The organism is Streptococcus minor DSM 17118 (genome assembly GCF_000377005.1).
Classification (GTDB): Bacteria; Bacillota; Bacilli; order Lactobacillales; family Streptococcaceae; genus Streptococcus; species Streptococcus minor.
The window spans coordinates 1-57,008 of the sequence record NZ_AQYB01000026.1; the positions used below are offsets into that span (position 1 = coordinate 1).

Here is a 57,008-nt window from a genome sequence, read left to right on the forward strand (position 1 = left end):
TTGTCTAACCTGAACAATTAGATTATACTAGGAAAAATAAATGGAAGCTACAAGCCTTGTCTGCCACCAGCTTAGCTGGTGGTTTTCTTGTTTTCCTCTGCGAGAAAAACTGGCTGGAAGCCATAATAATTAATAAAGAGCCCTTAAGTGGCTCTTTATTGAGTATCGATTTTACTACCATTTTTAAATGTGAAAGTTAATTTAATATCAGGTGAGACCACTACTTTGTCTACCATGGTTTCCAAAGCAACTCATCAAATTCACCTAAAAGCTCACTTTGCTGATTAAGTGATTCCAAGAATATATGAAGCTCTTTTTGATGATGGCGTTCCTCCAATAGCTGCATTTCGATTGACTCAATTTCACCTACTAATATATCGTGACGTCCCACCAAGCTATTGTACTTTTTCTGATAGGTATCTTTATTCTGTGGCATTACCGCATTCTCTTTCACTAAGAGTGGAGACCATTTGAGTGACTAGCTCGACTTCGATTTCAAGTTCACTTAACCTTCGCTCAAGTTCAGAACTTTTCACAGTGTCAAGTAAAGTTTTTGTATAAGAAAAATAAAAAATGATATTTTTAAGAAATTCAATCGTTTGATCATAAAACCTTAAACTAATCAATCTTGCAAGAGAAATTCATCAGATTGTCTAACATTAATTAGCTCACTAAAATAATCAATACCTAACTGAGATACCCTTATCACTTACTCAAATAAGATATAATTTTTGACATTTAAACTGCAATATGTGAGAATTAGAACAAATGGAGGTTTATATGGCTGAAAAGATTAAAAATTGGGTTAATATTTGTGTCTTAAAAAACCAAGAAATCCTATTACTTAATAGACAACACGATGATTTTTCTGGTTGGATTCCTCCAGGAGGAAAAGTTGAATTTCCTGAAAGTTTCTTCGAGGCTGCTTTACGGGAACTTAAAGAAGAAACTGGACTAACTGCTCTAAATCTTGAATTAAAAGGAATTTCGGGTTTCACAAACCCTATTGGTAATGAGAGATTTGTCTTCTATGACTTTTTATGTACGAAATTTACTGGTAAATTAATTCCGTCAGATGAAGGGAAGCCAAAATGGTGGAATATAGAGGACATCAGCAAGATACCAATGCAAGAAGAGATAAAAAAAAGACTACCTCTTTACTTAAGAAAAGGTAGTTTTGAAAGCATTTCCTATTGGGATCACAATAGGAAATGTATTAGTGAAAATAAAACTATTTTATTTGACTAAGATTCACTGTATAATCTACTCAAACACATAAAATTAAGATTTTCATCTTCAAATAATTTAGCAAAATGTATCAAGCGTGATTAATTATCTAAATTTTAATAACTACCTAATCTCTCTTTTCAAATAATTCTATTCATATTCCGCTAAAAGCCCTGACCACAAGTTCTGAACTGTGGTTTTCTTATTTTTACACCAAAAAATTCACCAGTATTTTCGCAATCCCGACATAATACTTTTATATTTTTCCACTTCTGAACGATTCAACATCTTTCAATAAAGTCACAAACATTTTTACACTACTTTCCAGTAAGAATAATTTTAATCTTAGAAATTATAGACATTGTAACTATTGATAAAAACATGAACAGACAATATAAATTATATTTATTTTACTGTATTATCAACATATTTTTTTAATAAGTGTATCAATTACTAAACTCTTACTTCCATCGACCATCTTGGTGATACTATAAATAAAAAAGCTAGGGTCTGTACTGACCCCCAAAAGTTAGATTTTTCCTGTCTAACTTTTGGGGTGCAGTTCATCCTTCATCCCAGCTTATTTTAATTTTAATGTGGATAAATGTAAGAAACAGGACCCATGCCTTCATTGGGATTGAACCAGCCACGGTGGTTGTCAATCCATTGTCGTCCATTATAGTTGGCTTCCAAAACTTGGATTTGACCCAGCTCATTGATACCTGTAACATAAGCAACGTGGCCAAATTCACCAACAGTCCAGACTGCAATCGAACCAATTGCTGGAGTCACTCCAACTGCAAAGCCATCGCGTGCTGCATTGACTGCCCAAGTGGAAGCATTGCCCCACCAATCACCTGCCCAACCAGTTAATTTTTGAACAGCCCAAGTACATTGGCCAACTGGGTAGTTAATACCTGGTTCATAATCATAGCCTTCTAGGTAATACGAAGATGGTGCTACTGCTGGGGTTGCTGGAGTTGCTGAGCCTGTCACTTGCAAGATTTGGCCCGGTACAATCAAATCATAAATATTGAGTCCATTATTCTGTGCTAACTGATTAAAGTCCATACCATATACTGCTGCGATAGAAGAAAAAGAATCTCCCTCTTTTACAGTATAGCTACTACCAGTGTTGACTGGGGTTGCATCTGGACTAGCAACTGGTGCTGGAGCTTCATAACCAGGAATAGTCAGTGTCTGCCCTGGCACGATCAAATCATAAATACCCAAACCATTGGCTGTAGCTAGAGCATAGGGGTCAACTCCATATTTCTGAGCAATTAAAAAAAAGGAATCGCCATTTTGAACAGTATAAGCTGTATCAGCAGATACAGTCTGGCTAACGAAAAGGCCTCCTGCTAAAGCAAGGGTCAACAAAGATACTTTACCTAAAACTTTTTTCATTTCTATTCTCCATGTTTTTGATACTCCTATACTAACAAAGAATTACTTCAAAAAAATCACAGCAGAATTAAAAAAGAATGTTTTTTATTACAAGCATTTATCAATTTTCAGGTTTTTATGACAAATTTGTATCGAAAATCTCGATAGAAAAAATCCTGAGAATATTTATCTCAGGACTGGTGGAGATTCATTTAATCAGCTAGATAATCGCCTAATTTGGCAAAGGTCTTGCCATTACGGATTGTTACTAGTTTGTAAAAAGGCTCTTTCAGTAAGTGCTTGTGGTAGGCTGTCTTAAGGTACTCTTTTTCCTCATGCTTGCCCCAATACACTCCCAACTGACCAAAGTGCACGACTTCATCTCTCAAGGGCAGAGCTAAAATGCGTCTTTGTACATCTGCCTTATCTACCTGGTCCGTGTAAAAAAGAACATCCTTTCGGGCTAAATTCTCATCCCACCAAGCAGGCAAGTCGGCAAAATCAGACTCATAGTCTGCTTTATTAAACAAGGAAAAAGAACGAATAAAGGGATAGTGTTGAACAAAAAGTTGGCTGATGTTGTCATGAATTTGCTGGTAACTAGCTTCAGTTTCAAAGAAGAGATTGCCACTATTGATATAGGTTTCCACCTGCTCATAACCTAGTTGGCGGACTAAATCCCGAAGTTCACTCATGACTACTTTATTTTTTCCACCGACATTGATACCTCGAAGAAGTACTGCATATTTCATATTTTCTCCTAAAGATGTTTCTTGATGATCTCTCTTAATTCCCTGCGCTTGGCTATCCAAAGCGGGCGGTCATCATAGAGATAGGTCCGATTGGTCAGAAAAATAGCTGCCTTTTGGGCCTTTCGGTTAACCATGATAAAGGGGCCAGTATAGCCAGTGTGGTCCAGCCAGTCCCCATCATCTATGTTCCAGACAACAGACCTTGGCTTAGAAAGACTAATATTCTGAGTTAAATTTGCTGCAAAATCATCCTCCAAATAATGGTGGAGGAATATTTTTAAATCCGTTAAATCCGAAAACAATCCTGCAGAACCCGTATGAACTCCTAGTATCCTAGCCTTTGGATCATGGACAACACCTGCTAGTTCTCCCTGAACAGTTGGCACTGCCTCTTTTACAGGACCAAAACTAGTACGTCTCATCTGCCAGGGCTCAAATACTTCTTGCTTGAAAATCTGATCCAATGATTGGCCGTAGATTTCTTCCAACATAAAACCCAGTAGAATCAAGTTGATGTCCGTATAATGAAAATCTTTCTGATTCGTTACCCTAATCCGGTTAATGGCCTCCCGCAAGCCAACTTCATCCAGCTCATCTCGATGGGGGATGTAGGGGTCAATGCCGGAGGTATGGGTGACCAGTTGACGAATGGTCAGTGTCTCATCTGCAACAGCAGAGTAGTAGCTTTTAAGGGGGGCATCCAGTTCAAGCTTTCCAGCCTGCAGGAGCAAAATCAGAACTGTTCCAACCCCGACTACCTTGGAAACTGAGGCCAAATCATAAAGAAGACCAGCACGGGTGGGCTGGTCTTCGTGGGTCTGACCGAAATAGCTATCCTGCCAAATCCCATCAACATAGAGCGAGAGGCTGGCTCCCGGATAAAGATTATCTGCTATTTGCTCTTGAATTTTTTCAAAGATGGCATCTCTCATTTTTCAAACCAAAGTTCAATCTTGCTAGGATCACTTGTCTGAAGAAAGCGTCCTTTCTTATCCTTAAAATATGGATTCACTAGTTTAGATTCCAATTCTGCCCAGTCTAAACTATCGGACACCTGAATACGGAAGCTATCCAAATCCCATGTCGTATCTGCTGCAACCAAAAGATCTGGGCCTTGGGCTTCTTGGAAGACCAGTGTCCCTTGTTGAGACCAGATTGTTTGATAAAAGTTTCGACTGTCTACTGGATTTGGAGTATTGATGAGAATCTGACTGACAGAAAAATGGGTTAACCCCTTAAAATTAGGTAGTTCCATAAAATCAACAGGCGATGAAAGTTCCTGAAGGTTCTCAACCGAATCCTCACTATGAAGTAGAAAGACATAGCCCTCTGGTAGGATTGTTTCAAAAGCTAGACCATTTTTCCCTCGATAAAGTTTACTAAAGCTTGTACCTCTTGCTAGGAGAGCTTCTATCTCGGCTGGAATTTCTACTTTTAAACTCAACTTGGCCAGCTTCTTGGGTCCTTCGACAGCTCTTGTGCGCATACTAGGAGACTCAATCAAGACCAGTTTGGCTTTTTTATCAGTTGAATGACCAGCAAATTCTGCAAAAGAGGCTTCTTCTAACACCGTTTTCAAACCCAATTGCTCCTCAAGAAAAATCTGGTTAACAGTACGGTTATTCACTCGCAAGCATGGAACAATTACTTTTTCTATTTCTAACATGTCATACTCCTAAAATCAGTTCTCTTCTATTCTAATGGAAAATAAGAAATTTGACAAACGTTTGTGTGGGTTTTTGAAAACAAAATCAGTATTTAAAAATTCCCTGCCTTGTCATCACAGTTTTCCTTTCTTGTAACAGAAACCTTTAGGGTAGATACCACGAGGATAGAAGTGTATTTTAGGGGATTTAGGTATAATATATAAAAAACAGAGCCTATAATAGGCTCTGCTTCTTTGTGTTCGTTTAAAGGATTAGCAATCGGAAAGATTGGAGTGAAAAACCGACTAAGACCAGTCCATCTAAAGACCAGTGAAAAGCGATTGACCTGTCAACAATAAGTTGACACAGTGAGAGCATTGGAAACTTCCCACTATTTTCGTTGCTATCAAGCACTTTCTAACACTGTCACACAAAGTATGTAAGGAGATACCGAAATTAAAGAGGGTGGATTGTCACACCTTGAACGACACGGTTAACTGTACCAGTTGGTGATGGTGTATCTGGGAGATTTTTGCACTTAATGGCCGCTAAGATGGCAAATGTTTGGGCAAAGAGGATATAAGGGAAGGTCAAGAAAACATCCGGTAAGTCCTGGCCTCCATCCGCTAGAACAAAAGTTGGTGCCTGAGTCTGGTCAATCGGACTTGCAGAAAGTGCCACTATCCGACGAGCAATACCATCTCCCTGAACCTCATTGAGCAAATCTACATCATATAGTTTAGTATAGGCATCATTAGAGGTAAACTCGATAACAACTGTCTCTTCATTGATGAAAGATTTTGGTCCATGTCGGAAGCCAACTGGTGTTTCGTACATCGTCGCAATCTTACCAGCTGTTAACTCTAAAATTTTCAGCTGGGCCTCATGAGCCACTCCATAGAAACCACCTGCACCTAAATAAATGACACGCTCAAAATCCAGTTCGACAAGCTCTTGGATAACATCCTCCCGATCCAAAACATCTTGGCCTAGACGGATAATGGCATCCAAATACTGAGACTTTTCTTCCTCGGAAATCGTAGAAAATACAAGAAGAGCGGTCAAGGACATACAAGTATAGCTACCCGTCATAGCAAAGCCCTTATCATTTGAACCTGCTGGCTGTAATAGCAAGAGATTCTGCTCATCTCCCTGGGCAGCTTGGGCTAGTTTACCCTCTGCCGCACAAGTAATGGTCACCTGATAAAGATTGTTGACCCATTTTTTAGCATGTGCTACTGCGGCTAAGCTCTCTGGGGAATTCCCACTACGCGCAAAAGATACCAAAATAGTTGGGATATCCGCCTGTAAATAATCTTGCGGGCGTGTCACCAACTCAATAGAGCCCACAGATGAAAAACGAATTTTCTTCAAGTCATTGACCTGATTGAGGTAGTTCGCGATACTCTGTCCGACAAATTCTGAAGTTCCCGCTCCAGTAAAAATGACATGTACATCATCATGTTTGTCGTGAATACCTGCTAAGAAAGTCTTGATTTGATCAAGCTTCGCTACATACAGGTCATAGGCTTCACGCCAGAGAACAGGTTGTTGATAAATCTCAGGTGCTGTGATAATGGCACCTAAGGCCTCCAATTCTTCTTTTGGCAAATGGAACATAGAATCCTCCTTTTCAAGTGGTTATAACCAGTTTTCTTTTATTATACCCTTTTGTTTTCTTATCGTCAAGATAAAAATAGATTAATATATTAAAATTTTCCTACAAAATAAAAAACCGAGGCGGACTCTAAGCCATTCTGCTTCTTCAGTTTCCTATCAGCTTAAGTGAGGTTTGTAAACGCCAATAACAGTTCGTATAAAAAAGCCTGCTTGACTTGCAAACAGGCTAGTTACTCAAATTAAGAATGTTTTTTACCCAACAGATGCCAGATATAACCTAGGATAAAACCGATACCAGCCAATGGTAGCCAGGCCATGGCATACGCTCCCAGAGGCAGTGTTTTTGAAAAGAATGTTTCAACTCCTTCTGGCAAAGTGAAAGCACCAGTCATAGCAGAGAAAGTGGACAAAGCATCATAAAGAGCTGCTAGAGCTGTAAAAGCAACAGTCACTTGATACACTCGCTTATCTCCTGCAAAAAGTTGGTGGGTCAATGACAAGAAAATGATGACAACAGTCAAAGGATACAGGAGATAAAGGACAGGGACCGACCATTTAATAATCTCCGAAAGACCGATAAAATATAGACTGAGAGCAATGAGGGTAAAAATCGTTGCCCATGCCACATAGGATAGACGAGGCCAAATCTTATGAAAGTATTCGGCACAGGCACTGATCAAGCCTGTTGAAGTCGTTAGACAAGCTAGAAAGACAATAGCAGCCAACACTGCTCGACCCAAACTACCCAGATAATGAAGAGAAGCTTGACTGAGAACGTGACCCCCATCAATAGCTTGCCCCTTCATCAAGAACATTTTCCCATCAAAATCAAAGAGACTTTGCGAAGTAGCACCAATACGAGCAACAAAGATATAAATCACGGCCAATAGCACCACTGCTACAACTCCCGATAAAACTGTCACCTTAGCAATATCACGATTTTCCTTAACACCGAATCCTTTGACAGCATGGATAACCACGATAGAAAAAGCTAGAGAAGCAAGGGCATCCATGGTTCCATAACCTTGAATCAAACCAGCCACCAGTGGAGAATCTGCAAAGGCTGAGCTAATACCCTGACCAGCATTGTGGGCCAAACCAAAGCCACCTGCAGGATTGATAAAGGAGGTAATGACTAGTAGAGCTAAAACCAACAGAAGAGCTGGAGTGATGTATTTACCGATACGACTAACCATCTTACTAGGCTTAATCGCCAACCAGTAGGAAAGACCAAAATAGACTGCAGCATAAAGAGCTTTAACCAAGAAGGATGAGCCAAAAATAGGTTCAATCCCAATAGAATAGGAGGTCGCTCCAGTACGAGGAATGGCAAAGAAAGGACCGATGGACAAGTAAAGAGCAATGGAGAAAAACAGGGCAAAATGTTTGGAGATGGGACGAGCCAAACTTTCTGCATCCTCCGTTCCCGTGTAGGCAATAGCCACAACTCCCAAAAGAGGTAGGGTCACTGCTGTCAGGCAAAACCCAAGAATAGACAGCCAAAATTGCTGTCCAGAATAAAGCCCCAAAAAGGCAGGATAAATGAGATTCCCAGCCCCAAAAAAGAGAGCAAAAAGCATCAGACCGATGGCGCCATATCGCACCAATATTGATTGTTTCATAATATCTCCTATTTCTATCTCATAATCATAAAGACAATAAAAAAATTGTATCAAAAACGCGAATAATTTGCAATGTTAAAACATTCTGTAAGTGTAGACAATTTTATTTTTAGGAAAGGCATGTTACAATAAAGGAGTAAATACAATAAAACAATCAAAGGAGAAATATCTTATGATGAATATGCAAGACTTGTTCCACGATTTTTTAAGTCTTGCAACCATCAGAAACGTTGATTTAAAGCCTTTATAAATTCACTAAATTAAACTAGAATCACTCGAATTTATATCAATAAGACAAAAAATAGACAATAGCAGTATCTGAGTTGTACCAAAAAAGCTTCCTTTTAAAGAGAAGCTTTTTACTTTTTTCATTTTGATTTAATCATCAAAAAAGAAGTACAGTGTAATTATTTAGAAATTTTTATATGCATATTTCATACCCAATTCTTGATAGATATAGTATCTCAAAACTTCTTGAAGAAGCAACTTAGTTTCATACATCTCATGAATATCTGTTATCATTTCTGGATATTTATCTTTTGAATCGCCATGAGTATAATAATTGCGCGTTTGAGTCAATTTTGTTATCAATAATTCCTTATCATTATTCGAAAAAATTTTAGTTTGATTAAACTCATCTATTGACTCAAATAAATTTTTTAAACGTTCCGAAAGACTAGGTTCTTTTTTATTAAATTTTAATCTATTCCTAAACTTCCTTCTAACCTCTACTAAAATATGTGTATTTATATAATCAAGCAACGATTGTTTTTCTTTTTCTTCTATATCAGATAAACATTGTGCAATTTTAAAATTCTTAAAATTTCTAGAATAGACTTCTAGATTCCTAATAGCATCAACTAGCTGGTCTTCTAAGTATAAATCACCATGAAGATTTTTTGAAAATTGACCTACTATAAATTCAGGTTCCTCAGATTTATTAAACCAATGATTTAAAATCCGTTCAAAGTCATCTTCTAGTTTCCTCAAAGAAATATCTTGCTGAGAATGTCCCCATTTTTTAGACTTTCTAGCATGTTGAACAAAGTATTTCCCCTTTATAATTGGCAAACGCTTATCTTTTAACATTTTATAATCAACTAGAAACTCAATATTAGTAAAAGATAATGGGATATTTGACAATATCTCAATAAATTCTTTAAATTTACGTGAAGCTTGATAGAATTCATCAAAACATCTTATACTTGAGTCAGCTGACGTAAGTTTAATAAAATAATCACTTGTAAATGACGTAGTCGTAAACGAGGAATGTAGTATTGCCATATCTTCAAAGTTCATCTCAAGTGATTCTATTAATACTTTTGTTGGTTGATATTCATTTACTGCACTCTCAAAAATAGTTTGCTTCTCTCCATGCTTAATGGTCACTAATGATTTTTCAATCCATTCTTCAATATGTTCAAAACTAAATTTATAATCTTTAATTTCTTGAGATTCCAGCTTGTTAATTAAGGCTTTAAAAGATTCTGAACCTCCATCAAAATCATCAATTGCATTATAAAATACGTTATATATTTTAAAATTTTTTACGCGATATTTGGTGATAGGAAATCCAGGGTAAGTAGAGGTCCCGCTTGGCTCTCCATAAGTATTTAAAATTAAGATATTACCATTGCTAGAATACCCATATACCTTTTCTAAATTCTTACCAAAACCGAATGAAATACCTGTTTCCTCTTCAAATGCACCAAATAATTCTAGTACGATTTCTCTCGGCGAATAATGTAAAACACCACTTAGGTTATTATTAGTAGTAGCAATATCATCAGAACGTTCTGAAAAATATCCCTTTATTTCAAATTCTTTATCCCAAGTATAATCTTTAAACTTCATTTTATCCTTTCTAACTATTATTCAAAAAAACTTCATATTTTTCTAAAATATTTCTATGTATAATATCTTTTATTTATCTAAGATCAGCTTCCAATTTTCATTATCTGAATTATCAATCATAATTTTTTTACGATGACTTAACAATTCGTCGCTCACAAAATATTGTCCTAATCGTTCTACAAACCCACATTTCTGACAAGTATAAAGATAATCTTCTCTTATTTCATTCACTACAGCCATATTGAATTCAAATTGATTACCACACTCATCACAGTTCATACTAAGATAGTCACTGCTAAATATTAAATCAAAAATGCTCTCTAATTCTTTATTATCATCCTCTGATAATGCTAATATTATCTTCAAATTTCTGATATATCGGTTAAACTCTGATGTTTCCTCATCTATATCTACATATTTTTCAAAAATAGCAACAATAACCTCCACCAAATATAGTAGAATATATGGGATTTTCTTATAGTACAAATCCCAAAAGTCATCCCAAATTTTATCATCTGCAAAAATAAAATTAAGATTCTTCTTCTCCGTTGGATAATTTTTATTTCTAGTCACCAAATGAATTGATTTATCAAACGCACTAGTCAAACTATTTTCAGCCCTTCTATTGTATATTACATCATACAACAATTCTGGATTAAGTAATTCTTGACTAAAATCCAATGAACTATTTCTAGATTGAACTAATACCTTCGCTTTTGAGAATAAATCAATAACAAAATCTTTCTTTCCTCTTAAATCACTGACATCATATTCTCCAGAATCTCCATACTGTACTTTTTCTAAGAATTCACGTGGCTGAACTAACATCCAGCTTAAATAAAACAAATTATCTTGAAATGGTTTTCTAGCAAGTGAAAATGCAACAGTAACCTTACCACGTTCTATACAGCTCAATGATTCAAACAGATAGTAATTCAAATCTCTCAAAATTGAAAAAAATATATGTGGAATAAATACTCTTTCAGAAATCTCTAAGTCTCTTTGTCTCTCTAGCTCATCAAGAAAGTCAACTTTATTATCTATCTTATTGGTAAATTTAAAAGATAAATTTGCCAATTTATATTTATCAGCCTTAACCAATATATCAACTAAAATGTCATACAAATAAAGCATCAATTGATGACGTTTTATATACTTGGCTGGTAATAATTCCGAGATATATGATTCGACCAATATTTTTCCCTCATTTCTTTTTACTACTTACTATTATACTTCAAAAGTAATCAATGTTTATTATTAAAGGCAATAAAATATTCTACCTCCCTTTTCTTTCGTTCTTCATCGCTCCTCCATCTTTTCCAGACCCTTAAAAAATGCTATAATAGACCTGTTGTGAGACAATATTTTAAATACGAGGAGATAAGACACTTATGATGAATATGCAAAACATGATGAAACAGGCACAGAAACTACAAAAGCAAATGGAAAAAGCGCAAGCAGATTTGGCAGTTAAGAGCTTCATGGGGGCTTCTGCTCAGGATTTGGTGACTGCCACTTTCACTGGCGATAAGAAGTTGGTTCGTATCGAGTTCAAGCCTGAGGTGGTGGACGTAGATGATGTTGAAACGTTACAAGACATGACCATCCAAGCGGTTAACCAAGCTTTAGAAAAAATTGATGCAGCCAGTCAGCAATCGCTAGGTGCTTTTGCAGGTAAATTACCTTTTTAGATAACTAGCTAAAAAGTTTGAGAGATAGCGATTGACAAAAATAGTGTCTTCTCCATAATGTTCGTCAATCTGCTAGACATCTTTACAACTCTCCTGTTTTCTAAAAGTGGCCAACGAGAACCAACAATGACAACTCCAGAAGCGGTAAGCGAAAATTTGGTTGATTTTACAAAATTTTCTGATATAATTGAATTATCTGAAAATTCTACCAAAGGAGCACGCTATGACAAAACACATTCATTGGGATGGAAAACTCTCCCAAGAAGGCCTTGATACGATAAAAAAAGAAGGTGGGGTCATTGTCTGCCCAACCAAGGTCGGCTACATCATCATGACAGCAGACAAGGCTGGCTTGGAACGCAAGTTTGATGCTAAAGAACGCAAACGCAACAAACCAGGTGTTGTGCTTTGTGGTAGCATGGAAGAATTACGGGAATTGGCACAACTGACACCAGAAATTGATGCCTTTTACCAGAAGCATTGGGATGAAGACATTCTTTTAGGTTGTATCTTACCTTGGAAACCTGAATCTTACGCTAAATTACAGGCCTATGGCGATGGGCGCGAGGAGTTGATGACTGATGCCCGTGGTACTTCTTGCTTCGTCATTAAGTTCGGTGTGGCTGGTGAGCAAATTGCCAAGGAAATGTGGGAACAGGAGGGTCGCATGGTCTATGCTTCCTCTGCCAACCCATCTGGTAAAGGAAACCGCGGTAAGGTGGAAGGAATCGGGGAGCGCATCGAGTCCAAGGTAGATTTGGTTATCGAAGCGGACGACTACGTAGCGTCTATCCAACCTGACAAAACTGTTGAAACACGCTATGAGCAAGGGGTTATGGTCTCCATGGTCGATGTGGATGGCAAGCTGATTCCAGAACAGGGAGCTAACAGCCGCTCCATCGAACCATGTCCTGTTATTATCCGCAAGGGTCTGGACATCGACAAAATCATGATGCACCTGTCCGACCACTTCAACTCTTGGAACTACCGCCAAGGGGAGTATTATTAAGAAATGAAAAGCCCGAGTTTGAAAAAACTTGGGTTTTGGTATAAATTTATATGACAAAAGTATATTTTCTAGGTGGCCTAGGCAGCAATCAATATCACTCTCAAGATCTGCTAAACGCCCTATCTTTCCCAGTCATCTTCCTTGATTTGCCAGGACATGGAGCTACAAGAAACACCATCATAGAAAATAAGGAAGACTTGATAACATGGTTTTCTAACAGTGTCAATCTAGAGAATCCAATCATCCTAATTGGGCATTCTTTTGGTGCAAGTCTTGCAGCCTTTTTAGCAAGTAGCATAAAAAACGTTCAACAAGTCATTCTACTAGATGGTGCCTATATAGATATCCATCAACTTGGTTCTTTAGAAGATGAATTACGCGAAACATCTCACTTTTTGGAAAAAACGACTTATCCGACCATTGAATCTACTATACAGAAAGAAAAGGAATCTTCTTCATTTTGGTCAGAAAATCTTGAGCAGGCTGTCAAGGAAAGCCTAGTATTCAAAAATGGTCGTTATTCTTTAAATCTAAATACAGAAGCTATCCGGTCATTGGTGACTCTTCATCGTCAGATTGTCCCCACCCTCCAGTCTCTATCCTGTCCTTGCTTGCTCATCCCCCAAACCAAAGATATCCCCAACTGGAAAAAACAAATGTTAGAAAGAGTTCCTGATTCTGTTCAGATTGAACTAATACCAGATTGCGGTCATAGTCCTCACACAGAAAAACCCGAGCTTGTCGCTCAGGTTATTTCAACATTTCTTAGCTCCAATCCAGATTTGGTCCAACTGGCACCACACCTGTTGGATTGATGGTTTTGTGACTACCGTAGTAATGCTTTTTGATATGGTCAAAGTTGACAGTCTCTGTAATTCCTGGCATTTTGTAGATACGTTTGGTATACGCCCACAGATTTGGATAATCAACCAAGGCCTTGATATTGCACTTGAAATGACCAAAATAGACAGAGTCAAAACGAACTAGAGTGGTGAAGAGACGGATGTCTGCTTCAGTCAAACGATTACCCACTAGGTAGTCTTGACCAATCAAACGCTCTTCCATCTGATCCAGGGCTTCAAAGAGCTTATTTACCTCTTCTTCATAGACTTCTTGCTTGGTAGAAAAACCAGCCTTGTAGACTCCATTATTGATGCGGTGGTAGACAAAATCATTGACGCTGTCAATTTCCTCTAGCCATTCCGCTGGTACATAATCTCCCGGTTTTGCTCCGATACCATCAAAAGCTGAGTTGAACATGCGGATAATCTCTGAAGATTCATTGTTCACAATGGTCTTCGTTTTTTTATCAAACAATACCGGAACAGTGACGCGACCTGTATAATCTGGTTGGACAGCAGTGTATACTTCATGCAAGTAGCGGGCCTGGAAAATAGGATCCGCAACGACACCCTCACCCTCTTCAAAGGTCCAGCCGTTTTCTAGCATCAAAGGATGAACGACAGAAACAGAAATCATGTCTTCCAACCCTTTGAGAGCGCGCATGATGAGAGTCCGACTAGCCCAAGGACAGGCCAGAGACACATAAAGATGGTAACGCCCTGCCTCTGCTTTAAAACCAGCTTGACCAGTTGGACCAGCAGATCCATCCGCTGTTATCCAATTACGAAATTGGGCTTGAGTTCGCACAAAGCGACCACCTGTTTTCTTGGTGTCATACCATTGATCAACCCATTTTCCTTCTACTAATAAACCCATAAGATTCCTCCTTTATTTTTGATTATTTTATCACTAATTATTGATTTTTACAAGAATAATAACTTGGGTTTCCCCAAGTTTATTTTCCAAACAATCTGGCAAAGAAGCCTTTGTTTTGTGTCGATTCGACTTCGGCCTTGGCCTGATCCAGTTCCAACTTCAGCGTTTCCTTATCGGCCATAGCCTTGAGCGTGAGTTGTTGTTGCTGATCCAACTGCTTGTCCTTCTCAGAAATCTGTACATCCTTCACGCGCAACTGTTCATCCTTCTCAGCCAGCTGCTTGTCCTTGGCCTTGAGTTGGTCGTAGAGACGAAGGATTTCGGCATTCTTTTCATCAACCAGAATCTCCATCAGTTCGCGCTGTTTGACTTCCTCACTAACAGGCTCATCCTCAAAAATAGTGGTCTTGTAAATCTCTTCCAGTTTTACCAAGCCAGCACGATTGACAACTGTTACACCCTTTTCATTTTTTTCAACAAATTCTTCCGGAAGAGCCTTGACACGATTGTTCATGGCCTGTCGGCTGACACCTAAAATCTCAGCAAGTTCGCTGACTGTTTTCTCAATTCCCATAATATCCTCAATCGCTTGATTTTCTTAACGTTTTCTATCATTAAAATCTTACCACAACCACCTACCCCTGTCAAATTTATGGTAAAATGAGAGCATGAAAACATATGATACGATTATTATTGGAGCGGGGCCGGCTGGGATGATGGCAGCCATTTCTTCCGCTTTTTATGGACAGAAGACTTTGATTGTAGAAAAAAACCGTCGTCTAGGTAAAAAACTGGCTGGTACAGGGGGAGGTCGGTGCAATGTAACCAACAATGGCAACCTAGAAGACTTGTTGGAGGGGATTCCTGGCAATGGACGCTTTCTTTATAGCGTCTTTTCACAGTTTGATAACCACGATATTATGCGCTTTTTTGAGGACAATGGGGTCAAACTCAAAGTGGAAGATCATGGCCGGGTTTTCCCCACAACTGATCGCTCACAGACCATCATCAAAGCTTTAGAAATGAAGATGCTAGAACTAGGTGTGGACATTCGTACAGATACCGAGGTAGTTTCTGTCAAGAAAAACCAAGATCTTTTCCATATCAAAACGACCAATAGCGACTTCCATAGCGGAAAACTCATCGTCACCACCGGTGGCAAATCCTATCCATCTACTGGCTCCACAGGATTTGGCCATGAGATTGCTCGCCATTTTAAAATGCAGGTGACTGATTTGGAAGCAGCTGAAAGCCCCATTTTGACAGATTTTCCGCACAAGGCTCTACAAGGTATTTCCTTAGATGATGTGACCCTGAGCTATGGCAAACATGTCATTACTCACGACCTACTCTTTACCCATTTTGGTCTGTCAGGCCCTGCTGCCTTACGTTTGTCCAGCTTTGTATCAGGTGGAGAGGTGGCAGAATTGGACTTCTTACCTCAAATATCTATAGAAGAGTTGGAACGTTACCTTGTGCAACAGCGAGAAAAATCCATCAAAAACGCCCTCAAGACCTTAGTACCTGAACGAGTGGCAGAATTTTTGTCCAGTGATTTTCCTGAAAAGGTCAAACACTTGTCTCCCAGTCAAAATAAGATCCTCATGGACAAACTCAAAAGATTCCCTATTCAAATTACTGGGAAGATGTCTCTAGCTAGATCCTTTGTAACCAAGGGCGGAGTTGACTTAAAAGAAATCAATCCTAAAACGCTTGAGAGTAAGAAAGTATCTGGACTACACTTTGCAGGTGAGGTCTTAGATATCAACGCTCATACAGGTGGTTTTAACATCACCTACTGCCTCTGTACAGGCTGGGTAGCGGGAATGGTACATTATTAAAAAATAGTTCGAACCAAATCGGCATGTTGGACAGTCACATTGATAGTGCAACAAATATCCTTCCATTCATAGCAAGCAAAAAACCCGAGGGACACCTCGGGTTTCCTTTATTTCTGTTTCCAACTAACTGAATGGGCGCTTTTCTCCAGTTCTTTGTAGTTAATGAAGGACTACATACAAGAATGGTATTATATTTTAGCTGACTTCTAATAGTTCAAAAATAAATGTCGTTGAAATATAGGTAAATAAAGAAAAAACTTGAATTTACCCACATTTTTTTGTACCATAGTTTTAATACAAAATAATTAAGGGGTTGACTATGAAATTATCTATTGATTCTATTTCAAAAAAATTTGACCAGAATAGTATTCTAGAAAATGCTTCGTTCACCTTTGAAAAAGGAAAAATTTACGGGCTTCTAGGGCGAAATGGTGCTGGTAAAACAACTTTCTTTAACTGTGTAGCTCGAAATCTGAAGCTAGATGGTGGGAAGATTCAACTGGTGGAAAACGGCCAACCCAGAAATTATGATAATACTGAAATCGGCTTTACCCAGACCCATCCTCAGCTCCCCATCTTTATGACAGCCTATGAATTTGTTCGTTTTTACATGGATATTCACAAAGACCAAATCAAGATTTCCCGTACTCCACAAGAATGGCTGAGTCTAGTTGGTATCAGTCAAAAAGACCAGCATCGCCTGCTCAAAGATTTCTCCCATGGAATGCAAAACAAGGTTCAGATACTTCTTTCTCTAGTGGTCCAACCTCCTGTCCTGCTCTTAGATGAACCTCTGACTTCCTTCGACCCAGTTGCAGCTTTGGAATTTAAAAACTTGATTCGTGAGGCTAAAAAAGATTCCATTATCATCTTTTCGACTCATGTTCTCCAGCTGGCCCAAGACCTTTGTGATGAAGTTGTCTTACTTCATCACAAGCATTTGCAGACCATTCCAGCTGAAAAACTACACGATGCTGACTTTGAGCAAGAAATCGTTGTTCTTTTGAGTGAAGATTAGGAGGTTCAACTTGAAAGATTTATTCCGCTACGCCTGGTTCCAAGAACTCCATGACAATTATAAATCAGTCAATAGTTTTTTTTACTACCTTCGAAAGATTCCTTTCCTAGGCAACTACATTCCTGACACCATTTATAAATCCTACGGCTTTAAAAGTGTGCTTTTCTGGTTGTTTGGCATAACTAAACTACCTTTTCGTTTCGTTGCTAAGTTCTTCTGGCTAGCCTGTTATATCTTCCTTGGAAATGCTGGTATAAACTTGGTTCATGGCAACATGGAGTTCTGGACTTTGCACAAACAGGCATTTCTACTTGGATTTCTGATGTGGGTCGCTATCGTAGGCATCATCATTCATGGTGGCAAGGCTATGGAAAGGAACATCGCCAAACCAGAGCGAGACTTCGTGCAGAATTTCGGTCTATCTTGGACCATCTATTTGCAAAAACAGGTCTTGATACAGCCTTTTCTAACTAACATTTTTTACATTCCCGCTCTGATTACACTCAGTTTTATGGCTGGAAATATCTGGTACTTCTTGGTTGGTCTAACTACCATCATCAGCTGGGACCTAGCTGGTTCCGCTTTGCAACGCGCTTCATACCAGATAGGAAAAAAACTTCGCATTGTTATCAGCTTCCTCTGGGCCTCTTCCATACTAGCCCTCATTCTAGTCCTGATTTATTTTTACCGCCACTTGAACAGTTATTATCTGGTAGTTCTCTTTTTCTTGCAAATTCTGATTCTTAGCCTAGCCTATCATTCCGTGATGCACTTCAAGGATATGGACGGCTTGATTGCTTATTTCATGGAAGAATCTACAAATCTGGATCAGAAAGTTTTTGATTTGACCCGTGGCAATGAGTATACCCGTCAAGGCTTAGACATGCAGAAAAAATTAACTCTGAAAAATGATAAGGACCTGACCCATCTGACTGGTATGACCTATATTAACGCCCTCCTTTTTCAACGCTATCGCAGCATCTTGTTCCGTAAATTTATGTGGAGAATGGGATGGATTTTGCTGATTTGGGCTGGAGGGCAACTAATGATGAGCTATGCCGGAATACAACTTAGAAATAAGGAATTGCTAGCTATCATGCCTTATCTTTTCATGGCTATGTATGCCTTATCGCTAGGGCGTACCATTGCACAGCTAGTCTTTGTCAACTGCGATATTTCCATGTTGCATTATCCCTTCTATCGACAGGGGAAAAATATCCTAGCCGGCTTTAATTACCGCTGGTTTCAATCCTTCAAGTACAATATTTGTTTTGCTATTGGAATCTTCTTGCTCCTTTTAGGGTGGGGGCGACTGAGCTTCTCACCGAGCATTATTGCTTTACTGGGTCTATTACTTTTCAGCTTGACAGCTTTACTTTCTTTTCATGATCTTTTCATCTATTATCTCCTTCAACCCTTTACAAAGGACATGGAAGTTACCAATCCAATTTACAAAATACTAAGTCATGGTCTGTACTGGGTAGCTTATCTCAATATGCAATTTGACGACCTCAACAGTATACTTTATGTCTACATCGTTTCAGTCTTACTTTTACTTTATGTTGGCATCGGCTATCTGATTCTCCTAAAAATCGCTCCCAAAACCTTTGTTTTAAAACAGTAAAAACCAGCATAAGCTGGTTTTTTTAGTTTATTTTTCTCTAGGAAAAATGACGGTCATAGCAGTCCCTTGGTTAACTTGGCTATCCACTTGGATGGTTGCTCCATGGCATTTGAGGGCATGTTTGACAATAGAGAGACCTAGACCTGTTTCACCTACTTTTTTAGAGCGACTTTTATCTAAGAGGAGCTACTCCTGACTGGCTTGTTCTTTTTGCTGATGAACCATTCGTCTCAACATTGGTTTTATCCAATAAACCTAGCTAAGCCTACAAAAGCAAATGTAGATAGAATGGATATTTTCTTCATGATAAACTCCTCATTTTTTATGAATTACAGACTTTATTATAGACAGCTATTATCAAATCTATTACCTGATTTTTGTAAAGTTTTTGTAAAAACCATACAAAAAGACTACTTCATAGCAGTCCAATTTGTTTTCTAAAATAAATACCTCAAAAAAGCGACACAAAGGACACCAGCTAGTACCGCCAGCATGACATTTCTTGTTTTTCCAAGAACAAGAAATGTTGGAAAAACCGCAACCAGCTCAATCCACTGAACCTGAGGCCAACGACCAATTTGACCAGGAAAGACACTGGATAAAATCAATGAAAAAATAATGGTGATAGGCAGGTAGCCCAAGAATTGAACCACCTTGTCAGGTAACTCCCCCATCCGCACCAAACCATAAGGCAAGACACGTGGTAGCCAAGTAACCAAGGCGGAAACTAAAATAGCTCCTAAAATATACTGATTAATCATCCAATACTACCCCCGCTAAACACCCTAAAAGAGTGGCTACTAAGACTGCCAAAGAAGTTGAGATTATCCGAGATGAGCCTATGTAGGTTACCAGAACAACCAGCAAAATCCTAAACAATTTACCAAAGGCTATCCTCTGCAACATCCCCTGCAGCTGACTGGCAAAAATTGCCACAAACATAGCAATAAGAGCAAAATCAACACCAAAAGCATGAGGATTAGGAATCAGGCCTCCCACCAAGGACCCCATCACCGATGCCAAAAACCACATCACATAACCAGCAAAGTTATTACCATGCATCCAGGTTAGCGAAATATCCTGATGATGGATACGCTCACCCAACATCACGCCATAACTTTCATCTGTCATAAAAGAGCCAATCAACACCTGCTCACCCAGACTAGCCTTGGAAAAAACAGTTGACACATGGAGATTCATGAGAAAATGGCGCAAATTGATTAAAAAAATAGTCAAAGCGATTGAGGACAGGGGTGCCTGAGATAAAACCAAAGCACAGAGAGCAAACTGTCCCGAACCAGAGTAGACCAGTAAACTCATAAGACCTGTTTCAAGCGGTGTGATGCCAGATTTCGCTGCTACAATTCCAAAGGCCAAGCCAATGGATAGATATCCAAAAATGGTCGGAGTAGCCGCACGTACTCCAGCCAAAAATCCTTTTTCCGACATAATCTCCCTCTCATAAACTTCAAAATATTCCCACATTATACCATAAAAATTAGCCAGAAACACAAACTATTCGTAACAAAACCTAAGCCAAAAATCGTCTACCCCAGCCATATCTGTTTATCAAATAACATGGACTGTTCCCGTATAACAACAGAAGAAATAAATAAAGCTCTTGACATGAATCAAGAACTTTATTCCCATTATTACATCCCTTCAAAGGACAGACTTGGTTTAGCATTGAGATCTAACTTGGCAAAATGGCCTTTTTCATATTCAATAGCAGCAGCTAAGGCAATCATACCGGCGTTGTCCCCACAGAGGCGCAAGGGTGGAATAATCACCTCTACATCTTGAATATCTTGGCTCAAACGCTCTCGAAGTCCTTGATTGGCAGCTACACCACCCGCCACGACCAAGCTTTTTACAGAATAGGAAGATAAGGCCTTCTTGGTTTTAGCCATAAGAATATCCATCACCGCCGCTTGGAAAGAAGCACAGAGATCTTCTAGAATCAAATCTTCACCCTTTTGCTGGGCATTATGATGTAGATTAATAAAAGCCGACTTTAGCCCAGAAAAGGAAAACTCAAGATTATCTTCCTTTATCATAGCTCTCGGAAAATGATAGGTATCCTGTCCTTTATGAGCCAGTTGGTCAATTTCACGACCAGCCGGATAGGACAAGCCCATGACGCGACCAACCTTATCATAGGCTTCTCCGACTGCATCATCACGGGTTTCTCCTATGATTTTGTAATCCCCAGGCTGCTGGACATAGACTAGCTCAGTATGTCCTCCAGATACCAACAAAGCCAACAAGGGGTAGGTTAATTCTTTCACCTCACGCGCTGCCATCAGGTGACCTGCCATATGGTTGACAGGAATCAAGGGCAAACCATGGACCCAGGCAAAGGCTTTGGCCGCAGCCATGCCCACCAAGAGAGCACCCACCAAACCAGGTCCATAGGTCACAGCCACTGCATCTAAGTCACTAGCTTCAATCGCTGCCTCTTGCAAGGCATCTTCTATACACAGTGTAATGACTTCAACATGATGACGACTAGCCACTTCGGGTACAACTCCGCCAAAGCGTTTGTGACTCTCCACCTGGCTAGCAATGATATTACTCAACAACTCTGTATCATTTTTCAAAATAGCCACACTTGTCTCATCACAGGATGACTCAATGGCCAAAATATATCTATTTTTCATTTTTTCACTCATTCTAAAGCGCTTTTTCTAACCATTAAAATGGCATCTTCAGCAGGGTTTTGGTAATAATTTTTACGTTTCCCAACCTGCACAAAACCATACTTTGCATAGAGGGCACGTGCTACTTCATTGCTTGCTCGAACCTCTAAAAATATACTTTCTCGTCTATCTGACAACTGCGCCATCAGCTGGTCCCCTAGCCCACGACCTTGGTAAGCTTTTTTGATAGCAATTTGGGTGATTTCTAGCTCACCAACTAGGTTCTGAATAGCTAAAAAACCTATTAAATCCTGATGATCATGGAGATAGAAATACTCCGTATTAACTTGATTCAAGTCAGCCTCAATTTGCTCCAAACTCCACGGAGAAACACCATAGACATCAGATAAAACTGTTAAAATTTCTTGAGAACGTTCCATACTAAACTCGCTTGATGTAGTCTTCCTCATCCTCTGGTAGGTTATTTTTCAACCAGTTTTCCTCAGCTTCCACCCGCTTGAGATAGTGAGGTACAAAAGCATCCACGGGTGTAGCTGGCAAATTCTGACCTAGTTTCCCAATCTCAAAAGCAGATGGCAAGGTCTCCACTATACTAGCCTGTGGCAGATACGCTTCAATCTGACTCCGAAAGTGAGCTACCTCTCCCACAAAAGTCACATGATTGACCGAAGCCACTCTTTCCAAAACTTCTCCAAAATCTAGATGCGCATCTTCCATAACTGCTTGTCCTTTTTCGTAGAAACCAGCATAAACATGATTGCGTCGTGCATCCATAATTGGCACCACCAAGCCAGAAAGAGAGTGACCTGCAGTCAAAGCATATAGACTAGAGACCCCAACTAATTCTATCTTTAAGGCATAGGCTAACGTTTTAGCTGTAGCTACTGCCACCCTCAAACCAGTATAAGAACCCGGCCCCTGAGCTACCACAATTCGGTCCAAGTCAGTCGGCTTCCATCCCACTGATTCCACCAGAAAATCAACGGCTGGCATGAGGCTAATACTATGGTTTTTTTTAATATTCAAAGTCACCTCTGCCACTAAGCTACCTTCATCCAAAAGCGCCACCGCTAAGGCCTGACTAGAGGTATCCATTGCTAAAATCTTCATTTGATATTTCCTTCATCAGTACTTTTCCCCTATTGTAAGCTATCTTGGGCTTTTTTTCAAATCAAGGCTTTCAAGTTCCTTATAAAAATGAAAAAAATATGAAAATTCCTGTTTTTTACATTTTCACCAGCATTTTCCCTTCACCAAATAAGGATTTTATGGTATAATAACCTTAATTGCAACGTTTCATAGAAAACATGGTAAAAGAAGGGCAGACCTAAGTATTGGCTGCCTCTTTGCCAATACAACTCCAGAAAACTGCATAAGAAAAAACAAATAGAAGTCCTATTTGTAGCTTTTTCATAATTGACTATTTCAAAACAGAAAGGAAAACAATGATTTACAAAGTATTTTACCAAGAAACCAAAGACCAATCTCCACGTCGCGAGCAAACAAAAGCCTTGTACCTGGAAATAGACGCAGCTTCCGAATTGGAAGGACGTATCCAAGCACGCCAACTAGTAGAAAAACACACCAATTACAATATCGAATTTATCGAACTGTTATCAGATAACCACCTCGAGTATGAGAAAACTCATGCTGACTTTACATTAACGGAGTTCTAATTCATGTCATCCATCCATCTAAAACCAAAAGAAGTTGGCGTTTTTGCCATCGGTGGGTTGGGAGAAATCGGAAAAAATACCTATGGCATCGAGTACCAAGACGAAATCATCATCGTTGATGCAGGTATCAAATTCCCGGAAGATGATTTGTTGGGAATTGACTATGTTATCCCTGACTACTCTTATATCGTGGACAATATCGACCGCGTCAAGGGACTAGTCATCACTCACGGACACGAGGATCATATCGGAGGGATTCCCTTCCTACTCAAACAAGCTAATATCCCCATCTACGCAGGTCCTTTAGCCTTAGCCCTTATCCGAGGGAAGTTAGAAGAGCATGGTCTTCTTCGTGATGCGACTCTTCACGAAATCAACCACAATACCGAATTAACCTTTAAGCGACTGAAAGTTAGCTTTTTCCGCACCACCCACTCCATACCAGAGCCACTAGGAGTTGTCATCCACACACCTCAAGGAAAAATCGTCTGCACTGGTGACTTTAAATTTGACTTCACTCCAGTTGGCGAGCCTGCTGACCTTCACCGAATGGCGGCCTTGGGAGAGGAAGGCGTCCTCTGTCTACTCTCAGACTCAACCAACGCTGAAATCCCAACCTTTACTAACTCAGAAAAGGTCGTTGGCCAATCCATCAGCAAGATTATCGAGGGAATCCATGGTCGCATCATCTTTGCTTCCTTTGCTTCCAATATCTTCCGACTCCAGCAGGCTGCTGAAGCTGCGGTTAAGACTGGACGAAAAATTGCAGTATTTGGCCGATCCATGGAAAAAGCCATTGCAAATGGTATTGAATTGGGCTATATAAAAGTGCCAAAGGATACCTTCATCGAACCAAATGCCATCAAGGAATATCCTGCCAACGAAATGTTGGTTCTTTGTACAGGTAGTCAAGGTGAGCCTATGGCAGCCCTATCACGGATTGCCCACGGTACCCACCGCCAAGTCCAACTACAACCTGGTGATACGGTCATCTTTTCATCCAGCCCTATTCCAGGTAACACAACTGGCGTCAACAAAATTATCAATATCTTGATTGAAGCTGGAGTTGAAGTGATACATGGTAAAATCAATAATATCCACACATCTGGACACGGTGGCCAACAAGAGCAAAAACTGATGTTACGGCTTATCAAACCAAAATATTTCATGCCTGTCCATGGTGAATACCGCATGCAGAAAATCCATGCCGGACTAGCTGTTGATACAGGTGTACCAAAAGATAATATCTTCATCATGGAAAACGGTGATGTTCTAGCCCTCACCAAGAATTCTGCCCGTATTGCCGGCCACTTCAATGCTCAAGATATATATGTTGACGGAAACCGTATTGGTGAAATTGGCGCTGCTGTTCTGAAAGACAGGCGCGACCTCTCTGAAGATGGAGTGGTTCTAGCTGTAGCGACCGTTGATTTCAACTCCCAGATGATTCTAGCAGGGCCAGATATCCTCAGCCGTGGCTTCATCTACATGCGCGAATCCGGTCAACTCATCCGAGAAAGTCAGCAAATCCTCTTCAATGCCATTCGTATAGCTCTTAAAAATAAGGATGCTAGCATTCAAAGCGTCAACGGTGCCATCGTGAACGCTCTCCGCCCATTTCTCTATGAGAAAACCGAACGTGAACCCATTATCATTCCGATGATTTTAACACCTGATAATTAAAACAGTCCAATGGACTGTTTTATCTTTTTCATGAAAGATTAAAAAGGCCTAAACGACCTTTTGTCATAACTCTGATAGACCAACATCCTCTTTTAAAGTGTCTCCTTGAAAATATCGGGAAAGTCTCTAATCTGGACAATTTGCTAGAGCCACTTAATAAAATGGTATTTTATGATACCCGCTTGGGGGACATTTTCCAAAGTAGCATAAATCTGATACCCTGCCTTGAGATAAAAATCCTTGGCCTGATAAGATTTGGTGGATAAGGTAATACTTTTAATTCCCCTAGACTTGGCCTCCTCTTCCAACCTGCTCAACAAAAGCATACCCAAGCCTTGCCCTCGGTATTCCTTTTGGACAACCAAAGCCTTGATGTGGGCTGTCTCTAAAGTCTGTTGGGCTTGCAAAACAGCAACAGACTGACCATTCACTTCTTCTACAAGACAAAAGGTTTCTGGCTCAAGAGGACCTACTCCCTTTTCTCCAAAAACTTCCCTATACTGCTCGACAAATATGTGATTTATCCAATCTTGCATGTCTTATTTCCTTTCTGAAGCCAAACTTAATATTCAGTTTTTCCCTGCGAATACATATTCACTTTTCAATTTCAAGATGATCACCGAAAGAATCTATCCCTAGACTCTTTGTGACAGGAGCAGACTACCGTCAGCTTTTATATCCTACTATAAAAGGTTCCCAGACCTTTTGAACTCCCCAAATAGTTTGTATTCCCCGGACCATAACTCGCCCTCTCATTTTCAAGCTCGTGAAAAAATGGTCCCCCGGACCATAACTCGCCCTCTCATTTTCAAGCTCGTGAAAAAATGGTCCCCCGGACCATTTTTTTAATACAAATCCAAATAGTTATCAATTTCCCATTGAGATACGAAGGTTGCATAACTTGCCCACTCAATGCGCTTGGCTTCTAAAAAGTTGGTATAGATATGGTCTCCAAGAGCGTTACGGACCACCTCATCCTTTTGTAGGGCTTTGAGGGCATTGTGGAGAGTGGATGGCAAATCAACGATCCCCGCCTCTGCTCGCTCGGCTGCAGACATGGCATAGATATTGGTTTCAACTGGTGCAGGTGCTTCGATTTTATGCTCAACACCATCCAAGCCAGCCTCTAGTAAAACAGCTAGTGCTAAATAGGGATTTGCCATCGGATCAACTGATCGTAGCTCCAAACGTGTACTCATCCCACGGGAAGCAGGAACGCGAATCAATGGCGAGCGGTTGCGACCTGCCCAAGCAATATAGACTGGTGCTTCAAAGCCAGGAACCAAGCGTTTATAAGAGTTGACAGTCGGATTCATGATAGCTGTATAGCTGTAAGCATGCTTCATCAGACCGCCCAAAAAGTGGTAGGCTGTCTCAGATAGCTCCATGCCTCTTGAATCTTTAGGGTCATAAAAAGCATTCTGCCCATCTTTATCAAAGAGAGACATATTGCAGTGCATACCTGAACCAGCGATACCATACTTCGGTTTGGCCATAAAGGTCGCATACATATTGTGCTTGCGAGCGATGGTTTTCACCACCAACTTAAAGAGCTGAATCTTATCACAGGCTCTCAACACATCATCATACTTGAAATCAATTTCATGCTGACCTACTGCACACTCATGGTGGCTAGCTTCTACCTCAAAGCCCATCTGAGTCAAAACATTGACAATTTCCCGACGAGTATTATCCGCTAGGTCTGTCGGTGCTAAGTCAAAGTATCCTCCCTTATCATTGACTTCAAGGGTTGGATTACCCTGTTCATCCATCTTAAAGAGGAAAAATTCTGGCTCTGGACCAAGGTTAAAAGAAGTAAAACCAAGATCCTCCATGTGCTTCAGGGCTTTTTTTAAATTGGAACGAGGATCTCCAGCAAAAGGTAGACCTTCAGTTGTATAGACATCACAAATCAAGCCTGCAACAGCTCCATTCTCATCACCCCAAGGGAAGATGGTCCAAGTATCTAAATCTGGGTAGAGATACATGTCGGATTCGTTGATACGAACAAACCCCTCAATAGAAGAACCATCAAACATGGCCTTGTTGGACAGAACCTTCTCCACTTGTTCATCCGTTGCTGGAATCTCTACGTTTTTCATAATTCCCATAATATCGGTAAACATGAGGCGTAAAAAGGTCACATTTTTTTCTTTGATTTCACGTTGGATATCCGCCGCTGTGATAGACATCTGTTTCTCCTTTATCCTATAAATGCATGATTAAATGCGATATGAACCAAAACCAGTAGTAGCAGGTCTAAAACCGCCTGCCTTGGAAATCTCATCGTGGAGAATCTGCCTTACTTGACTGTCTGATAGGGTTTGCCGTCTAGCCAATTCCTTGGCTTCATACTCTCTTTTGATAGCTGCAATGTTGTAGCCATCTGCGATATAATCCTTAATCTCTAACAACCGGTCCATATCATTTAGTGAATACATACGACGGTTACCTTCGTTGCGATCAGGATAAATCAACCCCTGTTCCTCATAGTACCGAATTTGGCGCGCTGTCAAATCAGTCAACTTCATTACACTACCAATCGGAAAGACTGCCAGCGATCTGCGTAATTCCTTTTCTCTCACGAAAAGCTCCTTTCTGCTCTACATTATAGGACAATTCATTTTATCCGTCAAGAAGCGATGTTATGTTTTCTGACATCGTTCGTTTTTTATTTCATTTTCAAATATTTTTTCACTATTTCCAAATCATAATTGACCACTATAGCCACAAAGACTCCAACAAAGGTTTCAAAAACCCTGGTCAAGGCATAAAGAATAGAATCTCCAGCCGGCACAGACAGGGCAATGATCAACATGGTCGCCACACCACTGATGACCCCAGCCGTATTGTTAAAAGCTACATTGGTCATAATCGTCAGCATAGTAAATAAGGGGATAATGAGTAGAGTGACCCAAAAACTGTGTGAAAAAAAATCGCTCACAATGAAGAATAAGAGGGCATAGAGACCTCCTATAGAATTGCTGAGAACGCGAGAAGAACCAAAGTGTACACTCTTGCCAAAGTCCTCCCGCAGACTAAAAACTGCCGAAAGAGCTGCAATCTGGATACCGTCCCATTCCAAAAAATGAAAAAGTAAAATCACCAGGAAAACAGCCAATCCCGACTTAACTGTCCTCATCCCAAATTTAAATTTTTCTGGATCAAATTGATATTTCTTAAACATAGTTTTATTGTAACATGTTTTGGGAATAAGAAACAATTATTCTACTGAAATGCTATAAATATCGCTGATAGACTGATTATCATGAATAAAGATAAGTTTGAAACCTACTATAAAACCTGCAAAATGCTCACAGCGCGATAGACAATACTGATATGCCTGGAGAAAATGAGACTCTTGAACCCGATTAGCCAGAGTAACATGAGGAACCCAGTATTGTGGAGCATAGAGGGAATAAACAGGTAGATACTCCACTAACTGCTGATGCAAGGTGGAATGCAGATGAACTAAAGCCGGTGTCTTAACTGGATTGAGGGTAATAATAGATTGTCCCAGAAAAGATCCTATGGCAGAAAAAGGAAGCTCTAGCGGGAAAAATTCGTCTACTAATTGTTCCAAAATTTGTTGAACTGCCGGTATATTGACTTCCCCAAGACTAGCTAAAGTGAGGTGGGGTTCCATGTTTTCTTTTTCAAAGGCATAACGAGAGAATTCCTTTTCACGTAGTTCTTCCCAAATTGTTCGAATATAGTCATTAGATGTTTTGTCCAAAAGTGCAATAATCGCGTACATACATTTCTCCTGATAATATTATAAAGAAAAAGACGGCTAGCCGTCTTCTTCGTTACCTAGATTGATTTTCTAAATTCTCTATGTTTCGTAGAAAATCTAGCCTTCACCTTTTGGGCGCAGTAGCTGAATGGTCCTTCACTTCGCTACACTTGTTAGCAACCTACTTAGCCTTGCGGAGGTATGTCTACGGAATCGGAGATTCCTAACTTACCGCCTATTTTTCAGTCAAAGCAGCCAAACCTGGAAGAACCTTTCCTTCTAACAATTCCATACTTGCACCACCACCTGTTGAAATCCATGAGAACTTATCTGCACGGCCAAGGTTGATAGCTGCAGCAGCTGAGTCACCACCACCGATAATCGATTTCACACCTGGTTGTTTCACGATAGCGTCCATGACACCGATTGTACCAGCTTGGAAATCTGGATTTTCAAAGACACCCATCGGCCCGTTCCATACAACTGTTTTCGCACCAGTCAAAGCTTCATCAAACTTCGCGATAGATTTTGGACCAATGTCGAGACCAAGGAAGCCTTCTGATACCGCCTCACCTTCTGTGTCACGAACAACATCGTAACCAGCAAACGCATTAGCTTCTTTTGAATCAACTGGCAAGATCAACTTACCATTTGACTTTTCAAGAAGTTCTTTTGCGATATCCAGTTTATCTTCTTCAACAAGAGAGTTACCGATTTCGATACCTTGAGCCTTGTAGAAGGTGTAAGTCATACCACCACCGATAAGAACTTTATCTGCTTTTTCAAGGAGATTTTCAATCACACCGATCTTATCTGAAACTTTAGAACCACCGAGAATAGCTACGAATGGACGCTCAGGTGTTTCAACTGCTTCTTGGATATAGGCAATTTCATTTTCCAAAAGGAAACCTGCAACTGCCTTTTCAACGTTAGCTGAGATACCGACGTTTGATGCATGGGCACGGTGTGCTGTACCAAAAGCATCATTTACGAAGATGCCATCACCAAGTGAAGCCCAGTATTTACCGAGTTCTGGATCATTTTTAGATTCTTTTTTGCCGTCAACATCTTCAAAACGAGTATTTTCCACCAAAAGAACTTGTCCATCTTCAAGAGCATTGATAGCTGCTTCCAATTCAGCACCTCGAGTAGCACCTGGGAAAGCGACATCTTGACCCAGTTTAGTAGCCAAATCAGCCGCTACAGGAGCAAGTGACTTACCAGCCTTGTCTGCTTCTTCCTTAACACGACCAAGGTGAGAGAAGAGGATTGCACGACCACCCTGCTCAATGATGTACTTGATAGTTGGAAGAGCAGCTGAGATACGATTGTCGTTAGTAATAACGCCATCTTTCAAAGGTACGTTAAAGTCTACACGGACCAAAACTTTTTTACCTTTCAACTCAACATCTTTAACAGTCAATTTTGCCATTAGATACGACTCCTTAAATTTTTTTATCTTACTCATTATAGCATATTATTTGCTAAATGACGATAGAAAATTCCAATATTGTGAATAGAATCACATTTTAATTTCCCTCCTCGTCCAGATATTCTGCAAAAAGAATAGAAAAATATGGTATAATAGAACAGGATAATCCAATATAGGAGGAAAAATTTATGAAAGAAACACGCTTAAAAGGCGTGATTGCCGCCCTGATAGTCGGAGTAGTTTGTTTGGGGCTTAGCCTATTTCTAGGAGTATTGCACTGGCAATCGACTGATAAAAATCAACTCATAAAAAGCGAAGCCATTTATAAAACTAGCTCCAGTCAAGATGCAGTCGTACTAATTGACTATATTTATCCTGAAGCCATCGGTACATTAGACAATGGCAACAATCTCTACCTAATCGGCTATGTCCAACCTGATGGATATCTGGGCTATGTCGGTCTAGAGGCAAAAGAGAGTGATAAAGAACTCCAAGCATTAATCAAAACTTCTAAAGAAGCACTTGCTGAAAATCCGCAATACCTAGTGGTGAAAGTAAAATCAACATTAGATAAAGAATCCATCGTGAATTACGAAAACTATCTCAGAGACATCCTTGGCTCAAATGCTGAGATTAGTCAGTCAATGGATTATTCTACCTATGTGACGCGATTAAATCTCGGATTAGGTCAAGCCATCTATTTCATCATCCCAATCATGCTTGTTCTCGGTGGGGCTGGCTTCCTTACTGCTTGGAAACTCAAGAAATCTAATGCCGCAGTCTATGAAGAACTCTATCATGCTTATCCAAATTTACAAGGCAATATTCAGGCATTGCATGATAGTGCGGATTATATCGATGAATCGATTGGTCTATTAGTTTATAAAAATCATATTTTTGGCTATAAGCAACGACTCTTCTTGTTCGATTTGCGAGAAGTCACCAATCTCTATCACCATGTCATCAACCACAAAAAGTATGGCCTGATTACTATCCATCGCTCATCGTCATTAGTCTTTAAAACCCAAGACAGCCATAAAGCTCAGGAAGTTGCCATCAAAAATGTCGGAAAAAACACCGACCTCCAACTACAACCACTCTTTGACTACATCCAGAACCATTTTCCGCATATCGTCCTTGGATACAACCAATAAAGTCTGATATTCGGTTCAAAAACAACAAAAGCGAACAAGGTTTTATTCTGTCTAGCAGAATTGCCACTCTGTTCGCTTTTTCATTTTATATTAGAGAACCTTTTCCGTTAAAAACCAACTTGGTCAGGATTTTTTTGCTGACTGACACCTTCTACCTTGTCCAAGCGAGCGATATCTTCTGCTGATAGTTCAAAATCAAAAATCTGCAAGTTGTCTTCGATATTGTTTGGTGTTACCGACTTCGGTAATGGTAGGAAACCTTTTTGCAGGGACCACCGCAAGGCTATCTGAGCGATTGACTTCCCATATTTTTGAGCCAATTCTTGCACAAGAGGATTATCAAAAATACTACCAGTCCCAAGTGGGCTATATGCTTCAAGTAATATACCATGTTGACGACAGAAGCTAACCAACTCTTCCTGTGGACAACCTGGTGCTAAGAGGACTTGGTTGACATGGGGCTTGATTTCAGCTGTCTCAAAAAGAGCTTCCAAGTGGTGAATCATAAAATTGGAAACACCGATAGCACGTACCTTTCCTAGCTTGTAGGCTTCTTCCATAGCCTTCCAAGCACCTGCATTGCCTGCCTTCCAAGCATCATTTTCACGCAGTGCAGCAGGATTCGGCCAATGAATCAGAAGCAAATCTACATAATCAACAGATAATTTTTCCAAAGACTCATCAATCGATGCCTTAGCCAATTCATAGTCATGCTTGTCATTCCAGATCTTAGTGGTCAAGAAAATCTTCTCACGCGCTAATTCACTGTCCGCAATGGCACGACCGACTCCTTCTTCGTTGCAGTAAATTTGAGCCGTGTCAACATGTGTATATCCAACTTTGAGGGCATGGCTTACGCTATTATAAACCTCTGTACCATCTGGAATCTGCCAAGTTCCAAAGCCAATTTTTGGTATCTGTACACCGTTCGATAATGTATAGTTTTCCATCATGTCCTCCTCAAATCATCTTCTAAGAAATAGTATAAAAAAGAGAACCGAAGTTCTCCTTTTTGTTAACTAAAATTATTTAGCAATTTTTGCGAAGTACTCAAGAGTACGAACAAGTTGTGAAGTGTAAGACATTTCATTGTCATACCATGAAACAACTTTCACCAATTGTTTACCATCAACATCAAGAACTTTTGTTTGAGTTGCATCAAACAATGAACCATAAGAAATACCGACGATATCTGAAGAAACAATTGGATCTTCAGTGTAACCGTATGATTCGTTTGCAGCAGCTTTCATAGCAGCGTTCACTTCGTCAACAGTAACATTTTTCTCAAGAACAGCAACCAATTCAGTTACAGAACCTGTTGGGGTAGGTACGCGTTGTGCAGCTCCATCCAACTTACCGTTCAACTCAGGGATAACAAGACCGATAGCTTTTGCAGCACCAGTTGAGTTAGGAACAATGTTTGCTGCACCAGCACGAGCACGGCGAAGGTCACCACCACGGTGTGGACCGTCAAGAATCATTTGGTCACCAGTGTAAGCGTGGATAGTTGTCATCAAACCTTCAACAACACCGAAGTTGTCTTGAAGAGCTTTTGCCATTGGAGCCAAACAGTTTGTAGTACATGAAGCACCAGAGATTACTGTTTCAGTACCATCAAGAACATCGTGGTTAGTGTTGAAAACAACAGTTTTCACATCGTTACCACCAGGAGCTGTGATAACAACTTTTTTCGCACCGTTTGCGTGCAAGTGCAATTCAGCTTTTTCTTTAGAAGCAAAGAAACCTGTTGCTTCCAAAACGATGTCAACGCCATCAGTTGCCCAATCAATTTGTGCAGGATCTTTTTCAGCAGAAACTTTAACGAATTTACCGTTTACTTCGAATCCACCATCTTTTACTTCAACAGTACCGTCAAAACGACCTTGCGTTGTGTCATATTTCAACAAGTGTGCAAGCATAGCTGGATCTGTAAGGTCGTTGATACGAGTAACTTCAACACCTTCAACATTTTGGATACGACGGAAAGCAAGACGACCGATACGACCGAAACCGTTAATACCAACTTTAACTACCATGAATGATTTCCTCCTTATGAAAATCGAGTTATTTAGTGTAAAAGGACAAGCCTTTTTGTTATTGTGAAAATCGTAACATGCAAATATACAAGTTACTTTTCAACATTTCCATTATATACCGATTTCTAAAAAAATGCAACTGCTTGCGTAGTTTTTCCATGGAATAGTCCCAAGAGAATGATAGCGAAAGCATTGGAATAAAATAGCTTCATTTCTACTAAATTCTGTTATAATAAACTATACCGTTTTATTTAATTGTATCACTTTTTATAGAAAGAATTGACTTGTATGAGATTTAGTACGAGAAAAGAGAGAAGAGCCAATCGATTGGAGCGGAGTTGGTGGAAAAAACTATTCATCGGTCTTTTTAGTCCTATCTTTACAATCGGAATTTGGTACGGAACTAGCCTAGCGACCTACTACTACTTTCCGTCTCTCAATGTTTACTTTATAGGGGACAGCCGTCCTCTCTATCTGATTCTATCTGGTCTGCTATACAGCGGCTTCATCCTTGCTCTCTTTATCTCGCTCTGGATATGGTGGAAACTGCTCTTTAATGAAAAAATTCGCTGGTGGCGTTGGCAACCCATACTATTGAGTCTACTCCTAACCTGCCCTGTCTTCTATTACACCTATCAAAAAGCTGAAAGAGTAGCCAATATAGAGCCTAAGTTTATCGCTCATCGTAGTATTAGCAATCACAATGCCGTTGAAAATACTCTTGAAGCTTTGCATCTCACCAGTCAAGAAAAACCCGACTACATTGAGATAGATATCTATGAGACTGCTGATTTAGATTTCGTTGTCTTCCATGATGAGAACCTCAGTCATCTAGCTGGAAACTACAAAAGACCGCACGAGTTGAGCCTAGCAGAGCTTACAACCATCACTGTTACTGACCCCGAATACGGACATACCGGAAAAATCCCTTCCTTGGATCAGTTTCTCGATGAGGCAGATAAACTAAATCAAAAATTACTTCTTGACATCAAAGTCTCACCCCTAGATAGTCCTGAGATGGTAACTCAGTTTTTGAAAAAATACCAGTCTCGTTTGGAAAAAATGAAACATCAGGTTCAATCATCTGATCTTACAACCATGCAAAAAATCCTTCAGCACTCTCCAAAATTCGATACTTTTTTGATTACGAGCACAATTATGGAGCATGATGTACCTGGCCTGACAGGCTATAACGTGCCCATCATCCATCTCACCGATGACGTTTATCATCAACTAAAAGAAAAAGATCTCGCTATCTACACTTGGATTTCAAACGAAAATGAAATGGTTAACGCCCCAAAACATCTCGAAATCGATGCTATTATTACAAGTTACCTGAAAAAGACAACGGATGAAGTACAAGCTCTAAAAAAACACCGAGACTATCATGCACTCTACTTTAAACAACTAGATGGACTCAAGATCTTCCCAATGATTTAAATGCTGTATGAGGAGAAACTAATTGGATAAGAGTGAGTTCTTCTATACAAAATAAGAAAAGAGCATATTATCATTAGGATTTATTATTAAAATCTAGAGAAGACCAAAATAATCTTCTCTTTTTTTGTACATGCATTTGACATCTCCTTCTTTACATTTGAAGCCCAAAAAAGAGAATGATAGGTCGCTCTCTGACCCATTTTTACCTTTACAAAAAAACACCTACCCAAAGGTAGGTGTCTGAGGACCATTAAGCTTGTCCACCGTTTTTCTTGATAATTTCGTCTTGTACAGATTTTGGTACATCTTCGTAGTGGTCAAATACCATCATGAAGGTACCGCGACCTTGAGTAGCTGAACGCAGTACTGTTGCGTAACCAAACATTTCAGCAAGTGGTACATAAGCACGAACGATTTGAGTGTTACCGTGCGCCTCCATACCATCTACACGTCCACGACGAGCAGTGACGTGTCCCATAACGTCACCCAGATTGTCTTCTGGTGCAGTGATGGTCACAAGCATCATTGGCTCAAGGATAGCTGGTTGTGCTGTTTTAGCTGCTTCTTTAAGGGCAAGTGACGCCGCCACTTTGAAGGCTGTTTCAGATGAGTCGACATCGTGGTATGAACCATCATACAGTTTCGCTTTCACGTCAACGATTGGATAGCCAGCAAGGACACCATTCGCCATTGATTCTACGAGACCTTTTTCTACAGCTGGTACAAATTCACGTGGAACCACACCACCAACGATAGCATTTTCAAACTCAAAGCCTTTTCCTTCTTCGTTCGGAGTAAATTCAATCCAAACATCACCAAATTGACCTTTACCACCAGACTGACGTTTGAAGAATCCACGTGCAGAAGTTTGTGCACGGAAGGTTTCACGGTAAGATACTTGAGGAGCACCTACGTTTGCTTCAACCTTGAATTCACGTTTCATACGATCAACAAGGACATCCAAGTGAAGCTCACCCATACCAGCGATAACTGTTTCACCTGTTTCAGGGTTTGTTTCAACACGGAAAGTTGGGTCTTCTTCAGCCAATTTAGAAAGGGCAACACCCATCTTGTCTTGGTCAGCTTTTGATTTAGGTTCAACCATGAGTTGGATAACTGGTTCTGGAACATGAATAGACTCAAGGATGATTTTTGCTTTTTCATCTGTCAATGAGTCACCAGTTGTTGTATCTTTCAAACCAACTGCCGCAGCAATGTCACCAGCATACACTTGCTCGATTTCTTGACGACTGTTTGCGTGCATTTGAAGGATACGTCCAATACGCTCACGTTTACCTTTAGAAGTGTTCAATACGTATGAACCACTGTGAAGGATACCTGAGTAAACACGGAAGAAGGTCAAGCGACCTACAAATGGGTCTGTCATAATCTTGAAGGCAAGAGCTGCAAATGGCTCTTCGTCAGAAGCATGACGTTCTTCTTCGGCATCTGTATCTGGATTTGTTCCTTTAATAGCAGGGATATCAAGTGGACTTGGAAGGTAGTCCAAGACCGCATCCAACATCAACTGAACACCTTTATTTTTGAAGGCAGAACCACACAATACTGGGAAGAATTCAACATTGATTGTTGCGCGACGAATACCAGCCATCAATTCCTCGTTTGTGATTTCTTCACCTTCAAGGTATTTCATCATCAACTCTTCATCTGTTTCGGCAACAGCTTCAACCAATTTTTCACGATATTCTTCAGCCATCTCAAGCATGTCAGCTGGGATATCTTCTTCAAGGATATCTGTACCAAGGTCATTGGTATAGATCTCAGCTTTCATCTTGATCAAGTCAATGATTCCGCGGAATTCATCTTCTGAACCAATTGGCAATTGGATTGGGTGTGCATTTGCTTGAAGACGATCATGAAGTGTGCTTACTGAGTAAAGGAAGTCTGCACCGATTTTATCCATCTTGTTGGCGAATACAATACGTGGTACTCCATATTCAGTAGCTTGACGCCAAACTGTTTCAGTTTGTGGTTCAACACCTGATTGAGAGTCCAAAACGGTTACTGCACCATCCAATACACGTAGAGAACGTTGTACTTCGATTGTGAAGTCCACGTGTCCTGGTGTGTCGATGATATTTACACGATGATTTTTCCATTGCGCGGTTGTCGCAGCAGATGTGATAGTGATACCACGCTCTTGCTCTTGCTCCATCCAGTCCATTTGGGAAGCACCTTCGTGAGTTTCACCGATCTTATGGATTTTACCAGTGTAGTAAAGGATACGCTCAGTTGTTGTTGTTTTACCCGCATCAACGTGAGCCATGATACCGATATTACGAGTTTTTTCTAGTGAAAATTCGCGTGCCATGAGGTTATTTCTCCTATATTATTAATATTATTTACGTTACTATTATATCATTTTTAGAAAGAACGGATAGGCAAAACCTACCCGTTCTCGCATGATTTTTTAATTTTTTCTGTGTAAGATGGGTGGTACAGTCCAGTTCGAATGAAACTGAGCACGAGTGCTATGCTTACCAGGAAAAACGTTGTTCTTCCTTATGCGCAAGTGCATAGTGTCAGTTCCTATTTCTCACCTGTACTCTCACCCTTAGCATCTTAATCTTAGTTGAATTTTAACTACAAATGTCTGCCAAAAAGATCAATTCTCCTAGAAACTGAAGTTTCTTCGTTGATTTTCCTATTTTGGCTAGCATTTGCTTAACGTTAAAATAGCCTATCTTACCAGCGGAAGTGTGCAAACGCACGGTTTGCTTCTGCCATACGGTGAGTATCTTCACGTTTCTTAACAGCTGCACCTGTATTGTTAGCAGCATCCATGATTTCTTTAGCAAGACGGTCAATCATTGTGTGCTCTCCACGGTTGCGGGCGATAGTAACCAACCAACGAAGACCAAGAGTGGTACGACGCTCTGGACGAACCTCAACTGGGACTTGGTAGTTAGAACCACCTACACGGCGTGCACGTACTTCAAGTACAGGCATGATATTTTCCATTGCAGTTTCAAATACTTCAAGTGCATCGTTACCTGTAGCTTCTTTGATTTGGTCAAAGGCACCGTAAACGATACTTGCAGCAGTACCACGTTTACCATCCAACATAACACGGTTGATCAAACGAGTGACCAATTTTGAGTTGTACAATGGATCTGGCAATACTTCGCGCTTAGGCGCTTGATTTTTACGACTCATTTATTTGCTCTCCCTTCTTAACCTTTTGGACGTTTTGTACCGTATTTAGAACGGCCTTGTTTACGGTCAGTTACACCTGCAGTATCAAGTGCACCACGAACGATATGGTAACGTACCCCTGGAAGGTCTTTTACACGTCCACCACGAAGAAGAACAACACTGTGCTCTTGCAAGTTGTGGCCGATACCTGGGATGTAGGCAGTTACTTCGATAAGGTTGCTCAAACGTACACGGGCAAATTTACGAAGGGCTGAGTTAGGCTTTTTAGGTGTCATTGTTCCAACACGAGTAGCTACACCACGTTTTTGTGGTGAAGAAACATTGGTTTGAACTTTTTTACGGCTGTTGTAACCGATATTCAAAGCTGGTGATTTAGATTTTTCTACTTTTGATTTACGCGGTTTGCGAACCAACTGGTTAATTGTAGGCATCTACATTCTCCTGTATAAATTTTTATTTTTGGTTGATAGAGCGCTTGGTGACAGCCCCTACCATGGTGCACTTTTGCAACATTTGTCAGCACGTCTCTGTACACTTTTGAGAGACCAAAAGATAAAAAGTACCGTTTATCATCGTAACATAAATAGTCCGTTCTGTCAATGAATTTTGTTCTATTTCTTTTGTTCTATTTCTATTGTATGAAAAGAAATAGCTATCGACTCTCTGCGCTATAAACATATTAAAAGAATTCTAGCTGAAGCTAGAATTCTTTTAATTTTTACTCCGTTTCACCTATCCTACTTGCATTTATGTCCACAGGTAGGGCTAAGTGACTAGTTAGAAAGCTAGCATTCGAGCTCTACTGTGAATCGCCAAAAGTCTGATTTATGGGATTCAAACTTCTTTTATCTGAGTAGACTCTCTCCAGTTAATATGACAGTTTAAGACTTGCTGTCGCTCTTCTTGGTCCAAACCCTCAATTTGATCAATGAGTATTTTCGTTGCTTGCTCTCCCTCTTGGAAAGCTGGTTGTACAATGGTTGTGATACTTGGAGAAGACAAATCTGTCCACTCTGTGTTATCAAAGCCAATCAAACCGATATCCATTTTGGGGGTTTGAATATTCTTAAGGGCGGTGAAAACACGAGGCAGGGCCCAGCAGTTTGGCGCAAAAACCAATGTTTTTTTATTTGGAATAATAGTATTTTGCAGGAAACCTGCAATGTCTTCTACGGTTGTCTTGGCATCTTCAATGATATATGTGGCATACGATAGGTTATAATCTGTCAGAGCGTCCATAAAACCAGAAGCACGTTCAATGCGTGTGCTCAACAGGCTGGTATCTGCTGTGATAATGATGAACTCTTCATATCCTTTTTGAATACAGATCTGAGTAGCGTCATAAACAGCATCATAATTATTTGTTTTCACCCAGTTTGAACGGTGTTCATACAATTGACTGTCAAAGAAAACCAAGGATTTCTTTGTTTCTTGACTGATTTTTGCATACTTTCTAAAATTAGATGTTGGCTGAATAATAAACCCATCCACACCCAACCTTAACATGTTTTCAATATATCTGTCTTCGCTTTCTGGATCATAGTTACTGTTTCCGATAATGACTTGATACCCTCTTCTGTGCGCGATATTTTCAATCCCTTTCACAATTTGATTGGAAAATGAATTTGTTATATCTCCAATCAACACTCCAATCAATTTTGTTTGTTTGGAGTTCAAGCTCCGAGCCACAATACTCGGTTTATAGCCTGTTTCTTCAATGACTTTTTGTATCTTATCGCGTGTCTCTTGAGACATTTTTTCATATCTACCGTTGAGGTAAAAAGAGATAGTTGTTTTAGAAGTTTGGGTCATCTCCGCGATATCTTTTATCGTAACCTTTCTTCCCATGCAAGCCTGCACCCCCTTCTCCTTATTATACCATATTAAAGCCTTATCTCTAGCTGTGAACACTTGCTTTTTTACCGCATCAATACAGAGAAAATGATGGCCAAAAATCCATTGTATTCTCTTTTAACACGCACGCTCATCATACAGCTAGAGATAGGGAAAGAGTCCGCTTCTACCATGTTAAATTTCAATCATAAATACTCAAAATAGGCCACTCAATTGCGCTTGTACATTAGACCTTTCTCTTGGAAAACGATACAAGAGTAACGAAGACTAGCAAGCCAAAAATACTGAGACCCATTCCTCTTTTTGCACCGGTTTGAGGTAGTTTCTTTCGTGAAGAACGGTTCTGATTATCCGTTTTACTTCCTTTACCGTTACTCTTCTGGGAGGTGGTCGCTGGCGATGAACTTGTGGTTGCTTGAGTGGTTACCTCAACAAGAGATGTCGTTGATAAATCAGTTGTTGGAATAACACTCTCTGTCGTACTAGTAGTCGGTGACGGCGTTATTGTTTTTGAAACACGAACAAACCAGATGCTAGATGGAGCTGCAGCTGTCCCTTCTGTTACCAGACTGACTGTAGCATTGTCCGAAGCAGAAAAAACAGGTTGAGCTGTTGATTTGGTTGCTGGATTGTAGTAAGAGACCATGTAACCTTCATCTGTCTCTTTGATGGTATAAAGACCCGCTTTTGTCAAGGTTACATCACTATTTAGGTGGTAGTCACTATCTTGGTATTTGACTACTCCCCACACTTTTTCCTCTGTATCATAAACAACCTGTAGGTCTTTTTCTTGCTGCACTACAGATACCGTCTCACCTAGGCTTTGCACCTCTTCCATAGATTTATTTGGGATCATCACATAGGCATACTGGCTACTTTCCTTTGGTTGTTCGTGCCATAGACTCACAAAGCTATTTTGTACGACTGTTGAAGTTTGCCCATAGTTAATGTCGCTCCATTTACCGGCACGTTCTTCCATCTGTGCATGTGTACTTAGGCCGTTTAGGAAGACATAGCCGATAGATTGTTTTACATCCCCATTCGTCATATAAAAAGACTCTGTCTTGTCTGTGATTACTTCATTTGACAAATCAACCTGTTTTCCATTGATGTAGTAATTGTAGTGTTGTCCTGGGGTTAATTTTCTATTCTCAATCGTTGTTACCGCTCCTGCATCAGATGAATGCTCAATGCCCGTTCCCATGAAAACAATCTTATCACCGAATACAAACCATGATTTACGAGCTGTTAAACTATCGTTCCAGTTATTAAAGTCCATTGCTACAGTTGCAAAACGATGATTTAGTTGAGTTGCTCCAACAAAAGCGCTCTTTAGAGTGACTTCACCACTTCCATCTTCTCGCACGTCATTTGTAACCGTTGTCCCCGGTAATCGATATGGATTCACTGTTGGCCAATAGTGCTGGCTATAATGTCCTAAGTCACCATTGTAAAGGTAGACCATCCCATCAGCCGTATACCATCCTCGCCGATTTTCGTTATTCATATCCTCGTAATTCTGTGTACGAGATGAATACATGCTAATCCCAAAAGTGTAATCCGATTGTGCATTGTGATAAACAAACTTGTCCATGTTGTTAAAGGCTGCAATCTGATCTTTTGGCACGGATGGTGAAATAGTTGCGTTCGATAAAATCTGATTGAACAGTTCAATATCTCTGTAAGATTTTAAATTATTGTATGCACTGTAGAATGTATCCGATTGCAGATGCCATTTGACGACTGATTGTAGCATCATTTTTTTCTCGTCATCTGAGGCCTCTGCTAACCTTGCCAATGAGCGAAGGATTTCAACCGCTTGGACATGAGCCTCTCCTTTTGCTCGGCTAATAGAGCGACCCCTCGTCATATCCATCAATTCTCCTTTTACAAGAATCGGAACAAAGGACCGATCAATCCAGTCATAGAGAATCGAGATGGTATTGCTATCCAATGCAAACTCGGTGGATTGGATAACTGGTAATAGCTGAGAAAAGCCATCTATCAAGACATTTCCATAAGCGCCAGTGTAAGCTACATTCGTATGATCTATGAAGGACCCATCTTCATAAAACCCTTCTCCTTTATCTACAAATTTCATGATGGTGGTCAAACCGCGAACGCCATCGCCAACACGTTTCCCATCTTCGCGGAGAGCTCCCTCCAAAATAGCCACCTTACTGAGATCGGTTTGATTGCCACCCACAGCTGGTGTCGCATTTGGTGTTGTCGAACGAATCATGGACACGTTGGGAACAAATTTCGAAATAGGAGCCGTATAATTGTTGATTTCCTCTTGACTAAAGTAAGGATGGAGATAAATCAAAATATTGACAATGGCTCGTGGAGTTCCAATCTCGTAATCCCACCAGTTACCCTTGATTTCTTTTTGCTCATTGTACACCTTGTCATATAACCAAGACATTCCTTTTTTTATTTTATTGAGCAATTCTCGATCATGATAATAGCTAGAATGAGCATTTTCAAAGACCTGCGCCATTTGTTCCAAACGACGATAAGTGGTTGTCAAATGACTAGACCTATTAAAATCAATATCAGAAAAAATGCTGGTCTCACTCGCATTTGGTTCGATCCATTTACCTAAAGAATCCGCAACTCCCGTTTCTAGAGTCACTAAAAATGTTTTCATGTGATCATCCGCTGGATTGTAACTCTGATTCGATAAGGAGATACGTTCCCAATTTTCACGAAGTTGGCGGAAAACTGTATCTGGAACAGGGGTGACTTCAAGTGTAAATGTCGAACGCTTCTCTGTTCCCTCATAGATTGTAACCTCTGTTGTTCCAGCAGCAAGAGGGTAGAGAATCTGGTTTTCTATACGGCCAATCGTTGGATTAGCCACTTCATAACGTAAATCCTCACGAACTGGCAAATAAACTTTATTGGCTGGCAGTTGGATAATGCCTGTTTCAGGTTCTGGCAAAGTGTCATCTGGTTTTGGGGTTTCTGGTTTGATGTACTCTTTCAGAGAAACATGATCAATCCAGGCCTCTCCAACACTATTTTCAAAGAATAGTTCTACTTTAACTTTTGTTGCTCCCTGAGGTACGGTCAGGATGCAGTGGCTGTGGGTACTTGTAGTCCCTTTTGTAAAATCTGTATAGACAAACTCTTTACTGACCTCTTTACCTGCATCATCTAAGCCTCGCACACGCGCTCGTACACCATTGCCTGTAACATTCACCGTCGTGACATCGTATTCCAAGATATATTTCTTGCTGGAATCCACAGAGACTGCCTGAGCAATTGCTGTCCGATAGGGTGCGGTGGCGCGAATGTAAAGTTGCCCACCTTCCACACTAACAGAGCCATTAGCTTTATCAACGTTCGCTGGAATCCATGGATTTTCCCATGCACGAGCAGCCAGTTTTGACCAATTCCCTGTCGCATCAACCGTTTCTTCAAAATCACCATTTTGAAGCAAATTAGTACTCTCGATAGACGACTCTAAGACAGGAACTAGCTCGGATTCAGCGATCTGAGAAATGACTTCTGCACTCGTCTCCTCCACCAGCTGTGTTTCTGAACTCGTAGAAATCTCTTCTGCCAACAAGTGCCCTCCTAGAAATAAGAGAGAAAGTAAGACTGAGCAAGTACCAATGCCAATCTTTCGAATACCAAATTTTTCTTTTTTCTGCATGTTTTATATTCTCCTTTGTAAGATGACAGCCCCAATATAAAATTATTTTTTAGTATAGACGTCAATGTACGCCCCCAAAAAAGAGACTGAAGGGCAGCCTCCAGTCTCTTTACTGTTTCTACATCACTTTTCAATACAAGCCATTGTTTCCAGTTGATGGGCAAAGTCTATTTTTTCATCAACCTATACTTGCCTGTTAAACTTGAAAAGATAAGGTTAGAGAGGGTACATAAATAGCCCAAATGATAGATCATTTCATCTATTTTCGATTATCCTAGGATACCTAACCAACTACCTACAATACCGATGATGACTGTCAAAATAACCAGCTTATAGGTTGTCCATTTTCTATTTTTGATTAAGTGGAAAACCAACAAGGTAAAGAGAGCAGGTAGAAGAGCAGGTGCAATTTTATCCAACATCCCTTGGATTGTTACAAATTTTTGAGTAGCATCTGCTGCATCGATTTCACCCGCTGCAAATTGGATTGGAACCATCATCTTAACAGATGTCGCTGCAAGTCCCGCAATGACTGTGACGCCAATAATATTAGCAATGCGAGAAACAATTGCCATTTGTTCACTCAATTTATCAATAAAGCTAGTTCCCAATTTGTAACCATAAAGACCTGTGCCCAACTTTATTCCCAATAAAACAAGGTTCAGTGCAACAAAGAAGAAAATCGGTCCCATCACCAAGCCATCTGCTGCTAGAGAAGCTGCAATCGTAGAAAACAAGGGAGCCAAACAGAATTGTGATAAGGAATCTCCTATACCAGCCAACGGCCCCATTAGAGCCATCTTGATGTTCCGCGTTTCCTCTGCCGGCCGCTTGTTATCCAACATAACTAAGTGCATGCTAGTAATAAATGGCAAGAAGTGTGGGTTGGTATTATAAAATTCACAATTGTCTTCTAAGGCTTGACACAGTGCTTTTTTATCATCTCCATAATATTTCTTTAATGCAGGATAGAGCACATTTGCATAACCCAGTCCTTGGTAGTTACTATAGTTAAAACCATTCTGCAAATAATATGCACGCAAGGCTGTTTTTGTGTAGTCACTCTTGGTTAATTTATTAGATCCAGTCATCTTGTCCATCTCCTTCTGATGCTGCTATTGTTTCTGTTGTTTTTGGTTTGTTATAGAATTCCATCAAGGCAAACATGGTACCAATAATCGCAATACCGATTGTCGGAACACCCAAATAGGCCGCACAAACATATCCAAGTAAAACAAAGGGAATGAGTTCTTTTTTGGCCATAACAGAAAGAATCATCGCAAATCCGATAGCTGGAAGCATCTTACCAGCAACTGTCAAGCCGTTTAATAACACTGGTGGGATAAAGTCAACTAGATGAAGCAGTGTTTCCATAGACAAAGCTCCAAGCACGCCCAAACCAAAACCTAGCAAGGCAAACAACCAAACTGTTCCATTTGCCACCATTTTGAATCCTCTAACATTACCATTTCGCAAATGCTTAATGGCACTTTCTGGTGCTCCTGCAAAGGCAGTATAGGCAAATGTTTGTAGGAATTGAATGGCTACTGCAATAGGGGTTGATAGGGCCAAAGCTGCCTCTGGAGATACCTTACCAGCACTTGTAATTGCCATCAAGGTACCAAAAATTCCAGGTCCAATTGGATTCGGTGGAACAGTGCCCCCAGCTCCAACACCAAAGCCCATATAAGCTAGCTCCGAAATAGCCCCCATAGCCAGAGCAGTTGGAACATCACCAACAATAACTCCTACCCCAAACGATAGGATGATGCAGCGGTTGGTATAGATTCCCAACAGCATGCCACTAAAACAGAATGCTGTCCACAAGCCAATTAATATTGCTTGAATTACATTGATTTCCATGAGTTTCTCCTTTATATATCTTTCATTAAATATAGTCCAATAGGTTCACTTCTAGTGCCCCATCGTTGCCGGTAGGCGTTGTTTTTGTGTTGAAGCGAACATGATAGTCTTCGCTGAGTTCTCGGATAATCTGTCTATCCTCTTCTCCTAAAAAAATCGAGCGAGTGACTTGTTCCTTGCCTGGCGCATTGTGAATGTTACCAACGTTCAATTCTGTAATCGGAACCCCACCTTTTATCAAAGCCTGAGCATCCTTCAAATCTTTTACCACAATGAAAATAACTTGTGCAGGACTGGCTTTATGAATGATGTCAATCACCTTTTGAACAGAGAAAAATCTCATCGCAACTGACGCCGGCACAACTGTCTTCATCAATGTTTGTTGGATGTTGTCTTCTGCAACAGCATCATTTGCAACAATGACTGTATTGCAATTCAACGACTTAATCCACAACTGCCCTTGCCCGTGAATCAACCGTTCATCAACACGAGTCATAATAATATTTGGTGTTGTCATAACACTCTCCTTACCAATAAATTTCCCAATCTTTATAGAAGCGCAACAAGGCTTCTAGGTAGTAGTAATCGCCCCAGATATTTCCTTCATCTACACCTTTGCCCGAATGCCAAGAATAAACTCCATGTAGCAGAAGCGGACGTCCTAGTTCAAAATCTTTGTTAGCATAATGCTCAATGAGGGAGCGCAACATCACATGCATGGCATGACGATAGGTTTCTCTATCCGGATCTGTCTCTGGAAGGTGTTTCAACATTTCATGAATACCACAAACAGCGATAGCGGTAGCTGACGAATCTCGAGAATGTCCACTTCCATCTCCAAAAATCAAGTCCCAGTATGACACCGAATCCTCTGGTAAGCGATTGAGGAAGTAGTTTACTACACCTTTGAATAAATCAAAGCATTGTGCATCCTTTAAATGACGGTAACCTAGTGCAATACCGTATACACCCCAAGCTTGCCCACGAGCCCAACACGAATCATCGCTGTACCCTTGTCTAGTAACCCCTCTAAGCGGTGCACCAGTTTCTGGATCAAAATAGAACGTATGGAAAGACGAGGCGTCGTCACGGATAACATGATTAACCGAGCTATAAAAATGCGTTTGTGCAACATGGTAATAATCTTGATTTCCTGTCTGTTCGTAAGCAAAGAATAATAATTGAATATTCAACAAGCAGTCAATAATGAGGCGATAGTGCTCGGCTTTGCCTAGATCTCCCCAGGCCTGAATGAAACCACCCTTTTCTTGGTACCGCTCCATTAACTTATCTGCCGCTTTCAAAGCAGCTTCTCGAGCTGTTTCATTTCCGTTTATTCTATACTCAGCGACACAAGATGGCGAATAGAGAAAACCCAAGTCATGATGATCCAACTCAACTTTTTGCTCTACCCGTTCCATAAAGGACTGAACATTTTTATGAGCTAATTCTTTAAACTCTTCCTTTCCACTGTGTTCATAGGCCAACCAAAGGCAGCCTGTCCAAAATCCATTTGTCCACTCTGTGTTGTCCATTACTTGGTAAACATTTTGAAAGGTTGCAGGAGTTGGGTAGTCTTCTTGAAAATACTCCAAGTTCAGCGTTAGCTGGTCCATAGCGCGTTCAATCGCTTGCTCGATTTCTTGCCGCGTCAACCACTTCTCTTTTAAAAATCGCTCTGGATTTGTTATGTTTTCAATTGTGACTGGTTTAATCATATTCCATCTCCATCATCTTTTGCCTCATTATCTGATAACTCAAATAATTCCTTGGAGGTTATAATGCCACTTTTGGCACTGGCAACCACCCTTGCAATACTCTCATCTGATAAAACATCTACGCCCAAAGCCACTTCTAACACCATGGCCAAGTTCATTCCTGAAACAACTTCTATCCTCTGATCTTTACTACGCAATGCATAAGCCGCAGCCGTTTTGAACGGTGTTCCTCCGAGCAAGTCACACAATACTAAAACTTCTTTTTCACACTGAATGGCTACTTCTAATTTTTCTTCCAACGCTTGGGGTGTCATCGAATCTAAGAAATCAATCGCTTCGACATGTTCTTGCTTCCCAACTATCATTTCTAGAGAAGATAAATAACCTGTCGCACAATGACCATGCCCTAGTAGAACAACTTTCATAGCGCCTCCTTTTTCTGTTTTTTTGTTTACCGGTTTACCTTACGTTTTTCATTTTATAGCACATTATTCCGTTTGTCAACCCCTTTTTTAAAAAAATGTAATCGTTTTTATGCTCTTTTTGTTAAATATTTAAACTATTTTCAAAAAAACATTGACAATTGATGAATAAAGTTTTAAAATTTAGGTAAATCGGTTTACTCAAAAAATAAAAGGAGCAATTTAATGGAAAAAGCATTCTCAATTTCTCAATTTTCACTTGAAGGGAAAATTGCCTTAGTTACTGGAGCATCCTATGGTATCGGCTTTGCTATCGCTAAAGCCTACGCAGACGCAGGTGCTATCATAACATTTAACGATATCAACCAAGAATTAGTTGATAAAGGATTAAGCCTCTATCAAGAGGCTGGAGTCAAAGCTTATGGATATGTCTGCGATGTTACCGACGAAGTAGGTATACAAGCCATGGTAAAACAGATTGAAGACGAGGTCGGTCCTATTGACATCTTGGTAAACAATGCCGGCATCATCAAACGTTCACCAATGTTAGAAATGAAGACCAGTGACTTCCGAAAACTGATTGACATTGACCTAACAGCACCATTCATCGTTGCCAAAGCTGTATTACCATCTATGATTGAAAGAGGTCACGGTAAAATTATCAATATTTGTTCTATGATGAGCGAGCTAGGGCGTGAAACTGTCGCAGCTTATGCAGCAGCTAAGGGGGGCTTGAAAATGCTCACCAAGAACATCGCTTCAGAATACGGAAGTGCCAATATTCAATGTAATGGAATTGGTCCTGGCTATATCGCAACACCACAAACCGCTCCTCTACGTGAGTTACAAGCTGACGGAACACGACATCCTTTTGATCAATTTATCATTGCTAAGACACCAGCAGCTAGATGGGGAGTGCCTGAGGACCTTGCTGGACCTGCTGTCTTTTTAGCTAGCGAAGCAAGTAATTTTGTCAATGGTCACATCCTTTATGTGGATGGAGGAATCTTAGCTTATATTGGAAAACAACCAGAATAGGAGAATATATTTAATGAAAATTGCACTTATCAATGAAAATAGTCAAGCAAGTAAAAATACATTAATCTACGATACTTTGTCTGAAGTTGCCAAGGAAAAAGATTTTCAAGTATTTAATTATGGGATGTATGGTCAAGAAGGCGAGAGCCAACTGACCTATGTTCAAAATGGTTTGTTAGCAGCCATCTTACTCAATAGCAAAGCCGCTGACTTTGTTATTACTGGCTGCGGTACTGGAGTTGGTGCTATGCTAGCCCTAAATAGTTTCCCTGGAGTGGTTTGTGGATTTGCTGCAGAGCCAACCGATGCTTATCTATTTTCACAAATCAATGGAGGCAACGCCTTATCTCTACCATTTGCGAAAGGATTTGGTTGGGGAGCAGAATTAAATCTGAAATTAATCTTTGAACGACTTTTTGCTGAACCGATGGGAGGAGGCTATCCAAAAGAGCGTGTCATTCCAGAACAACGAAACGCTCGCATTTTAAATGAGGTGAAGAAAATTAGCCATCAAGATATGCTCACCATTTTAAAAACCATTGACCAAGATTTCTTGAAAGAAACCATCTCTGGAGAGCATTTCCAAGAATACTTCTTTGCACATTGTCAAGACAAAGCTATTGCAGACTATCTCCAGACTCTTCTTTCTTGAAACAACAAGGAGAACTCTATGGGAAAAATCTTATTTTTTGGAGAACCCCTTATCCGAATAACCCCACAACAGTTTGATGTCTTACATGATGGTATAAATGCTAGTATTCACTATGGAGGGTCTGAAGTCAATGTCGCCTGTGCCTTGCAAGGATTTGGTCTCCAAACACGCCTGTTGACAGGTTTGCCTAAGAATCGTTTGGGAGATAGTTATCTGTCTTTTCTACAGTATCACGCCATAGATACCAGAGAAATCTGTCGAATCGGGAAACGAATCGGAGTCTACTATTTAGAAAGTGGTTTTGGTTGCCGTCAAGGGGAGGTTACCTATGATCGCATGGATACCAGTGTGTCTGAAATAACCATCGACATGTTAGATTTGGATAGTCTTTTTGAGGGAGTCTCTCACTTTCATTTTAGCGGTATTTCGATTGCCATTAGTCAAAACTGCCGAGAACTCCTTGAACAGTTGTTGATAGAAGCAAGAAAAAGACAGATCATCATTTCTTTTGATCCTAATCTCAGACAACACATGATAAAACTTCATGATGCAAAAAAAGAGTTTTCTCATTTTGCTACCTATGCAGACTATTGCTTTGGTATCGAACCACTGATGCTAGATAGTCAGGATTTCACCCTTTTTGACCGTGAAAATGCAACATTAGATGAACTGGAACACCGAATGAAAGATCTCAAAAAGAAATTTCAGTTTAAAGCTATTTTCCATACCATACGAGAAACAGATGGATCAGGAATAAATCACTACCAAGCATTTGTATTCGATGGTACCTTACATGCTTCACAGACTTTTTCAACTAAGGTTCTTCAACGTATTGGTAGTGGCGACGCTTTTGTCGCTGGTGCCTTGTATCAATTGATTGCAGGCGCTTCTATGAGCAAAACAATCAACTTCGCAGTTGCAGCGGGAAGTTTTAAATGTACTGTTGCCGGAGATTATTTGCATCATCCAGCAGAACAAATCGACAAGTTATTCACTCAGTCCAAAGATATTTCACGTTAAAGATAGGAGGCACGATGAGCAAATCTGACATTATCATTCAATTAAAAAAGCAAGGCCTTGTAGCTGTCATTAGAGGCAAAGACATGACCGAAGGGCTACAATCCGCACATGCTTGTATCGAAGGTGGTATTTCATCCATCGAAATCGCATATACCAACTCAGAAGCTAGTGCTATCATCAAAGAACTAACTTCCCTGTATAAGGACAAACCAACTATTACCATTGGGGCTGGGAGTGTCTTAGACGCTGAAACTGCTCGATTAGCTATCTTAGCAGGTGCCCAGTATATTGTTTCTCCATCCTTCCATCCAGAAACTGCCCGCCTATGCAATCGCTATGCCATTCCTTATATTCCAGGCTGCATTAGCTTGACGGAAATGGTGACAGCTCTAGAGGCAGGTTGTGAAATGATTAAATTGTTCCCTGGAAACCTTTCTGGACCTTCCTATATCAAAGCCATAAAAGCTCCACTTCCGCAAATTGCCATCATGGTGACAGGCGGAGTAAACACCACAAGCATCCGCGAGTGGTTCGCTGCTGGGGCGGAAGTCGTTGGTATTGGTGGTGAGTTCAATCAACTGGCTACAAAGGGAGAATTTGCCAATATCAAAACCTTGGCTGAAGAATATTGTCATCTTCTACCAGAATCCCTATCTAGTTAATACCTCCTACATTTTTATACATAAAAACCAAGCCTTTCATTTCAGAGGCTTGGTTTTTAGTTATGATGTTCATGTAGCTATTACATCATTCCACCCATCATACCTGGGTCCATCCCGGCTGGCATGGCTGGAGTTGCTGGTTCTGGTTTGTTAGCTACAACTGCTTCGGTAGTTAGGATGAGACTAGCTACTGAAGCTGCGTTTTGAAGAGCTGAGCGAGTAACCTTCACTGGATCGATGATTCCTGCTTCTACCATGTTGACCCACTGGCCATCAGCTGCATTAAATCCTGTACCTACTTCACTATTCTTCAGATGCTCGATAACAACAGAACCTTCATAGCCTGCATTGTAGGCAATTTGACGAACAGGCTCTTCCAAGGCACGTAGGACAATATTACGTCCGGTTGCTTCATCGCCAGTCAATTCTAACTCTGCTACTTTTCCGATAACATTAGCAAGAGCTGTACCACCACCAGCTACGATTCCTTCTTCGACTGCTGCGCGAGTTGCATTTAGAGCATCTTCAATGCGGAGCTTCATTTCTTTGAGTTCGGTTTCAGTTGCAGCACCGACTTTGATGACTGCGACACCGCCAGCTAATTTGGCTAGGCGTTCTTGGAGTTTTTCACGATCAAACTCAGATGTTGTGGTTTCCAACTGAGATTTGATGAGGTTAACACGGTTTGCGATAGCTTCACTAGCCCCTGCACCTTCCACGATAACAGTCGAGTCCTTGTCGACAGTGACCTTAGCTGCCTGGCCGAGAGCAGCCATATTGGCATCCTTGAGTTCCAAACCTAAGTCTTCTGTGATAACTGTTCCGCCAGTTAAGACTGCAATGTCTTCCAACATAGCCTTGCGGCGGTCACCAAAGCCTGGTGCCTTAACCGCAACAACATTGAATGTACCGCGAATCTTATTGAGAACTAGAGTAGGAAGAGCTTCGCCATCTACATCATCTGCAATAATAAGAAGCGGACGGTTAGACTTGAGAATCTCTTCTAGAAGGGGGAGGAGATCCTGAATGTTAGAAATTTTCTTATCTGTAATAAGGATGAACGGATTTTCTAGCTCTGCCATCATTTTCTCGTTGTCCGTCACCATATACTGAGAAAGATAGCCACGGTCAAATTGCATACCTTCAACCACCTCGAGCTCTGTTTCCATACCACGTGATTCTTCGATAGTGATAACACCGTCTTTCCCCACGCGCTCCATAGCTTCGGAGATGTAGTCACCCACTTTTTCAGAACGAGAAGATACAGCTGCTACTTGGGCGATAGCTTCTTTGTTAGCAACCGGCTGGGCAATAGCTTTCAACTCTTCTACTGCTGTCGCAACTGCTTTTTCAATCCCACGACGGATACCGATAGGGTTAGCTCCAGCAGTGACATTTTTTAGCCCTTCACGAACGATGGCCTGGGTTAATACTGTTGCAGTCGTGGTTCCATCACCTGCAATATCATTAGTTTTTGATGCTACTTCAGAAACCAACTTAGCACCCATATTTTCAAAATGATCTTCTAATTCGATTTCTTTGGCAATGGTCACACCATCATTGGTAATCAAAGGAGAACCAAATGCTTTTTCAAGGACCACATTACGCCCTTTAGGACCCAACGTTACCTTCACGGTGTCTGCTAGAATATCCACGCCACGAACCATGGCTGCACGTGCATCTGCTGAAAATTTAATCTCTTTTGCCATTTGTCTACCTCTTATTCTACGATTGCTAGGATGTCTGCTTCACGGATGATGGAAACCATTTGTTCCCCGTCCTTCACTTCTACGCCAGCAAAAGCTTCAATCAGAACCTTGTCTCCAACTGCCACACTTGGTGCGACTAATTCACCTGTCAGCGTACGGATACCTTGCCCCACAGCAAGGACTTGAGCTTCTCTTGTCTTGTCTTGATTAGCACCAGCTAGGACAAAGCCACCAACAGTTTGTTCTTTTTCTTCAATTTTTACGACGATTCGATCGCCTAATGGTTTTAACATAGGGAAACCTCCATAGTTTTTTAGCACTCTTGTAAAGAGAGTGCTAATTCTTACAATCCTTATTGTATCACTTGGTCAAAAATAGTCAAGGAAATTTTATTATTTTTTCCAAAATCCGACTGAAGACTGAAAAATCCCGTCATCGTTTCTTCATGACGGGATTTTTTTGCTAATTAGATAATTTCGTCTCCATATAGTCTATAAACTGATTAAGATTAGCTCGACCCTTGTAAATGCCATAGCCAAACAAGGTCATACCAAGAACTCCTAAAGTAATAAAGGTGACTCCAAGGAAAAATAAGAGAAAGACACGCTGATACTGGCAATGATTGGCTCAATAGCCTCTGGCATCCGAGCAGAAATAGGCACAAAGACTTTGCCATTTTGCACTGCTTTTTTTATGGCTTTTTTCGTTCTCTCTGTTACCAGAAACGCGCTGTTGAGTAAGGTTCCATCAATATCGCTAAAGATTAATTGAATCATCTGTTGCTCCTTTTTCTACCTGCTTCCTACTAGTTCCCCAGTCTAGTCTGTACGAGATTACTCACTTTTAGTATAGCATTTTGAAACAGCCTTTTCTAGACTGGCACAAAAATGTTGACATTTGTCAACTCCACTCCAACAACAAAAAACCTCTGTCAAGGACAGAGATTTTACAGAAAAGAAAGAAGACCAAACAGATGATTAAAATGGTAATTCTTCACCTTCAAGAATGATGTCGGAAAGGTCATCACCTGCATTGTTTTCCCGCATAGCGCGCTGTGCACGGCTCTCTAAGAGCTGGAATGTTTGGCAGAGAACTTCTGTTACATAGCGATTGCTACCATCTTTTTCGTACTTGCGGGTGCGAAGCTCTCCCTCGATGGAAATGAGACTCCCCTTACCTGCATAGGAAACCAGAGTTTCTGCCAACTTGCCCCAAACTACAACATTGAGAAAATCAGCCTCACGTTCTCCATTTTCATTTTTAAAACGACGATTAACTGCGACTGTTACATGAGTCACACTTTTTCCATTAGGTGTCTGAGTCAGTTCAGGTGTCGCTGTCAAACGACCAATCAATAAGGTTTTATTCATTAAGTATCCTCCTACTAACTCTATTCGCAAAAAGTAAGCAAAAGAAGAAAAATTTGCTACAATAAGGAAAGAAAATATGATTTTTTAGGAGAAAATAAAAAATGGCAAATCATTTAGACCATTACAAGGAAATGCTGTCCCAGCCCTGGGGCAAAATCCAATATGAGATTACCTTTTCCCAGTTGGCACATCTAGAAAACTTAGATATCTTAGACTTTGGGGCTGGCTTTGGCTTAGTTAGTCAATTTTTGAGCCAGAAAAATAGGGTCACTGCTGTTGAACCTGTGCCAGAAATGCTACTGGCTGATGACCATCAGACCTTTACCAAGATCATTGGCTCACTTGAAGTATTGGAAGAAATGCCTAGTCAGACCTTTGATGTCATCTGTTGCCATAATGTCTTAGAGTATATCGAACCTAGCCAGCGTCCTGCCTACTTACAAGTCTTTGAGCGTCTCCTCAAATCTAGCGGTCGTCTCTCCATCATTAAACACAATCAGGTCGGAAAAATCCTCCAAAGTGTGGTTTTAAACAATGATATCGAGACTGCCCTTGACTTGCTAGAAGGAGAGGACTTCGAGAGCCTTTCTTTTGCGCAAGGAAAAATGTACAGTCTGGAAGACCTAGAAAAGATGAGCCATATGACCATAGACAATTACCTAGCCATCCGTAGCTTTTATAGCCTCCAGCCCAATCACTATAAAACTGAAAAAGGCTGGATTGAAAAGATGACCCAGATGGAACTGGCGGTAGCTGACCTCCAACCCTATAAGAATCTAAGCTTTTTACAACATGTTTGGCTGAGGAAGCCACTGTAAGGACAACGAATTCCCTTGTTGCTGATAAGGGGATTTTCTCTATCTCATACTAGCCAGCAGAGACTTGGTAAATTCCCAGACGCGGGCAACGGAGTCAATTTCCAGATATTCTTTGGTGGAGTGGACATCGTAGATATTTGGTCCATAACTAATCATATCGCAATCTGGCAAGGATTGCTTGAGAAAACCACATTCCAGACCAGCGTGTACAGCAGTATACGTCGCTGGCTTATCGTAAACATCTTTGTAGACAGCTAGACATCGATCTCGTAGAGGACTGATGGGTTCAAAATTCCATCCTGGATAGTCATGTTTGCGACTAGAGGTTCCCCCACAGAGTTCTGCTAATACTTTCAACTGATTTGCTAACTCTTCCAACTGACTATCCATAGAGGAGCGAAGGGAGGTTTGCAGGACAAGATGGTCACCTTTCTCGAACAAAATAGCATTATTGAGCGAAGTCTGCACTAGTCCAGAAATATCCTGTGACATCACTTGAACCCCATTTGGCAACAGGGTAAAAAAGGTAATCAGACGTTCAGTCAAATCCTTGGTATACACAACATCAAGCGAGATAGGACTGATGGACACAGATAGACTAGGTTCTGCTGTATGAAATTCTTTTTTTAAAACCTGAATTATCTCTTCTACCGCATGGCGAGCTAACTCCTCATCTTCAACCCATATTCCAGCTAGAGCCTGACTAGGAATGACATTATCACGAGTTCCCCCTGTAAGACTGGCAATCCTAAGGTCTGTTTTCTTCTGAATTGCAGACAATATTCTAAAAAGTAAGATATTGGCATTGGCTCGTCCTTGATGAATTTCCATACCAGAATGTCCACCTTTCAGCCCATCGATGCGGATACAAAGACCAGTACCAAGTGCTACTTCCTTTTCAAGGGCAAAGCTGCTGGAAATGGTCGTGCCACCTGCACAACTGGAAAAGAAAACACCTTCCTCTTCCCCGTCAATATTGAGCAATTGTGTACCTTTCAATTGTCTAGACTGGATAGCTCCCGCTCCTGCCATAGTCGTTTCTTCGTTGGTGGTGATGAGTATCTCAAGTGCTGGATGTGGATAGTCTCCATCCAAGAGTGCCAGTTGCATAGCTACCGCAATCCCATTATCAGCTCCTAGCGTGGTACCATTAGCCCTCAAAATATTGCCATCTACCTGCATCTCTATGGGGTCTTGACTAAAATCATGCTGAGAATCCTCTGTCTTGACACAGACCATGTCCATATGCCCCTGAATGATGACTGTTTCCGCCTCCTCATAACCTGACGAAGCAGGTTTACGGATGATGACATTCCATAACTCATCCTGTTCAACGTCTAGTTGTCTCTCCTTAGCAAAATGGACTAAAAAATCGGAGACAGCCTTCTCATTTCCTGATTCCCTTGGAATCTGATTAATCTGGTAAAACCAGTCAAAAACAACTCGTGGTTCAATTTGCAAAGTCATCTTTTCCTCCCAGAAAAAGCTTAGGAATTCCTAAGCTCTTAAATTTTTCTTTTATCCTTGCCAGTGGACAGTTGGATCAAAAGCCTGTCCTACAACTGCCGCATCATCCAGTTCGATAATACCACGTTTTTGCGGAGCATTTGGCAAGCCCAATTCACGAGGAGAACACATCATACCGTAACTGTCCTCGCCACGAAGTTTCCCCGGAAAAATCAAGCTACCGCTAGGCATCATCGCACCGGGCAGAGCCACGATTGTTTTGAGACCGACCGCTGCATTTGGTGCACCTGCTACGATTTGAACTCTTTTCTCACCCACATTGACTTGACAAATGTTAAGATGATCACTGTCTGGATGAGGCACCATCTCAACAATCTGACCGACCACAAAGACTGGACCAGCTGTTTTTTCCAACTGGTGGTCAAAGCCTTCTTTAGCCAGTTCCGCATTGAGAATAGCCAACTCATCATCTGATAGGAAGATTTGACCGCGACCATCTAAGGAGAACAAAGTTGAGGCTTCAAAAATGTTCCAGGCCAATGTTTGACCTGTCTCATCTGCGAAAACCCGAGCCACTTTCCCTTTGCGCTCCACACTGCGTTTGATATCCTTTTTATCTTGCAAAATAACCATGAGGACATCTCCCACATGCTCCTTATTATATGAAAAAATCATTTCTTCTCCTATTTCAAGTTTTGTAAAAAGTTCGTAATTTCTGCCTTGGTTTTCCTATTTTTATCCACAAAGCGAC

57 protein-coding genes and 1 pseudogene (1 of these 58 running past the window's edge) are annotated in these 57,008 nt (G+C 40.5%); 16 read left to right on the forward strand and 42 right to left on the reverse strand.

The annotated features are described in order from the left end of the window. Positions 1-229 precede the first annotated feature (229 nt). Positions 230-436, reverse strand: a complete 207-nt coding sequence (locus F602_RS0102120) for a hypothetical protein (RefSeq protein WP_018166312.1) — start codon at positions 434-436, stop codon at positions 230-232. Between the two features lie 344 nt (positions 437-780). On the opposite strand from F602_RS0102120, the gene F602_RS0102125 reads away from it, so the two are divergent. Continuing rightward, positions 781-1,248: an 8-oxo-dGTP diphosphatase gene (locus F602_RS0102125; protein WP_018166313.1), complete on the forward strand. Its 468-nt coding sequence runs from the start codon at positions 781-783 to the stop codon at positions 1,246-1,248. Positions 1,249-1,818: 570 nt separating this feature from the next. Here F602_RS0102125 and F602_RS0102130 read toward each other — a convergent pair. From F602_RS0102130 to F602_RS0102165, 8 genes are all read right to left on the reverse strand, one after another. Beyond that, positions 1,819-2,634 carry a LysM peptidoglycan-binding domain-containing protein gene (locus F602_RS0102130; RefSeq protein ID WP_018166314.1) on the reverse strand — a complete coding sequence of 272 codons (816 nt, stop codon included), beginning with the start codon at positions 2,632-2,634 and terminating at the stop codon, positions 1,819-1,821. Positions 2,635-2,825: 191 nt separating this feature from the next. Beyond that, positions 2,826-3,365, reverse strand: a complete 540-nt coding sequence (locus F602_RS0102135; RefSeq protein WP_018166315.1) for a DUF1697 domain-containing protein — start codon at positions 3,363-3,365, stop codon at positions 2,826-2,828. 8 nt (positions 3,366-3,373) lie between these two features. After that, positions 3,374-4,297, reverse strand: coding sequence for a serine hydrolase domain-containing protein (locus F602_RS0102140; protein WP_018166316.1), 924 nt, complete (start codon positions 4,295-4,297; stop codon positions 3,374-3,376). Then, complete coding sequence (locus F602_RS0102145; RefSeq protein ID WP_018166317.1) at positions 4,294-5,031, reverse strand: CppA N-terminal domain-containing protein; 738 nt, start codon at positions 5,029-5,031, stop codon at positions 4,294-4,296. Before F602_RS0102145 ends, F602_RS0102140 begins: the two co-directional genes overlap by 4 nt. Before the next feature lie 436 nt (positions 5,032-5,467). Next, a complete protein-coding gene (locus tag F602_RS0102150; RefSeq protein WP_018166318.1) occupies positions 5,468-6,631 on the reverse strand; it encodes an SIS domain-containing protein in 1,164 nt (387 codons plus the stop codon). 239 nt (positions 6,632-6,870) lie between these two features. Next, on the reverse strand, positions 6,871-8,253 hold the full coding sequence (brnQ, locus tag F602_RS0102155) for a branched-chain amino acid transport system II carrier protein (RefSeq protein WP_018166319.1): 1,383 nt from the start codon (positions 8,251-8,253) through the stop codon (positions 6,871-6,873). Positions 8,254-8,664: 411 nt separating this feature from the next. Beyond that, positions 8,665-10,107 (reverse strand): HEPN domain-containing protein, encoded by a 1,443-nt coding sequence (locus F602_RS0102160; RefSeq protein ID WP_018166320.1) that lies wholly within the window; start codon positions 10,105-10,107, stop codon positions 8,665-8,667. Between the two features lie 69 nt (positions 10,108-10,176). After that, complete coding sequence (locus F602_RS0102165; RefSeq protein WP_018166321.1) at positions 10,177-11,301, reverse strand: hypothetical protein; 1,125 nt, start codon at positions 11,299-11,301, stop codon at positions 10,177-10,179. A gap of 197 nt (positions 11,302-11,498) precedes the next feature. Between F602_RS0102165 and F602_RS0102170 the strand changes: the two genes are divergently transcribed. The 3 genes from F602_RS0102170 (at position 11,499) to F602_RS10255 (ending at position 13,622) form a co-directional block, all read left to right on the forward strand. Continuing rightward, complete coding sequence (locus tag F602_RS0102170; protein ID WP_018166322.1) at positions 11,499-11,798, forward strand: YbaB/EbfC family nucleoid-associated protein; 300 nt, start codon at positions 11,499-11,501, stop codon at positions 11,796-11,798. A 223-nt stretch (positions 11,799-12,021) separates the two neighbouring features. Continuing rightward, positions 12,022-12,807 carry an L-threonylcarbamoyladenylate synthase gene (locus F602_RS0102175; protein ID WP_018166323.1) on the forward strand — a complete coding sequence of 262 codons (786 nt, stop codon included), beginning with the start codon at positions 12,022-12,024 and terminating at the stop codon, positions 12,805-12,807. Between the two features lie 50 nt (positions 12,808-12,857). Beyond that, entirely contained in the window at positions 12,858-13,622 is a 765-nt protein-coding gene (locus F602_RS10255) for an alpha/beta fold hydrolase (RefSeq protein ID WP_018166324.1), read from the forward strand. On the opposite strand, the gene F602_RS0102185 is transcribed toward F602_RS10255, so the two are convergent. Continuing rightward, positions 13,573-14,526 carry a glutathione S-transferase family protein gene (locus F602_RS0102185; RefSeq protein ID WP_018166325.1) on the reverse strand — a complete coding sequence of 318 codons (954 nt, stop codon included), beginning with the start codon at positions 14,524-14,526 and terminating at the stop codon, positions 13,573-13,575. The two genes, F602_RS10255 and F602_RS0102185, sit on opposite strands and share 50 nt — an antisense overlap. A 79-nt stretch (positions 14,527-14,605) precedes the next feature. Continuing rightward, positions 14,606-15,100, reverse strand: a complete 495-nt coding sequence (locus tag F602_RS0102190; RefSeq protein ID WP_018166326.1) for a DUF536 domain-containing protein — start codon at positions 15,098-15,100, stop codon at positions 14,606-14,608. A gap of 94 nt (positions 15,101-15,194) precedes the next feature. Here F602_RS0102190 and aao point away from each other — a divergent pair, with 94 nt between their 5' ends. From aao to F602_RS0102205, 3 genes are all read left to right on the forward strand, one after another. Continuing rightward, the gene (gene aao / locus F602_RS0102195) at positions 15,195-16,367 is read left to right on the forward strand and encodes an aminoacetone oxidase (protein WP_018166327.1); all 1,173 of its coding nucleotides are present in this window, start codon (positions 15,195-15,197) and stop codon (positions 16,365-16,367) included. A gap of 319 nt (positions 16,368-16,686) precedes the next feature. Continuing rightward, positions 16,687-17,385, forward strand: coding sequence for an ABC transporter ATP-binding protein (locus tag F602_RS0102200; protein WP_018166328.1), 699 nt, complete (start codon positions 16,687-16,689; stop codon positions 17,383-17,385). 10 nt (positions 17,386-17,395) lie between these two features. Further along, on the forward strand, positions 17,396-19,009 hold the full coding sequence (locus F602_RS0102205) for a hypothetical protein (protein ID WP_018166329.1): 1,614 nt from the start codon (positions 17,396-17,398) through the stop codon (positions 19,007-19,009). Positions 19,010-19,036: 27 nt separating this feature from the next. Here the strand turns inward: F602_RS0102205 and F602_RS10685 are convergent. The 6 genes and pseudogenes from F602_RS10685 to tsaB all read right to left on the reverse strand — a co-directional run. Further along, positions 19,037-19,189 (reverse strand): annotated as a pseudogene (locus F602_RS10685) (ATP-binding protein); the annotation flags it as partial. Positions 19,190-19,446: 257 nt separating this feature from the next. Next, positions 19,447-19,770 carry an AzlD domain-containing protein gene (locus F602_RS0102215; RefSeq protein WP_018166331.1) on the reverse strand — a complete coding sequence of 108 codons (324 nt, stop codon included), beginning with the start codon at positions 19,768-19,770 and terminating at the stop codon, positions 19,447-19,449. Beyond that, positions 19,763-20,458 (reverse strand): AzlC family ABC transporter permease, encoded by a 696-nt coding sequence (locus F602_RS0102220; RefSeq protein ID WP_018166332.1) that lies wholly within the window; start codon positions 20,456-20,458, stop codon positions 19,763-19,765. Before F602_RS0102220 ends, F602_RS0102215 begins: the two co-directional genes overlap by 8 nt. 203 nt (positions 20,459-20,661) lie before the next feature. Then, a complete protein-coding gene (gene tsaD / locus F602_RS0102225) occupies positions 20,662-21,669 on the reverse strand; it encodes a tRNA (adenosine(37)-N6)-threonylcarbamoyltransferase complex transferase subunit TsaD (protein ID WP_026183267.1) in 1,008 nt (335 codons plus the stop codon). Between the two features lie 8 nt (positions 21,670-21,677). Next, positions 21,678-22,088 (reverse strand): ribosomal protein S18-alanine N-acetyltransferase, encoded by a 411-nt coding sequence (gene rimI / locus F602_RS0102230; protein ID WP_018166334.1) that lies wholly within the window; start codon positions 22,086-22,088, stop codon positions 21,678-21,680. Between the two features lies 1 nt (position 22,089). Continuing rightward, positions 22,090-22,779 carry a tRNA (adenosine(37)-N6)-threonylcarbamoyltransferase complex dimerization subunit type 1 TsaB gene (tsaB, locus tag F602_RS0102235; RefSeq protein WP_018166335.1) on the reverse strand — a complete coding sequence of 230 codons (690 nt, stop codon included), beginning with the start codon at positions 22,777-22,779 and terminating at the stop codon, positions 22,090-22,092. A 335-nt stretch (positions 22,780-23,114) separates the two neighbouring features. Between tsaB and F602_RS0102240 the strand changes: the two genes are divergently transcribed. Then, positions 23,115-23,345: a DNA-dependent RNA polymerase subunit epsilon gene (locus tag F602_RS0102240; protein WP_018166336.1), complete on the forward strand. Its 231-nt coding sequence runs from the start codon at positions 23,115-23,117 to the stop codon at positions 23,343-23,345. A gap of 3 nt (positions 23,346-23,348) precedes the next feature. Continuing rightward, a complete protein-coding gene (rnjA, locus tag F602_RS0102245) occupies positions 23,349-25,028 on the forward strand; it encodes a ribonuclease J1 (RefSeq protein WP_018166337.1) in 1,680 nt (559 codons plus the stop codon). A 143-nt stretch (positions 25,029-25,171) separates the two neighbouring features. On the opposite strand, the gene F602_RS0102250 is transcribed toward rnjA, so the two are convergent. The 6 genes from F602_RS0102250 to F602_RS0102275 all read right to left on the reverse strand — a co-directional run bounded on the left by F602_RS0102250 (position 25,172) and on the right by F602_RS0102275 (position 30,196). Continuing rightward, entirely contained in the window at positions 25,172-25,564 is a 393-nt protein-coding gene (locus F602_RS0102250) for a GNAT family N-acetyltransferase (RefSeq protein WP_018166338.1), read from the reverse strand. Positions 25,565-25,873: 309 nt separating this feature from the next. Further along, on the reverse strand, positions 25,874-27,220 hold the full coding sequence (glnA, locus tag F602_RS0102255) for a type I glutamate--ammonia ligase (protein ID WP_018166339.1): 1,347 nt from the start codon (positions 27,218-27,220) through the stop codon (positions 25,874-25,876). Between the two features lie 30 nt (positions 27,221-27,250). Next, positions 27,251-27,613 (reverse strand): MerR family transcriptional regulator, encoded by a 363-nt coding sequence (locus F602_RS0102260; RefSeq protein ID WP_018166340.1) that lies wholly within the window; start codon positions 27,611-27,613, stop codon positions 27,251-27,253. A gap of 86 nt (positions 27,614-27,699) precedes the next feature. Then, the gene (locus F602_RS0102265; protein ID WP_026183269.1) at positions 27,700-28,215 is read right to left on the reverse strand and encodes an FUSC family protein; all 516 of its coding nucleotides are present in this window, start codon (positions 28,213-28,215) and stop codon (positions 27,700-27,702) included. A 36-nt stretch (positions 28,216-28,251) separates the two neighbouring features. After that, complete coding sequence (locus F602_RS10260) at positions 28,252-28,785, reverse strand: 2'-5' RNA ligase family protein (protein ID WP_018166342.1); 534 nt, start codon at positions 28,783-28,785, stop codon at positions 28,252-28,254. Positions 28,786-28,999: 214 nt separating this feature from the next. Beyond that, complete coding sequence (locus tag F602_RS0102275; protein WP_018166343.1) at positions 29,000-30,196, reverse strand: phosphoglycerate kinase; 1,197 nt, start codon at positions 30,194-30,196, stop codon at positions 29,000-29,002. A gap of 188 nt (positions 30,197-30,384) precedes the next feature. On the opposite strand from F602_RS0102275, the gene F602_RS0102280 reads away from it, so the two are divergent. Then, positions 30,385-31,350: a DUF6709 family protein gene (locus F602_RS0102280; protein WP_018166344.1), complete on the forward strand. Its 966-nt coding sequence runs from the start codon at positions 30,385-30,387 to the stop codon at positions 31,348-31,350. Positions 31,351-31,457: 107 nt separating this feature from the next. On the opposite strand, the gene F602_RS0102285 is transcribed toward F602_RS0102280, so the two are convergent. Both F602_RS0102285 and gap read right to left on the reverse strand, forming a co-directional pair. Further along, positions 31,458-32,300, reverse strand: a complete 843-nt coding sequence (locus F602_RS0102285; protein ID WP_018166345.1) for an aldo/keto reductase — start codon at positions 32,298-32,300, stop codon at positions 31,458-31,460. A gap of 75 nt (positions 32,301-32,375) precedes the next feature. Beyond that, positions 32,376-33,386 (reverse strand): type I glyceraldehyde-3-phosphate dehydrogenase, encoded by a 1,011-nt coding sequence (gene gap / locus F602_RS0102290; RefSeq protein WP_018166346.1) that lies wholly within the window; start codon positions 33,384-33,386, stop codon positions 32,376-32,378. A gap of 288 nt (positions 33,387-33,674) precedes the next feature. Here gap and F602_RS10555 point away from each other — a divergent pair, with 288 nt between their 5' ends. After that, positions 33,675-34,826: a glycerophosphodiester phosphodiesterase family protein gene (locus F602_RS10555; protein WP_083915229.1), complete on the forward strand. Its 1,152-nt coding sequence runs from the start codon at positions 33,675-33,677 to the stop codon at positions 34,824-34,826. 250 nt (positions 34,827-35,076) lie between these two features. On the opposite strand, the gene fusA is transcribed toward F602_RS10555, so the two are convergent. The 10 genes from fusA to F602_RS0102345 form a co-directional block, all read right to left on the reverse strand. Continuing rightward, positions 35,077-37,158, reverse strand: a complete 2,082-nt coding sequence (gene fusA / locus F602_RS0102300; RefSeq protein ID WP_018166348.1) for an elongation factor G — start codon at positions 37,156-37,158, stop codon at positions 35,077-35,079. Between the two features lie 374 nt (positions 37,159-37,532). Continuing rightward, entirely contained in the window at positions 37,533-38,003 is a 471-nt protein-coding gene (gene rpsG / locus F602_RS0102305) for a 30S ribosomal protein S7 (protein ID WP_018166349.1), read from the reverse strand. A 17-nt stretch (positions 38,004-38,020) separates the two neighbouring features. Then, positions 38,021-38,434 carry a 30S ribosomal protein S12 gene (gene rpsL, locus F602_RS0102310; protein WP_018166350.1) on the reverse strand — a complete coding sequence of 138 codons (414 nt, stop codon included), beginning with the start codon at positions 38,432-38,434 and terminating at the stop codon, positions 38,021-38,023. Positions 38,435-38,837: 403 nt separating this feature from the next. Beyond that, positions 38,838-39,851 carry a LacI family DNA-binding transcriptional regulator gene (locus tag F602_RS0102315; RefSeq protein ID WP_026183270.1) on the reverse strand — a complete coding sequence of 338 codons (1,014 nt, stop codon included), beginning with the start codon at positions 39,849-39,851 and terminating at the stop codon, positions 38,838-38,840. A gap of 232 nt (positions 39,852-40,083) precedes the next feature. Further along, entirely contained in the window at positions 40,084-43,518 is a 3,435-nt protein-coding gene (locus F602_RS0102320) for a polysaccharide lyase family 8 super-sandwich domain-containing protein (protein WP_018166352.1), read from the reverse strand. A gap of 269 nt (positions 43,519-43,787) precedes the next feature. Next, positions 43,788-44,609 carry a PTS system mannose/fructose/sorbose family transporter subunit IID gene (locus tag F602_RS0102325; protein WP_018166353.1) on the reverse strand — a complete coding sequence of 274 codons (822 nt, stop codon included), beginning with the start codon at positions 44,607-44,609 and terminating at the stop codon, positions 43,788-43,790. Beyond that, on the reverse strand, positions 44,596-45,381 hold the full coding sequence (locus tag F602_RS0102330; RefSeq protein ID WP_018166354.1) for a PTS mannose/fructose/sorbose/N-acetylgalactosamine transporter subunit IIC: 786 nt from the start codon (positions 45,379-45,381) through the stop codon (positions 44,596-44,598). The genes F602_RS0102325 and F602_RS0102330 overlap by 14 nt, the downstream gene beginning before the upstream one ends. Before the next feature lie 25 nt (positions 45,382-45,406). Further along, a complete protein-coding gene (locus tag F602_RS0102335) occupies positions 45,407-45,898 on the reverse strand; it encodes a PTS sugar transporter subunit IIB (RefSeq protein ID WP_018166355.1) in 492 nt (163 codons plus the stop codon). A gap of 10 nt (positions 45,899-45,908) precedes the next feature. Next, positions 45,909-47,099: a glycoside hydrolase family 88 protein gene (locus F602_RS0102340; protein WP_018166356.1), complete on the reverse strand. Its 1,191-nt coding sequence runs from the start codon at positions 47,097-47,099 to the stop codon at positions 45,909-45,911. After that, entirely contained in the window at positions 47,096-47,524 is a 429-nt protein-coding gene (locus F602_RS0102345; protein ID WP_018166357.1) for a PTS sugar transporter subunit IIA, read from the reverse strand. Before F602_RS0102345 ends, F602_RS0102340 begins: the two co-directional genes overlap by 4 nt. A 222-nt stretch (positions 47,525-47,746) precedes the next feature. Between F602_RS0102345 and F602_RS0102350 the strand changes: the two genes are divergently transcribed. Genes F602_RS0102350 through F602_RS0102365 form a run of 4 tightly spaced genes read left to right on the forward strand, consistent with a single transcriptional unit; the run spans position 47,747 to position 50,893 of the window. Then, the gene (locus F602_RS0102350) at positions 47,747-48,559 is read left to right on the forward strand and encodes a gluconate 5-dehydrogenase (RefSeq protein WP_018166358.1); all 813 of its coding nucleotides are present in this window, start codon (positions 47,747-47,749) and stop codon (positions 48,557-48,559) included. A 13-nt stretch (positions 48,560-48,572) separates the two neighbouring features. Then, complete coding sequence (locus tag F602_RS0102355; RefSeq protein ID WP_018166359.1) at positions 48,573-49,211, forward strand: RpiB/LacA/LacB family sugar-phosphate isomerase; 639 nt, start codon at positions 48,573-48,575, stop codon at positions 49,209-49,211. A gap of 18 nt (positions 49,212-49,229) precedes the next feature. Then, entirely contained in the window at positions 49,230-50,231 is a 1,002-nt protein-coding gene (locus tag F602_RS0102360; RefSeq protein ID WP_018166360.1) for a sugar kinase, read from the forward strand. A 14-nt stretch (positions 50,232-50,245) separates the two neighbouring features. After that, positions 50,246-50,893 (forward strand): bifunctional 4-hydroxy-2-oxoglutarate aldolase/2-dehydro-3-deoxy-phosphogluconate aldolase, encoded by a 648-nt coding sequence (locus F602_RS0102365; protein WP_018166361.1) that lies wholly within the window; start codon positions 50,246-50,248, stop codon positions 50,891-50,893. 80 nt (positions 50,894-50,973) lie between these two features. Here the strand turns inward: F602_RS0102365 and groL are convergent, their stop codons facing one another. The 4 genes from groL to F602_RS0102390 form a co-directional block, all read right to left on the reverse strand. After that, positions 50,974-52,602, reverse strand: a complete 1,629-nt coding sequence (groL, locus tag F602_RS0102370) for a chaperonin GroEL (RefSeq protein WP_018166362.1) — start codon at positions 52,600-52,602, stop codon at positions 50,974-50,976. Between the two features lie 11 nt (positions 52,603-52,613). Next, positions 52,614-52,895 (reverse strand): co-chaperone GroES, encoded by a 282-nt coding sequence (groES, locus tag F602_RS0102375; protein ID WP_018166363.1) that lies wholly within the window; start codon positions 52,893-52,895, stop codon positions 52,614-52,616. A gap of 267 nt (positions 52,896-53,162) precedes the next feature. Then, on the reverse strand, positions 53,163-53,378 hold the full coding sequence (locus F602_RS0102385; protein WP_018166364.1) for an HAD hydrolase family protein: 216 nt from the start codon (positions 53,376-53,378) through the stop codon (positions 53,163-53,165). Between the two features lie 201 nt (positions 53,379-53,579). Then, positions 53,580-53,972, reverse strand: a complete 393-nt coding sequence (locus tag F602_RS0102390; protein ID WP_026183271.1) for a single-stranded DNA-binding protein — start codon at positions 53,970-53,972, stop codon at positions 53,580-53,582. A 101-nt stretch (positions 53,973-54,073) separates the two neighbouring features. Here F602_RS0102390 and F602_RS0102395 point away from each other — a divergent pair, with 101 nt between their 5' ends. Next, positions 54,074-54,790: a class I SAM-dependent methyltransferase gene (locus F602_RS0102395; RefSeq protein ID WP_018166366.1), complete on the forward strand. Its 717-nt coding sequence runs from the start codon at positions 54,074-54,076 to the stop codon at positions 54,788-54,790. A gap of 39 nt (positions 54,791-54,829) precedes the next feature. On the opposite strand, the gene F602_RS0102400 is transcribed toward F602_RS0102395, so the two are convergent. The 3 genes in view from F602_RS0102400 to F602_RS0102410 are tightly spaced (at most 51 nt apart) and all read right to left on the reverse strand, a layout consistent with a single transcriptional unit that may run on beyond the window. Continuing rightward, on the reverse strand, positions 54,830-56,257 hold the full coding sequence (locus F602_RS0102400; protein ID WP_018166367.1) for an aminoacyl-histidine dipeptidase: 1,428 nt from the start codon (positions 56,255-56,257) through the stop codon (positions 54,830-54,832). Positions 56,258-56,308: 51 nt separating this feature from the next. Then, entirely contained in the window at positions 56,309-56,932 is a 624-nt protein-coding gene (ytpR, locus tag F602_RS0102405) for a YtpR family tRNA-binding protein (RefSeq protein ID WP_018166368.1), read from the reverse strand. Between the two features lie 8 nt (positions 56,933-56,940). Further along, positions 56,941-57,008, reverse strand: partial view of a thioredoxin family protein gene (locus F602_RS0102410; RefSeq protein WP_018166369.1) — the end only. It continues 250 nt past the right edge of the window; 68 of the gene's 318 nt are visible here — the last part of the coding sequence; its start codon lies off the right edge, out of view — the gene reads right to left on this strand; it ends in the stop codon at positions 56,941-56,943.

What these genes read in the sequence shown, in the direction of transcription:
- F602_RS0102320 (WP_018166352.1), bottom strand. Translation starts at nt 43,518, where the DNA reads ATGCAGAAAAAAGAAAAATTTGGTATTCGAAAGATTGGCATTGGTACT.
- F602_RS0102350 (WP_018166358.1), top strand. Translation starts at nt 47,747, where the DNA reads ATGGAAAAAGCATTCTCAATTTCTCAATTTTCACTTGAAGGGAAAATT.
- F602_RS0102265 (WP_026183269.1), bottom strand. Translation starts at nt 28,215, where the DNA reads ATGTTTAAGAAATATCAATTTGATCCAGAAAAATTTAAATTTGGGATG.
- F602_RS0102200 (WP_018166328.1), top strand. Translation starts at nt 16,687, where the DNA reads ATGAAATTATCTATTGATTCTATTTCAAAAAAATTTGACCAGAATAGT.
- F602_RS0102280 (WP_018166344.1), top strand. Translation starts at nt 30,385, where the DNA reads ATGAAAGAAACACGCTTAAAAGGCGTGATTGCCGCCCTGATAGTCGGA.
- F602_RS10255 (WP_018166324.1), top strand. Translation starts at nt 12,858, where the DNA reads ATGACAAAAGTATATTTTCTAGGTGGCCTAGGCAGCAATCAATATCAC.
- rpsL (WP_018166350.1), bottom strand. Translation starts at nt 38,434, where the DNA reads ATGCCTACAATTAACCAGTTGGTTCGCAAACCGCGTAAATCAAAAGTA.
- F602_RS0102285 (WP_018166345.1), bottom strand. Translation starts at nt 32,300, where the DNA reads ATGGAAAACTATACATTATCGAACGGTGTACAGATACCAAAAATTGGC.
- F602_RS0102345 (WP_018166357.1), bottom strand. Translation starts at nt 47,524, where the DNA reads ATGAAAGTTGTTCTACTAGGGCATGGTCATTGTGCGACAGGTTATTTA.
- F602_RS0102340 (WP_018166356.1), bottom strand. Translation starts at nt 47,099, where the DNA reads ATGATTAAACCAGTCACAATTGAAAACATAACAAATCCAGAGCGATTT.
- glnA (WP_018166339.1), bottom strand. Translation starts at nt 27,220, where the DNA reads ATGTCTATCACAGCGGCGGATATCCAACGTGAAATCAAAGAAAAAAAT.
- F602_RS0102250 (WP_018166338.1), bottom strand. Translation starts at nt 25,564, where the DNA reads ATGCAAGATTGGATAAATCACATATTTGTCGAGCAGTATAGGGAAGTT.
- F602_RS0102330 (WP_018166354.1), bottom strand. Translation starts at nt 45,381, where the DNA reads ATGGAAATCAATGTAATTCAAGCAATATTAATTGGCTTGTGGACAGCA.
- F602_RS0102390 (WP_026183271.1), bottom strand. Translation starts at nt 53,972, where the DNA reads ATGAATAAAACCTTATTGATTGGTCGTTTGACAGCGACACCTGAACTG.
- F602_RS0102325 (WP_018166353.1), bottom strand. Translation starts at nt 44,609, where the DNA reads ATGACTGGATCTAATAAATTAACCAAGAGTGACTACACAAAAACAGCC.
- F602_RS10260 (WP_018166342.1), bottom strand. Translation starts at nt 28,785, where the DNA reads ATGTACGCGATTATTGCACTTTTGGACAAAACATCTAATGACTATATT.
- F602_RS0102365 (WP_018166361.1), top strand. Translation starts at nt 50,246, where the DNA reads ATGAGCAAATCTGACATTATCATTCAATTAAAAAAGCAAGGCCTTGTA.
- F602_RS0102170 (WP_018166322.1), top strand. Translation starts at nt 11,499, where the DNA reads ATGATGAATATGCAAAACATGATGAAACAGGCACAGAAACTACAAAAG.
- F602_RS0102240 (WP_018166336.1), top strand. Translation starts at nt 23,115, where the DNA reads ATGATTTACAAAGTATTTTACCAAGAAACCAAAGACCAATCTCCACGT.
- aao (WP_018166327.1), top strand. Translation starts at nt 15,195, where the DNA reads ATGAAAACATATGATACGATTATTATTGGAGCGGGGCCGGCTGGGATG.
- F602_RS0102130 (WP_018166314.1), bottom strand. Translation starts at nt 2,634, where the DNA reads ATGAAAAAAGTTTTAGGTAAAGTATCTTTGTTGACCCTTGCTTTAGCA.
- F602_RS0102160 (WP_018166320.1), bottom strand. Translation starts at nt 10,107, where the DNA reads ATGAAGTTTAAAGATTATACTTGGGATAAAGAATTTGAAATAAAGGGA.
- gap (WP_018166346.1), bottom strand. Translation starts at nt 33,386, where the DNA reads ATGGTAGTTAAAGTTGGTATTAACGGTTTCGGTCGTATCGGTCGTCTT.
- ytpR (WP_018166368.1), bottom strand. Translation starts at nt 56,932, where the DNA reads ATGATTTTTTCATATAATAAGGAGCATGTGGGAGATGTCCTCATGGTT.
- groES (WP_018166363.1), bottom strand. Translation starts at nt 52,895, where the DNA reads ATGTTAAAACCATTAGGCGATCGAATCGTCGTAAAAATTGAAGAAAAA.
- brnQ (WP_018166319.1), bottom strand. Translation starts at nt 8,253, where the DNA reads ATGAAACAATCAATATTGGTGCGATATGGCGCCATCGGTCTGATGCTT.
- rnjA (WP_018166337.1), top strand. Translation starts at nt 23,349, where the DNA reads ATGTCATCCATCCATCTAAAACCAAAAGAAGTTGGCGTTTTTGCCATC.
- F602_RS0102125 (WP_018166313.1), top strand. Translation starts at nt 781, where the DNA reads ATGGCTGAAAAGATTAAAAATTGGGTTAATATTTGTGTCTTAAAAAAC.
- F602_RS0102355 (WP_018166359.1), top strand. Translation starts at nt 48,573, where the DNA reads ATGAAAATTGCACTTATCAATGAAAATAGTCAAGCAAGTAAAAATACA.
- F602_RS0102360 (WP_018166360.1), top strand. Translation starts at nt 49,230, where the DNA reads ATGGGAAAAATCTTATTTTTTGGAGAACCCCTTATCCGAATAACCCCA.
- groL (WP_018166362.1), bottom strand. Translation starts at nt 52,602, where the DNA reads ATGGCAAAAGAGATTAAATTTTCAGCAGATGCACGTGCAGCCATGGTT.
- F602_RS0102175 (WP_018166323.1), top strand. Translation starts at nt 12,022, where the DNA reads ATGACAAAACACATTCATTGGGATGGAAAACTCTCCCAAGAAGGCCTT.
- F602_RS10555 (WP_083915229.1), top strand. Translation starts at nt 33,675, where the DNA reads ATGAGATTTAGTACGAGAAAAGAGAGAAGAGCCAATCGATTGGAGCGG.
- tsaB (WP_018166335.1), bottom strand. Translation starts at nt 22,779, where the DNA reads ATGAAGATTTTAGCAATGGATACCTCTAGTCAGGCCTTAGCGGTGGCG.
- F602_RS0102275 (WP_018166343.1), bottom strand. Translation starts at nt 30,196, where the DNA reads ATGGCAAAATTGACTGTTAAAGATGTTGAGTTGAAAGGTAAAAAAGTT.
- rimI (WP_018166334.1), bottom strand. Translation starts at nt 22,088, where the DNA reads ATGGAACGTTCTCAAGAAATTTTAACAGTTTTATCTGATGTCTATGGT.
- F602_RS0102335 (WP_018166355.1), bottom strand. Translation starts at nt 45,898, where the DNA reads ATGACAACACCAAATATTATTATGACTCGTGTTGATGAACGGTTGATT.
- F602_RS0102395 (WP_018166366.1), top strand. Translation starts at nt 54,074, where the DNA reads ATGGCAAATCATTTAGACCATTACAAGGAAATGCTGTCCCAGCCCTGG.
- F602_RS0102185 (WP_018166325.1), bottom strand. Translation starts at nt 14,526, where the DNA reads ATGGGTTTATTAGTAGAAGGAAAATGGGTTGATCAATGGTATGACACC.
- F602_RS0102385 (WP_018166364.1), bottom strand. Translation starts at nt 53,378, where the DNA reads ATGATTCAATTAATCTTTAGCGATATTGATGGAACCTTACTCAACAGC.
- F602_RS0102140 (WP_018166316.1), bottom strand. Translation starts at nt 4,297, where the DNA reads ATGAGAGATGCCATCTTTGAAAAAATTCAAGAGCAAATAGCAGATAAT.
- F602_RS0102120 (WP_018166312.1), bottom strand. Translation starts at nt 436, where the DNA reads ATGCCACAGAATAAAGATACCTATCAGAAAAAGTACAATAGCTTGGTG.
- fusA (WP_018166348.1), bottom strand. Translation starts at nt 37,158, where the DNA reads ATGGCACGCGAATTTTCACTAGAAAAAACTCGTAATATCGGTATCATG.
- tsaD (WP_026183267.1), bottom strand. Translation starts at nt 21,669, where the DNA reads ATGAAAAATAGATATATTTTGGCCATTGAGTCATCCTGTGATGAGACA.
- F602_RS0102315 (WP_026183270.1), bottom strand. Translation starts at nt 39,851, where the DNA reads ATGGGAAGAAAGGTTACGATAAAAGATATCGCGGAGATGACCCAAACT.
- F602_RS0102135 (WP_018166315.1), bottom strand. Translation starts at nt 3,365, where the DNA reads ATGAAATATGCAGTACTTCTTCGAGGTATCAATGTCGGTGGAAAAAAT.
- F602_RS0102145 (WP_018166317.1), bottom strand. Translation starts at nt 5,031, where the DNA reads ATGTTAGAAATAGAAAAAGTAATTGTTCCATGCTTGCGAGTGAATAAC.
- rpsG (WP_018166349.1), bottom strand. Translation starts at nt 38,003, where the DNA reads ATGAGTCGTAAAAATCAAGCGCCTAAGCGCGAAGTATTGCCAGATCCA.
- F602_RS0102400 (WP_018166367.1), bottom strand. Translation starts at nt 56,257, where the DNA reads ATGACTTTGCAAATTGAACCACGAGTTGTTTTTGACTGGTTTTACCAG.
- F602_RS0102220 (WP_018166332.1), bottom strand. Translation starts at nt 20,458, where the DNA reads ATGTCGGAAAAAGGATTTTTGGCTGGAGTACGTGCGGCTACTCCGACC.
- F602_RS0102215 (WP_018166331.1), bottom strand. Translation starts at nt 19,770, where the DNA reads ATGATTAATCAGTATATTTTAGGAGCTATTTTAGTTTCCGCCTTGGTT.
- F602_RS0102190 (WP_018166326.1), bottom strand. Translation starts at nt 15,100, where the DNA reads ATGGGAATTGAGAAAACAGTCAGCGAACTTGCTGAGATTTTAGGTGTC.
- F602_RS0102150 (WP_018166318.1), bottom strand. Translation starts at nt 6,631, where the DNA reads ATGTTCCATTTGCCAAAAGAAGAATTGGAGGCCTTAGGTGCCATTATC.